Source organism: Streptomyces sp. NPDC000878 (assembly GCF_053599695.1).
In genome coordinates, this window is record NZ_JBSFMT010000008.1 from 114,456 (window position 1) to 170,224 (window position 55,769).

Consider the following 55,769-nt stretch of genomic DNA (forward strand, 5'->3'; position numbering starts at 1 on the left):
TTCGCGCGTGGTCAGCGTGGGCTGGTCGGTGAGCGAGGCGAGGTACTTGTCGGCGGTGTCGACCTCGGGTCCGGTGACCGTGGAGTCGTAGCTGCCGACGGCGGTCTCGGGAGCCGTCTCGCGGAAGTCGAGGATCGCCGCGTCCGAGCGCAGGCGGGCCTGCTGGGCGGCGGCGGTCAGCTCGTTCCGGGTCTTCGTGGCGGCCGGCGAGGAGACGGTCCGCTCGGAGTTCAGCCCGGTGATCGGGTCGTACACGGTCTCGGTGGAGGTCGGCACGCTGAGCGCGGCGAGGAGGAGACCCCGGGCCGCGGCGGTCTGCTGGACGGCGGAGTCGAGTTCGGCGAGGGCGTACGCGCCGGCGCCCGCGCGGGGCGGCTGTTTCTCGGCGAGCTGCTCGGCGAGGCGGTGCAGCCCGGCGATGGCGGCGGAGTACGTCTCATGGGCCTGGAGGGCGGTGCTCTTGCCGGTGAGCGCCTCCCGGCGCAGCGTCGCGATCTCGTCCAGGTCCTCGCGCAGCGCGGCCGGGGTGTCGGGGTTCGCGCGCAGATCGCCGACCTGGCGGTCGACGCGGGCGCCGCGCTGCTCGGAGGGCGCCTTCGCCTTGGCGCGGCCGGCGGCGATGTAGACGGTGACCTCGTCGCGTTCGTCGGCGAGCGAGTGGGCGAGGGTCAGGGCGTCCTGGGTCTGGGTCGCGAGGGTCACCAGATCCTGGGAGTCGTGGAGTTGGGAGGAGGCGGCGACGAGGGTCGGGGCGCCTGCCCCGGCGATCGCGGCGGCCACGACGGCGACGGCCACGATGAGCCGGTTGCGTACGTGGGCGGGGCGTCCCCGGCCCGCGGGATCGGTCGGGGCGTCACCGGTAGCGCCCCCTGCGGGAGCTGTCTGCCTGCCTGTGCGCCGAGGCCGCGTCTTCTGCACCGTCGCTCGCATTCCTGACTCGTGTGCCCATGGGCCCGGGTGACGATGCGTCCGGACCCGAATGACGATCCGTCAACTGGATGGCCGCCCGGATGGTTCTGGCCTGCCGCTCACCCGGTACGGTTCCGGTTCTCCGGCACGGTCCGGCTCCCGACCCTCCCATGCCGGTGGGCAGGGAGCGCGCGTCACCTGACCCGCCACTCAAAGGAGTGAACATCAAGGAGTCAACATCGGCGGGGAGTTGGCGGCAAGTTCCTCTGGCCTGTGCTCCCACTGTGCCCGGCGGGCCGGTTGGACGTGGGCGGCGGGCTTTGACATTATCCGCCACTACGTCTTCACGGAGTAGATCATTCCCGCCCAAAACAGGCGTCTGACCAGCGGCTACCCGCTGTTTCGGCAACAGTTGCCAGCCTTTTGAGAACGTTGTGAAGGCCTCGTGCAGACTGGCTGGATGCGTACTGAACTCGCCACGGAGCCCGGCGATCCGGCCCGCCCCAATGAGGACTTCGCAGCGATCGGACTTCCCGCCTCCGGGCAGGGCGGTTCGCTCGTGCTCCTGGACGGGGTGACTCCCCCCAGGGCCGGCACGGGCTGTCTGCATTCCGTCCCCTGGTACACGGCCCGGCTCGGCGGCGCGCTGACCGAACTGTCGGTTTCGCAGCGGGATATGCCCCTCCAGGACGTACTGGCGGCGGCCATCTCTCGTACCGCCGAGGTTCACGCGCAAACCTGTGACCTTTCTCACCCCCGGACACCCCAGGCAACCGTGGTCCTCGCCCGCTGGTCCCCTGCCACGGTGGAGCATCTGGTGCTGTCCGACTCGGCCCTGCTGACCGAGTCCCCGGACGGCACGGTCACCGCCCACCTGGACGACCGGCTGTCCCGCGTCCCCCGCGCGTCCCTGGCCACGGACGCGATCGCCGACGCGACGGTACGCAACAAGGAGGGCGGCTTCTTCACGGCGGCGGCCGATCCGTCGGTGGCGTCCCGCGCGGTGACGGGTACCCTCCCGCGCGCCGAGGTCCGCGCCCTGGCGGCCCTGACGGACGGCGCGACCCGCTGGGTGGAGAAGTTCACCGAGGGCGACTGGACGGCCTGCTTCACCGCCGTACGCAAGGAGGGCCCGCAGGCGCTGCTGAACCGCGTACGGGAACTGGAGCGGGCGGACGCGGACGCGGGCCGGCCACGCCTGCGCCGCAGCAAGACGCACGACGACGCGACGGTGGTGTACGTGGAGCTGTGACGCCGTAGACGGGCTGACGGCCGGGGCCTACTTCTCCATGCCGAGGTTCAGCTGATGCAGCAGCCGGGCCAGTTCGGCCACCTCGGTGCGGTCCCAGGCGGCCATCTCCCGTACGTACCGCGCGCGTCGCGCCTCCCGTACGGTGCGGAAGCGGACGCTGCCCTCGTCGGTGAGGTGGACCAGCCAGGCGCGGCCGTCGGCGGGGTCCGGTTCGCGAGCGATGAGGCCCAGCTCCTCCATGGCGCGCAGCTGGCGGGACATGGTGGCCTTGCCGACGCCGATGTAGGCGGCGAGTTCGGTGGCCCGCTGGCGCCCGCACTCGTCCAGCCGCACCAGCAGCCCGTACGCCGACGGCTCCAGGTCGGGATGGACCTCGCGGGCCATCTCCCCGGAGTTGGCGCGGGCGCGCCGCAGGAAGACGGTCAACTCGCGCTCCAGGGCGAGGAATTCCCGCTCGACCCCGGGTCCGGGCGTCGTGGACTCGACTCGCTCTCCGCCGAGGTTCCCCTCGCCGTTCACGTCCTCGTGCACGTCAGCACTCCCGATCCGGTGTCGCCGCTCTGAAGGTTTCCAAGGTTCCGTCGAACGCGGCCATTGCCGCAGCTCGGACAGTATGCGGGCAGTATTTCGCAGGCAGGGGCCGAGGGCGTCATCCAGGCCCCTGTCCGGCGTACGGGAAGGCCCGGGCCCCCTTCCGGGACCCGGGCCCTCGCCGACCGGCAGCGTCCGTCACGCCGCTGCCGGAACCCTCACCTCCGCCGGGTTCTGAGCCGGGGTGAGCGCCAGTTCGAGGACCTGGCGGACGTCCGTGACGGCGTGGACGTCGAGCTTCTCCAGGACCTCGGCCGGGACGTCGTCCAGGTCGGCCTCGTTGCGCTTCGGGATGATCACGGTGGTGACGCCCGCCCGGTGCGCGGCGAGCAGCTTCTGCTTCACCCCGCCGATGGGCAGCACCCGCCCGGTGAGCGAGACCTCGCCGGTCATGGCGACGTCCGTCCGGACCAGCCGTCCGCTGAGCAGCGAGGCGAGGGCGGTCGTCATGGTGACGCCCGCGCTCGGACCGTCCTTGGGCACGGCACCCGCCGGGAAGTGGATGTGCACGCCCCGGTCCTTCAGGTCGCCGACGGGCAGCTCCAGTTCGGCGCCGTGCGAGCGCAGGAAGGAGAGCGCGATCTGCGCCGACTCCTTCATCACGTCACCCAGCTGCCCGGTGAGCGTGAGTCCCGCCGCCCCGGTCTCCGGATCGGCGAGCGAGGCCTCGACGTAGAGGACGTCGCCCCCGGCCCCGGTGACCGCGAGCCCGGTGGCCACACCGGGTACGGCCGTACGCCGCTCGGCCGGGTCCTGCGCGGACTCGGGCACGTGATGGGGACGCCCGATGAGCGACCGCAGATCGCCTTCGGTGACGGTGAACGGCAGCTTCCGCTCGCCGAGTTCGTGCTGTGCGGCGACCTTGCGCAGCAGCCGCGCGATGGACCGCTCCAGGTTCCGGACCCCGGCCTCCCGGGTGTACTCGCCGGCCAGCTTGCGCAACGCGCCCTCGTCGAGGGCGACTTCGGTGCCCTCAAGGCCGGCCCGCTCCAACTGCCGGGGCAGCAGGTGGCCCCGCGCGATGACGACCTTCTCGTCCTCGGTGTACCCGTCGAGCCGGACGAGTTCCATCCGGTCGAGCAGAGCCTCAGGAATGGCCTCAAGAACATTCGCAGTGGCGAGGAAGACAACATCACTGAGGTCGAGTTCGACTTCGAGGTAGTGGTCGCGGAAGGTGTGGTTCTGCGCCGGGTCGAGGACTTCGAGCAGCGCGGCGGCGGGGTCGCCCCGGAAGTCGGAGCCGACCTTGTCGATCTCGTCGAGGAGAACGACGGGGTTCATGGACCCGGCCTCCTTGATGGCCCGCACGATCCGCCCGGGCAACGCGCCGACGTACGTACGCCGGTGCCCACGGATCTCGGCCTCGTCCCTGACCCCGCCGAGCGCGACCCGGACGAACTTCCGCCCCATGGCGTGCGCGACGGACTCACCGAGGCTGGTCTTGCCGACACCGGGCGGCCCGACGAGCGCCAGCACGGCGCCGCCACGACGCCCGCCGACCACCCCGAGCCCGCGCTGGGCCCGCCGCTTGCGCACGGCGAGGTACTCGGTGATGCGCTCCTTCACATCCTCGAGACCGGCGTGCTCGGCGTCGAGCACGCCCTGAGCACCCTGGATGTCGTAGGAGTCCTCGGTCCGCTCGTTCCACGGCAGTTCGAGAACGGTGTCCAGCCAGGTCCGGATCCAGCCGCCCTCGGGCGACTGCTCGGAGGACCGCTCCAGCTTGTCGACCTCCTTGAGCGCGGCCTCGCGCACGTTCTCCGGCAGATCGGCGGCCTCGACGCGGGCCCGGTAGTCGTCGGACTCCTCGCCGTCCTGCTCGCCCTTGATCTCGCGCAGTTCCTTGCGTACGGCTTCCAGTTGCTTCCGCAGCAGGAACTCCCGCTGCTGCTTGTCGACGCCCTCCTGGACGTCCTTCGCGATGGTCTCGGCGACGTCCTGCTCGGCGAGGTGGTCGCGCAGCTGCTGGGTGGCGAGCTTCAGCCGGGCCACCGGGTCGGCGGTCTCCAGGAGTTCGATCTTCTGGTCGGTGCTGAGGAAGGGCGAGTAACCGGAATTGTCGGCAAGGGCGGAGACGTCGTCGATGGCCTGCACCCGGTCGACGACCTGCCAGGCGGCGCGCTTGCGCAGCCAGGCGGTGGCAAGTGCCTTGTATTCCTTGACAAGTTCGGTGACATGACCGGGCAACGGGTCGGGAACGGTCTCGTCGACCCGGGTCCCCTCGACCCACAGCGCGGCCCCCGGCCCGGTGGTCCCGGCGCCGATCCGCACCCGCCCCCGGGCCCGGATGAGGGCGCCCGGATCCCCGTCGGCCAGCCGGCCGACCTGCTCCACGGTGCCGACGACACCGGTACTCGGGTACGACCCGTCGACACGCGGCACCAGCAGCACCCTGGGCTTGCCGGGCTCGGTGCGCGCGGCGGCCTGCGCGGCCTCCACGGCGGCCCGCACATCCGCGTCGTTCAGATCCAGCGGCACCACCATCCCGGGCAGCACGACCTCGTCGTCGAGCGGCAGCACAGGCAGAGTGAGCGGTGTGGACGTCGAAGCCATGATCTCCCCTTAGGCAGTCAAGTTGAGCTATGACGACTCAATGCTTGGGAGCGGTCGATTGTTCCCCGGGGCGTGTTCGCCTTGAGCGATCACCTCTGCCGTGACGGCCGACCCCTCGCATACAGTCAGCCAAGTAATACTCACCACTGCACATTAACCATTACAAAGGGAGTCGAACGTGGACGGCACCGTGCGGGCCTGGGTCGACGGCTGGGTCGTCTCACGCGGGGCGTCGCCGCCGCTGGTCGAGCCCTGGGGCTACACGATCGACGTGGGCACGGCCGAGCACGTCACCCGGCACGTCCTCGACGCGGTGAACGACGCCGTCGAGGAACGGACCGTCCGCAAGGTGGCCGACGCGGTGACCGGGACGGGCGTGACGCTCAAGGTCTTCGCCGACCCGGCGACGGTCGTCGGCCGGCTCGGCGAGGGCTGGCGGACCGACCCCGAGCCGGGCTTCCTGATGTCGGTCCCGCTGACGCCCGCGGAGGCGCCCGCCGCCCCCGACGGCTACCGCGTACGCGTCTGGACGCGCGCCGGCGTCACCCGCGTGATGCTCGCGGCACCCGACGGTTCCTGGGCGGCCCGCGGCCAGATCGCCCCGACGGGCAGAACGGCGGTCGTCGACCAGGTGGAGACCTCCCCCGCACACCGCCGCCGGGGCCTCGGCTCCTTCGTCATGCGGACGCTCGCGCGGGAGGCCGTCGCCCAGGGCGCGGAGCAGGGCGTACTGGCCGGAACACCGGACGGACGGGCGCTGTACGAGGCGTTGGGCTGGCGGGTGGACGCGCTGCTGACGAACGCGAAGTTCAGGGCGCCGGGCGCGGACAGACCCTAGGTCGGCCTCCGCCACCGCCGCACCCACGGCCAGGTGGCGACCCCGACGGCCAGGGCCATCACATGTCCCCAGTTGGTCATCGGATCGGTGTACGCGACGAGGTCCTGCACCAGCGTCCCGCCGAACACCACCAGCACCGGCCACCCCAGCCAGGGCCGCAGCAGCCCCGCCAGCGCGCCCACGCTCGCCGCGACCCCGAAACTGATCCCGTAGTCGAGCCGGTGCAGCGAACTCTCCGGCAGCCACCCCACCAGCACCGCGAGCCCCACCGGGACCTCGGTCGCGAGGGTGGCCAGCACATGCCCGAGGGCGAACACCCCGGCGGTACGCGGCCCGCCGATCCGCCGCTCCAGCGCGGTGAGAACGAGCAGGAACACGATGGCGTACGGCGAGGTCATACCGCCCACGACCCACAGCGCACTGGTGACCAGCACGAACACGGGCGTCCGTACGAGGTGGGCGACATCCGTGCTGGAGCCCTGGTGGAAGGCGTGCACGAGGGCGGGGTCGGCGTGCTCGGCGACGAACGCCGTGACGAGGAGGACGGCGGCGAACGTGAAGGTGAACGGGGTCCCGGTGGGAGTGGGGAGAAGGCGCCAAGGCCGGAGAACCCGCCTGCCCGGAGCAGCCACGGGCCGCGCGGACACGGTCTCCACCGGTCCCCGCTGCCTCGGCATGCCGTCCAGCAGCCGTACGCCCTCCGCGACGGGCGCGTCCGAGGGCGCCGGCGAATCCGGCGTCATGTCACCCTTCGTATCGGCCCGTTCCACGGTGAGGCGCTCCTTCCGTTTCGCCCCAGCTTTCGCCCCGACACCTGCCGCTGTCTGTGACCCGCGCCACGCGCCGGTCGATTCACAGCAAGCCGATAAGCGCCTCAAAGACTCCTACGCGTGCGGCAGCGGCGGCGTGGCCGGCTGTGTTCCGTGCCCGGCGAGGTAGAGCTTCATGGCGCACTGGTCCTCCGCCTCGACGAACACCTGTTGCCCCCAGTGAGCGCTGAGGCGGTGCGCGACGTCGACCAGGCGACGGCGTTCCTCCGGCGAGTACGCGGGGAACCGGACCCAGCCCCGGTCGGCGATCCGGTTGCCCAGCTCGCTGAACAGCACCGCCCGCGCGCGCTGTTCCTCCTCGTCGGTCAGCGGCGTGGAACCGCCTTCCACGGGCTGCAACCGGACGTTGTACAGGTCTCGGACCACTGGTCGCTCGCAGGTCGCTCGGGGCTGTTCCGGAGAGACTACCGACACGCCTCGCACATCCCGTCGGCGCCGCAAATCACCTGGAGTTCACTCCACCGCCCCTGCCAAGATGCCCACATGACCCGTTCGACCACCTCCTGCACCGCCCCCGAAGTCCTGGACCGCCGCGACGGCCCGTACGGCGAAGTGGTGCTGCGGCGGCATGGGGAGTTACTGCAGATCATCGCCAACGGGTGCTTCCTGATGGACACTTCCGACGGCCGGTCCGAGCGTCTCCTCATGGACGCGGCCCTCGGCGCCCTCACCCCCGGGACGGCCGCTCCCCACGTCCTCATCGGCGGCCTGGGCGTCGGCTTCTCCCTCGCGCACGCCGCCGACGACGCCCGCTGGGGCCGTATCACCGTCGTCGAACGGGAAGCCGCGATCGTCGAATGGCACCGGAGCGGGCCGCTGGCGGACATCTCGGCCCGCGCCCTCTCCGACCCGCGCACCGAGATCGTCGCAGCCGATCTCGTGAAGTACGTCAATGAGACCTCTGCCACATTTGACGCACTGTGTCTCGACATCGACAACGGGCCTGGCTGGACGGTCACGGAGGACAACCGGAGCCTGTACTCGCAGGCCGGACTGGCAAGCTGCGCAAGGGTGTTGAGGCCGGGCGGGGTACTCGCGGTGTGGTCCGCGCAGCCCTCTCCGGAATTCGAGGGAACTCTACGGAATGCCGGATTCCAGGGGGTGCGTACCGAAGAGATCCCCGTTGCCCGGGGAGTTCCCGACGTCGTACACCTCGCCGTCAGGCCTGGATAGCCCTCACGCGGTGACTGCCCGTACTCTGCTTCCCTGACGCCGATCACTCATCCGATCAGTCGTGCGTCAATCGCAGTCATGCGCGAACAAGCGCAGCCAAGGAATCACCCCACTGGTTCCGGAAAGCACACTTCAGGGGCGGGCGATGGAGCAGACACACACCTCCCAGAACGGCGCGACGGCGACTCCCGGCGCCCAGCGCCGGGTTCTCGTGGTCGAGGACGATCCGACGATCGTCGACGCCATCGCGGCCCGTCTGCGCGCAGAGGGATTTCTCGTGCAGACCGCGGGCGACGGGCCGGCCGCCGTCGACACCGCCGAGGCCTGGCAGCCCGATCTGCTGATCCTCGACATCATGCTGCCCGGGTTCGACGGGCTGGAAGTTTGCAGGCGGGTACAGGCCCAGCGGGCCGTGCCCGTCCTGATGCTCACCGCGCGCGACGACGAGACCGACATGCTGGTCGGGCTCGGGGTCGGCGCCGACGACTACATGACGAAGCCCTTCTCCATGCGAGAGCTGGCCGCACGCGTGCATGTGCTGCTGCGCCGGGTCGAGCGGGCCGCCATCGCCGCGTCGACGCCGCGCTCCGGCATCCTGCGGCTCGGCGAGCTGGAGATCGACCACGCGCAGCGACGCGTGCGGGTGCGGTCCGAGGACGTGCACCTCACTCCCACGGAGTTCGATCTGCTCGTCTGCCTGGCGAACACCCCGCGTGCCGTGCTCTCGCGCGAGCAGCTGCTCGCCGAGGTGTGGGACTGGGCGGACGCCTCCGGCACCCGGACCGTCGACAGCCACATCAAGGCGCTGCGCCGGAAGATCGGCGCCGAGCGGATCCGTACGGTGCACGGGGTCGGCTACGCACTGGAGACGCCGACGCCATGAACCGGGGGCGGCCGGCCGCACGGAGGAGCCCCGGGGAGCCCTGGGGCGGCGCACGTCCGTTCTCGATCAAGACCAAGCTGGGTGCTCTGGTCGTCGTCTCGGTGCTGATCACCACCGGTCTGTCCATGATCGCGGTGCAGACCAAGACGGAGATCCGCTTCATCACGGTCTTCTCGATGATCGCCACACTGTTGATTACGCAGTTCGTGGCCCATTCGCTCACCGCGCCGCTGGACGACATGAACGCGGTGGCCCGCTCCATCTCGCACGGTGACTACACGCGCCGGGTGCGCGAGAACCGCTGGGACGAGCTGGGCGACCTGGCCCAGACGATCAACGTCATGGCCGACGAGCTGGAGGCCCAGGACCGCCAGCGCAAGGAGCTGGTGGCGAACGTCTCGCACGAGCTGCGCACCCCCATCGCGGGGCTGCGCGCGGTGCTGGAGAACGTCGTGGACGGCGTCTCGGCCGCCGACCCCGAGACCATGCGTACGGCGCTCAAGCAGACCGAGCGGCTCGGGCGGCTGGTGGAGACCCTGATGGACCTCTCCCGGCTCGACAACGGCGTCGTACCGCTGCGCACACGCCGCTTCGAGGTCTGGCCGTATCTCTCGGGCGTGCTCAAGGAGGCCAACATGGTCGCCTCCACGCGCGCGGGCATCGCGTCGGGCTCCGGCGGTCACACCCGTACGGACGTCCATCTGCACCTCGACGTCAACCCGCCCGAGCTGGTCGCGCACGCCGACCCGGAGCGGCTCCACCAGGTCGTCGCCAACCTGATCGACAACGCGGTCAAGCACAGCCCCGCGCACGGCCGGGTCACGGTGAAGGCGCGGCGCGGGGAGCAGGCCGAGTCACTGGAGCTGGAGATCCTGGACGAGGGTCCGGGCATCCCGCGCTCGGAGTGGCACCGGGTCTTCGAGCGGTTCAACCGCGGCGGCGTCAGCTCGCCGCACGGCCCGGGCAGCGACGGCGGTACGGGACTGGGGCTGGCGATCGCCCGCTGGGCGGTCGATCTGCACGGCGGCCGGATCGGAGTGGCCGAATCCGAGCGAGGATGCCGGATTTTGGTCACCCTTCCGGGAGACTCATCCGTCCCAAGTTGACGTAAAGTTCGAAGCGGAGCCACAAGATCCACCTGATGTCCGCGCTGACGGACGCGCGTGGACACGTGTGATTGGTCACAGGCCCGCGCATTTGGTGCGCCCGGCCGACAATCTGGGCATCCCCCACGTGTCCCTTTCGGACCGGAACCCCGCTTGTTTCCCGCCATTTCACCCCCCGAAACCCGTTTCTCGATGTGACTTACACGACGATGAACGGGCCCGGACTGACCTTTCGGCCACGGGGGCGTAGCCTTAATTCCCGCTGTCCATCACCTTGTGAAGCCACCATGTGAAGCGGAAGAGGGCGGTTGCCGCCGTGTCGCCACAGTCCCCCAGTAACTCATCGAGCATCTCGACCGACGAAGGAGCAGGTAACCCTGCGGCTGCGTTCGGACCCAACGAGTGGCTCGTCGACGAGATCTATCAGCAGTACCTCCAGGATCCGAATTCCGTAGACCGAGCCTGGTGGGACTTCTTCGCCGACTACAAGCCCGGAGCGGCTGCCGCCCCGACGGCTACGGCGGGTGCTGCGGCCGCGGGGGCCGCAGGTACCACCACGACCCCCACAACTGCCACAGCGGCTCCCGCCGCCCCCGTGGCTCCCGTGACCCCGGCCGTCCCGGCGCCGGCCCCGGCAGCCGCTCCCAAGCCCGCCGCTGCCGCACCGGCGGCTCCGGCCGCCCCTGCCGCGAAGCCCGTGGCAGCCGCTCCCGCCGCCAAGCCGAAGGCAGCTCCCGCGACCGAGGTGGCCGACGGCCCCGAGTTCGTGACGCTGCGCGGCCCCTCCGCCGCTGTGGCGAAGAACATGAACGCCTCGATCGAGGTGCCCACGGCCACGTCCGTGCGCGCGGTCCCGGTGAAGCTGCTCTTCGACAACCGCATCGTCATCAACAACCACCTGAAGCGCGCCCGGGGCGGGAAGATCTCCTTCACCCACCTCATCGGGTACGCGATGGTGCAGGCCATCAAGGCCATGCCGTCGATGAACTACTCCTTCACGGAGAAGGACGGCAAGCCGACCCTGGTGAAGCCGGCGCACATCAACTTCGGCCTGGCCATCGACCTGGTGAAGCCCAACGGCGACCGCCAGCTCGTCGTGGCCGGCATCAAGAAGGCCGAGACGCTGAACTTCTTCGAGTTCTGGCAGGCCTACGAGGACATCGTCCGCCGCGCCCGCGACGGCAAGCTGACGATGGACGACTTCACCGGCGTCACGGTCTCCCTGACCAACCCCGGCGGCCTCGGCACCGTCCACTCCGTGCCGCGTCTGATGCCCGGTCAGTCGGTCATCATGGGCGTCGGCTCCATGGACTACCCGGCGGAGTTCCAGGGCACCAGCCAGGACACCCTCAACAAGCTCGGCATCTCGAAGGTCATGACGCTCACGTCGACCTACGACCACCGGGTCATCCAGGGCGCCGCCTCCGGCGAGTTCCTGCGCGTCGTCGCCAACTACCTCCTCGGTGAGAACGGCTTCTACGACGACATCTTCGAGGCCCTGCGCATCCCCTACGAGCCGGTCCGCTGGCTCAAGGACATCGACGCCTCGCACGACGACGACGTCACGAAGGCCGCCCGCGTCTTCGAGCTGATCCACTCCTACCGGGTCCGCGGCCACGTCATGGCCGACACCGACCCGCTGGAGTACCACCAGCGCAAGCACCCCGACCTGGACATCACCGAGCACGGCCTCACCCTGTGGGACCTGGAGCGCGAGTTCGCGGTCGGCGGTTTCGCGGGCAAGTCCCTGATGAAGCTGCGCGACATCCTCGGCGTGCTGCGCGACTCGTACTGCCGCACCACCGGCGTCGAGTTCATGCACATCCAGGACCCGAAGCAGCGCAAGTGGATCCAGGACCGCATCGAGCGCGCGCACTCCAAGCCGGAGCGCGAGGAGCAGCTGCGCATCCTGCGCCGGCTGAACGCGGCGGAGGCCTTCGAGACCTTCCTGCAGACGAAGTACGTCGGCCAGAAGCGCTTCTCCCTGGAGGGCGGCGAGTCCGTCATCCCGCTCCTGGACGCGGTCATCGACAGCGCTGCCGAGTCCCGCCTGGACGAGGTCGTCATCGGCATGGCCCACCGCGGCCGGCTGAACGTTCTCGCCAACATCGTCGGCAAGTCGTACGCCCAGATCTTCCGGGAGTTCGAGGGCAACCTCGACCCGAAGTCGATGCACGGCTCCGGCGACGTCAAGTACCACCTGGGCGCCCAGGGCGTGTTCACGGGCCTGGACGGCGAGCAGATCAACGTCTCGCTGGCCGCCAACCCGTCCCACCTGGAGACGGTCGACCCGATCATCGAGGGAATCTCCCGCGCCAAGCAGGACATCATCAACAAGGGCGGCACGGACTTCACCGTCCTGCCCGTCGCCCTGCACGGTGACGCGGCCTTCGCGGGCCAGGGCGTGGTGGCCGAGACGCTCAACATGTCGCAGCTGCGCGGCTACCGCACCGGCGGCACGGTCCACATCGTCATCAACAACCAGGTCGGCTTCACCGCCGCCCCGGAGTCGTCGCGTTCCTCGATGTACGCCACCGACGTGGCCCGCATGATCGAGGCGCCGATCTTCCATGTGAACGGCGACGACCCCGAGGCCGTCGTCCGCGTCGCACGCCTGGCCTTCGAGTTCCGCCAGGCGTTCAACAAGGACGTCGTGATCGACCTCATCTGCTACCGCCGCCGCGGTCACAACGAGTCCGACAACCCGGCGTTCACGCAGCCCCTGATGTACGACCTGATCGACAAGAAGCGCTCGGTGCGCAAGCTCTACACCGAGTCTCTGATCGGCCGGGGCGACATCACCCTGGAAGAGGCCGAGCAGGCGCTCCAGGACTTCCAGGGCCAGCTGGAGAAGGTCTTCACCGAGGTCCGCGAGGCCATCTCCGCCCCGGCCGAGGCACTCGTCGGCGACCCCCGGGCCGAGTTCCCGGTGGCCGTGCAGACCGCGGTCTCCCAGGAGGTCGTCAAGCGCATCGCCGAGTCCCAGGTCAACATCCCCGACCACGTCACCGTCCACCCGCGGCTGCTCCCGCAGCTGCAGCGCCGGGCGTCGATGATCGAGGACGACACGATCGACTGGGGCATGGGCGAGACGCTCGCGATCGGCTCCCTGCTCCTGGAGGGCACCCCGGTGCGCCTCTCGGGCCAGGACTCCCGACGCGGCACCTTCGGCCAGCGCCACGCGGTCCTCATCGACCGGGTCACCGGCGAGGACTTCACCCCGCTCCAGTACCTGTCCGACGAACAGGCCCGCCTGAACGTCTACGACTCGCTGCTCTCCGAGTACGCGGTCATGGGCTTCGAGTACGGCTACTCGCTGGCCCGCCCCGACGCGCTCGTCATGTGGGAGGCGCAGTTCGGCGACTTCGTCAACGGCGCGCAGACGGTCATCGACGAGTACATCTCGGCCGCGGAGCAGAAGTGGGGCCAGACGTCCGGCGTCACCCTGCTCCTCCCCCACGGCTACGAGGGCCAGGGCCCGGACCACTCGTCCGCGCGCATCGAGCGGTTCCTCCAGCTGTGCGCCCAGAACAACATGACGGTCGCTCAGCCGACGCTCCCGTCGAACTACTTCCACCTGCTGCGGTGGCAGGTGCACAACCCGCACCACAAGCCGCTGGTGGTCTTCACCCCGAAGTCGATGCTGCGCCTCAAGGCGGCGGCCTCGAAGACGGAGGAGTTCACGACGGGCGCCTTCCGCCCGGTCATCGGCGACGAGTCCGCGAATCCGGCCGACGTCCGCAGGGTCGTCTTCTGCGCCGGCAAGCTGTACTACGACCTTGAGGCCGAGCGGAAGAAGCGCGGCATCACGGACACGGCGATCATCCGCATCGAGCGCCTGTACCCGCTCCCGGGTGCGGAACTCCAGGCGGAGATCGCCAAGTACCCCAACGCCGAGAAGTACCTGTGGGCGCAGGAGGAGCCGGCGAACCAGGGCGCGTGGCCCTTCATCGCCCTCAACCTGATCGACCACCTGGACCTCGCGGTCGGCGCGGACATCCCGCACGGCGAACGCCTGCGGCGCATCTCGCGCCCGGCGGGCTCGTCCCCGGCGGTGGGTTCGGCCAAGCGTCACCAGGCGGAGCAGGAGCAGCTGGTGCGTGAGGTGTTCGAGGCGTGAGCCTCTGACCCTGCCTGACGGCACAGGGCCCGGTACCGGAATTCGGTGCCGGGCCCTTCGTCATGGGTTCATGAGTTCATGAGCGTTCGGGAGGGTCGTAGTACACGCCCAGCTGCCTGACCCAGTCGGTGTTCTTCTCCCGCATCTCGTTGCGGACCCACAACCCCCGTACCCGGGTGAGGAGTTCCCGCACACTGCCCGACCTGCGCAGCAACTCCCGCTCCACACGGTTGTAGAACTCGGCGCAGTTCCTGTGGTCGGCCTCGCGGCTCCAGAGGATCAGGGGGTAGCCGAGGGAGCGGGCCGCGTCGAGTACGGCGGTGCCGGGGTCGTCCTCGGTGGCATGCCGGCAGGAGAGGGGTACGGCGTTGGCGGGGGCGTCGCGCAGATGGCGCCGCACTCCCTCCGGCGAGAGGTCGCCGGGTGGCCGCAGGCCGAGCAACGGGCCTCGGGACACGGCGTCCCAGCGGTCAGCCCGCTGCTGTTCGGTGGCATACGGAGACGGGCGCCCGGTCCCTCGGACGAACACGTTGCACTCCGTACGCAGAGCCGCGCCCGGCGCCCAGTTCATCACGTCGAGTTCCCACAGCAGGGCGTCCGGCAGCTCGTACTCGACCGTGGCCCTGATCTTTCTGGTGTCGGCCCACTCCAGCGCGGCTTTCAGCTGATCGCGCAGTTGGGGCACCGGTTCGCCCGGTCCGAAGGGTGCCTTGGGCGGCGCGGCTTGGCGGACCCGGTCGGTCTGTGTGGCCCGCACACTCCAGGTGTGGAGATCGTTCTGGCCGATTCGAGTGGGCCAGATCGTGACGGTGATCCGGCATCCGTCGCTGTCGGCGGACTGTGGGGCCGCTGGTGCGAGTGCCTGGCGGACCGCCCTCGACTGGCCGTCGGTCAGCCCGTTCTCGGCCTCCCTCTTGACCCAGGAGAGCAGTCCCTCGACGCCTCGGGTCCGGCCCTGTTCCGCACGTCGGGCGAGGATCCGTGCCACGTAGACGACGACGGATCCGGCGGCGCCGACCGCGTACAGGTGTCCGGCGCCGTCGCGCCAGCTGCGGGGGGTGTGGTCCGGTGTCGGCACCTCGGCGGTCATGAGCAGGTCCAGTACCGTCTCCGGCCTCTCCGGCGGCTCCAACTCGGCGAGCAGACCGTAGAGTTCCGGCTTCCCTGACCCCTGTCGGGCGTGCTGCCGGTCATGTGCGCGGACGATGCGATGCCACAGGTCGGCGCCCTTCTCCGGCCCCTTCTCGCACAGGTCCCGCAGCGCCTCGATGCGTACGGCCCGGCCCGGCCCGGTGTCCTCCGGCAGGGTGGCCAGGGCGACGCCGACGACCGAGCCGTCCCGTCGGCTCCGTACCGGAGCGCCTGCTCTCAGCTCCGAGAAGGGGGCGCCGACCAGGGTCATCGTGCGCTGCCCCGGCTGGCCTTCGGCGCGCGCGGAGCAGGACCGGACGACCGTGCCGAACGTGGCCCGTGTGGCGTCGAGCAGGGTCACGCCGTCGGGCCGTACGTCCGGTGTGTCCGTGAGCCACAGACAGCCGTAGCGGTCGGCGCCGTCCCGCAGTTCCAGGAGGGCCAACTCGCCTGTCGTGCGCACCGGCCAGGCCCGGTGGCCCAGTCCGTCCGTCGTGTGGACGGTGATCCGGGTCCGGTCGCCCTGCGGCACCCGCTCCACCACGCTCGCGCAGGTGACGAGGAAGCCCGGCGCGACGAAGAAGCCTGTGCCGACCGTGTCGCCGCCGACCCGGACGGCGGCCACGGCACGGCTGACGCTCTCGGACTCCCGGCGCTGCCCCGGCTCCAGCCGCACCGTGTCCACCCCGCGCGGCCACTTCTCGTCCCGGGAGGTGACCAGCACATGCCCACCGACCGGGAAGGGGAACGGCTCCCCCGAGCCCCCCGAACTCCCCGGGTCCTCCGACTCCTCCCAGCCGTCCAGGACGATCAGCCAGTCGAGGGCCGTGCCCGCCAGCACCCGGTACAGCTCCCTGAGGCGGGCGCCGATCTCCCCGCCCGCAGGCAGCCCGAACTCGACGCCCAGCCGGGCCAGCCGTTCCTTGCGTTCCTCGGCGTTGTCCCCCCCGACCCACCAGACGATGTCGTACGTGGCCCCGTAGTGCTGTGCGAACAGGGCGGCGAGGTCGGTCTTGCCGGACGACCGCGGCCCCACGAGGACGCACCTCGCGGAGTGACGCCCCTGCGACAGATTCCTCCGCACCCGCGCCAGCACGCCCTGCGGCGCCACGAATCCGGTGCTCGTACGGGGCACCCCGCTCCGCAGCCGCAACGTGGGCCCCGGGAAACGCGGGCCCCGGCCGCCGTCCGGGGAAGTCTCGGAGTCGAGGCCGAGGCCGGTGAGCAGCCGTTCCGTGGCCACCGTCCCGGTGGTGTCCCACACGCCCGTGCAGGCACCCACCTCCCGTTGCCAGGAGAAGCCCTCCCTGCGGGTCACGGTGACGGCGACGAGCCGGTCGTCCCTCAGCCCGGCGATCGCCCGGAGCGGGGTGCCGAGGCGGAAGGCGGAGTACCAGCTGCCGACGATGAGGACGACGCGTCCGCCATGGCGGCGGTGCGCCGACAGCCGCTCCCCTACCAGCCGCGCCAGCTCCGGCGGGTCCACCCGCATCGGCCGCTTCACCACGAACTGCCCGCGCGACGTCAGCAGATGGGCCACCCAGGTCGCCCATGCCTCGTCCTCCTCGACGTACATGACGTCGAAGACCTCCCCCTGTCCGCGCGGCGCCCCTCCCCCGGCGAACCGTCCCGCGACCAGCGCCGAGACCTCGGCGAACGCCCCCGGCACGCCGTCCGTGTCGTCCACCTCCGGCACGGCGGCCGGTCCCCCGCTCAGCTCGGCCAGCGCGAGCGCGGGGAAGTTGCGCGCCCGGCGCCCGAAGTGCCGGTCGACGTACTCGCCGCAGTGCTTGAGCACGAGCATGGCGTCCCCGCGCGGCAGCGACCGCAGGAGCACCTGCCGCACTCCCGGCCGGAACTCGTACCAGCCGTCCTCAGTGCCCCGCTCCAGCAGCCCGCTGAGCAGGACTTCGGCCAGTACGGTCGGGCCGGACCGGGGCTGCATGGCCCGCTGGACGAGCTGCATCACCGGCAGGGTGAGCGGTACCGCCGAGACGGACACGGCCAGCCCCACGGCCTGCCGTGACGCCGTCCGCCGAAAGGTCCGCACGATCGACTCCGCGTCCGCGACCGGCCGTTCGGGGCGGGGCGGGGACGGCGGATGGTCGCCCCGGACCCAGGCGGCCGGCGCGGGCACCGCCAGTCCGGTGCTGCCGGACAGCAGCCGCGCCCACGTCCCCAGCGCCGTACGGGTCAGCGACAGGACCGGCACCGGCAGCGCCCCGGGCGGTGGTACGTCGCCGTCCGCCGGGGTGAACTCCAGGCGCGCGCCCAGCCCTTCGCGCCGCCGGAGCGTACCGGGGAGCGCGGGCAGGTGCGTGCGCTGCCACATGCGCTGCGGCAACGGCTGGACGACCGCCACGGGCGCCGCCCGCGCCCAGTCGTGCAGCAGCCGCTGCATCGCCCCCGAGCGCCACGACGGGCCCGCGCAGTCGCTCAGTACGAGGGTCAGCTGGCGGCCGGTCGGATCGCGCAGCTGCTCGGCGGCGCGCAGGGCCCGGTCGGTGTCCCGGCCGGTCGCGACCACGAGGTGTCCGTCCTCGCCCGCGCGGACGTAGTACGCCGCCACCTCGCGGAAGGCGCCGAGTCCCGCGCACAGCTGCCGCAGTTCCTCGAACGCCGTGTCCCACACACCTGTTGATGTCGACACATCCATCAGGAGACAGAGGCGGGCCTCGCGGCGGGTGGTGGCACGCAGGACGGGGAGCAGGAGCCGGGTCTCCGCCGCCTGTTCCGCCGTGGCCTGTTCGTCCAGGTCGAGGGCGGGCAGCCGGACGGGCGGACGGTAGTGCTGGAGCGGACGCAGGCTGCGCTGGAGCGCGAGGGGGTGCGGCAGCGCGGTCGCGGCGGGGACCCTGACCCGGACGAAGTCGGCGCCCGTGCCGCCCGATCCGGGTTCCGCCCCGGCGGGCTGCGGCCGGTCGGCGTGGAGGCGCGTGCGGAGGGCGGCCGGCTCGGCGTGCTCCCCCGTGCCGCTCACCGGGGCGTCGGCGCGGGTCGGCGCGGGTGAGCCGCGTCTCCTCGCGAGGTCCGCCGCGGATGCCGCCGCCTCCGGCTCCCGCGAACCCAGCTCCGCCCGCGCCACGAACCGCGCCAGCCACAGAGCCTCCGCCAGCTCGCGCGCGGACGGCTCGACACCGCCGAGGCCGCGCAGCCGTTCGGCGAGTTCGGCCAACTGCCCGTCGGGTGAGGTCATCCGCGCGGTCCGCCGCTCCCGTACTCCCCCTGGTCGAGGGGCCGCATCAGCAGATCGGCCAGCCGCTGCCGGTCCGCCCGGTCCCGTACGGCCTCCTGGGTGAGGTAGATCGCGTTGAGGAGCTGATCGGCGGCGCGCAGGGAGCCCGGCGCCGAGTCGAGGAAGGAGCGGATGAGGTCGCCGCTCGCGTCCGGCCTCTCACCGTCCCCGCCGTCCCCGCCGCCGTCGTCTGTCTCGGCGCCCTCCGTGCCGAAGTGGGCGCCGACCATGGCTTCGAGGCGGGCCCGGCCCCAGGCGTCGTTGCGCGGCGAGGGCAGGTCGAGGTGGAGACAGCGGCGCAGCAGCGGGGCCGGGAAGTCGCGTTCTCCGTTGCTGGTCATCACGACGACCGGGAAGGCCTGGCAGCGGACCCGGCCGCCCCTCACCACCGCCCGCTCGTCGTCGTCCGTGAGGACCTCGACGTCCGTCTGCCGCCCCGCGACGCGCTGCAGCTCCGCGATGCGGAACTCCCCCTCCTCCAGGGCGTTCAGCAGGTCGTTCGGCAGGTCGATGTCGCTCTTGTCCAGCTCGTCGACCAGGAGGACGCGCGGCCGGTCGTACGGTAAGAGCGCGGTGCCGAGCGGGCCGAGCCGCAGATACTCGCCGATGTCCTCGGTGGGCCCACGGGTGCTGTCACCGGAGGGCGCCCCACGGTGTGCCTGGCCCCGCACCTTCGCCATCTGGCTGTCCTGGAGACGGGCGATCGCGTCATACGTGTACAGGCCGTCGCGCAGGCTCGTGCGGCTCACGATGGGCCACTGCAGGACCCGGCCCAGGCCCAGTTCGTGCGCGAGGGAATGGGCGAGCGTGGACTTGCCTGAGCCGGGGTCCCCGGTGACCAGCAGCGGGCGGCGCAGATACAACGCCGCGTTGATCAGCTCCAGTTCCTCCGGCCGCCAGGCGATGCCCCGGTCGCCGCGCGTCCCGAGGCGTCTGGTCGACTCCGTGCCGAGCGGCGGTACGACGGTGCCGGCGGGCTCGCCGTCGAAGTCGCGCCAGGGCGGCGGGGCGGGCAGTCGGCCGATGCCGTCGTGCGGCCGGTCGACGCCCCGGTAGATGAGCCAGTCCGGCAGGGGGGTGTCGGTCGTCAAGGGGACTCCAGCAGGTCGTCGCAGAGCGGGATCGGGCGCCCCGGGTCGTCGTAGAGCAGGGCGAGGTGTTCGGCCCAGTCGGCGTCGGGGACTTCCTGGCTGACGCGCTCACGCAGGGTGCGCAGGCGTTCGGGCAGGGCGGTCGCACGGCCGACGGAGTTGAGCAGTTCGGCGGCGCGGTCCTGCAGTTCGTCGCAGTCGGCGCCGCAGCCGTGCGGGTGTTCGGCCTTGAGGTTCCAGAGGACGACGCCGTATCCGGCCGCGACCGCCCGGGACAGCGGTGCGGTGCTCTCGGCCGGCGGCCGGCAGAGCACGGGGACCGCGCCGGGCGGCGCGTGGTCCAGGGTCTGCCGGGCGTAGGCCTCCGACGGCACGGGCAGCGCCTTCGGCGCGCCCTCGGCGACTCCGCGCCAGCGGTCGCGCCATACGGACGTGGGCTCTCCCCGCCGCTTCAGACAGCGCAGGACGACCTGCCGATGGACTCCGAAGGGCCGCTCGGCGGGGTGCGGGCGGAGGCTGCGGACGGCCGGTCCCGGCAGCCACAGATGGGCGTCCACTCCGAAGTGCTCAACCGGCAGGGCGAGTTCCAGGCGGGCCCGGCGCTCGCCGTCGAGCTGGTCGAAGGTGCGGGTCAGCGGCTCGTTCAGGACCTTCGGCAGTTCGGCGAGGGAGGCTCCTTCGCCGTCGATGCCCTCCTCCACGGCCTGCACGGTCTCGGGGCCGCCGATCCAGGTCCAGATGCGCCAGTGGAAGCGGTCCTTGGGCCGGTAGTAGTCGGGCTCCAGCTCGACGGCGACGACGGGTCCTTCACCGTCCTCGGCGCGGTCGCTCTCCTGGGGATCGCCCCGCCGTCCCCCGGCACGGGGGGCGTCGGCCCAGGGCACGGCCTCACCGGCCCCCACGCCCATCACGAGCACCCGCAGATGGTGGGGCAGGTCCTTGGCCCGCTTGTTCGCCCACTTCTCCAGTGCGGCGGCGGGGGCCGGCGCCCGCCGCTCGTACCGGTGCGCCACGACTCGCAGGTAGTGCAGCGACACGACGTCGGCGCCCATCTCATGGTCGTAGAGCCTGCCGTGCCCGTCGCGCCAGTCGCGCGGGGCGACCTCGTCCAGCCAGCCCTGTTCCTTGCCGACGACGTGCTCGATCAGCTTCCGCAGCTCGGCCGGCGACTCCGGCTCGGGCAGCCCGGCGAGCAGCGCGGAGGCCACGGCACTGTCCTGCGGCCCCCACCGGCGCTCGCCGCCCGTATCCATTCCGGCCTGCGCCTCCACCCAGGACTGGATGCCCGTGGCGCTGCGATGCCAGGTGTCATGGGCCCGGATCAGGGCCGCGTAGGGATTGTCCCCGAGTGTGCCCCCTTCCGGCTCGTCGTCCTCCCTGGTCCCCACGGCGACGGCCCGCCGCAACCCGCGCAAGGCGGTGGCCGCGACGGCCAGACCGCCGTCCTTCTGCGCCCGGCGCGCCTTGACGACACCGGCCACGAGCCCGCGCCGACGGTCGAGCAGCGGTCCGCCGGAGGCCCCGTGCGGGATCTCCACCATGGGCGCGAGGCTCAGGCCGTGCGCGCCGTCCTTGCCGTTGCACTCGGTCTGCCCGCTCCAGCGCTGGGGCGCGCCGCCCTTCGGGGTGCGCCAGCCGTACGCGGCGACCGTGTCCGGCGCGTCGTAGCGGTCGGTGAGCCGCACGCACGGGTGCGCCACGTTCTCCGTCAACCGGATGAGGACCAGGTCCTGCTCGGGGTCCGTGCCGCCACCGAGCCAGTAGGCCGGCCGCGCCCGCACATCGAGCCCGCCGTCCCCCTGGACCCTCACCCTCAAGGAGCCGACCCCCTCCGGCCCGTCCCCCAGAGGCAGGATGTGGGCGCAGCTCAGGACCCATCCCGGCGCGACGAAGAAGCCGCTGCCCCACAAGGTGTCCGGTTCGCTCTCCGGCCCGATGCGTACGGTGGCCCGGACGACCAGCGTTTCGAGCCCCTCCGCCGTCATACCGTCCCGGTGCTCTGGTCGTCGGGAACGGGGACGGGGACCGGAGCGGGGGCAGGGCCAGGAATCAGACTGGCGGCGGAGGCTGTGCCGTCGGCGCGGTCGCGATCCTCCTCCGGCCGCCAGGTGAGGGTGATGGACAGGGCCGCCTTGGCCTCACCGTCGGCGAGCAGGGCGATGGCCTTGCCCGGTTTGACGGCCAGTTCGACCCCGAAGGTGGCGCTGACCTCGTCCGGCCGGACGGCACGCGCCGCGTCGAGCACGGCCGAACCGACGCCCCGGACCAGCTCGTTCAGCTGGTCGATCCGCGCCGCCATGTGGTCGAGCGCCCCGACGTCGTCGTACGAGAACTCGTCCGCGCCACCCGGTACTTCGCCCGGGTCGAGCACACTGACCCGCGCGAGGACGGTGTCGCCCCCGGGCAGTCGGATCTCCTGAATCATGCGTTGTTCCACAGCGCCCCCCGAGCATGGTGACTAACAGTGAGGCCATTGTGCCCCTGCGAACACATGCGTGTGGGGAACTGTGGACAACCTCCCGTTCCGGCAACGGACGGCCGCCGACTGAGGTAGGCGAGGCCCTCCGCATAATCTGGAGACGTACGGCCAGCGGCCCGGCAGTCACCAGGAGAACGAGCGTGTATTTCACCGACCGAGGTATCGAAGAGCTGGAGAAGCGGCGCGGGGAGGAGGAGGTCACCTTCGAGTGGCTCGCCGAGCAGCTGCGGACCTTCGTCGACCTCAATCCCGACTTCGAGGTGCCGGTGGAGCGCCTGGCGACCTGGCTGGCACGGCTGGACGACGAGGACGACGAGTAGACCTGTGTCTTGACTTTCCGTGACCGCGATATATCGTGAATAGCAGAAGACGCGATATGGCGCGTCGTGCTGTGTCCAGGGGGTCCGCACCATGTCCACGACGTCCGAGTGGTCCGTCAAAGAGCCCGGCAAACTCACCTTCGACGAGCCCGTCACGGGCCTGCACGTACGCATCGTCAACGGCACGGTGAACGTGGTGGGTACGGACGAGGGTCCCGCCCGCCTGGAGGTCTCCGAGATCCAGGGCCCACCCCTGGTGGTGACCCAGGAGGACGGCGTCCTGACGGTGGCGTACGAGGACCTGCCCTGGAAGGGCTTCCTCAAGTGGCTGGACCGCAAGGGCTGGCAGCGCAACGCGGTGGTGTCCCTGGCCGTCCCGGCCGGCACCCGCGTGGAGGTGGGCGTGGTCGGCGCGGGCGCCGTCGTCTCGGGGGTCGACGGGCCGACGGTGGTGAAGGGTGTCACGGGCGACACGACACTCGTCGGCCTCTCCGGCCCGGTCCGCGCCGACACGGTCTCGGGCAGCCTGGAGGCCCAGGCGGTCACCGGCGACCTGCGCTTCAACTCCGTCTCCGGCGACCTCACCGTCGTCGAGGGCTCCGGGCCCTCCGTGCGCGCCGACTCGGTGAGCGGCTCCATGATCGTCGACCTGGACCCGGAGGGTCCGACGGACGTGCGGCTGACGAACGTCTCGGGCGAGATCGCCATCCGGCTCCCGCATCCGGCGGACGCCGAGGTCGAGGCGAACACGGCGAGCGGCACGATCTCGAACGCCTTCGACGGCCTCCGCGTCCACGGCCAGTGGGGCGCCCACCGCGTCACGGGCCGCCTGGGCGCGGGCACGGGCAAGCTGCGCGCGACGACGGTCTCCGGCTCGATCGCCCTGCTCCGCCGCCCCCAGCGGGAGGACGAATCGACCGACCGGACCGCCCCGGGGGAGAATTCCGGCCCGACAAACAAGAAGGTGCTCTGACATGTCCCCCGTCTTCGCCCACGGCCGTCTGCGTCTCTACCTGCTCAAGCTGCTGGACGAGGCCCCGCGCCACGGCTACGAGGTGATCCGCCTCCTGGAGGAGCGCTTCCAGGGGCTGTACGCGCCGTCGGCGGGCACCGTGTACCCCCGCCTGGCCAAGCTGGAAGCCGAGGGCCTGGTCACGCACACCACCGAGGGCGGCCGGAAGGTGTACGCCATCACGGACGCGGGCCGCGCCGAACTGGCCGACCGCAGCGGCGAACTGGCCGATCTGGAACTGGAGATCCGCGAGTCCGTCGCCGAACTCGCCGCCGAGATCCGGGCCGACGTCCGGGGCGCGGCGGGCGATCTGCGCAGGGAGGTGCGCGCGGCGGCGAGCGAGGCGCGCAGGGACTCCGGCGCGGAGGAGATGCGGCGCATCAGGCAGGAGTGGAAGGAGCAGGCCCGGCGCGCGAAGGACGAGAGCCGCCGGGCCCGTGAGGAGGCCCAGCGGGCCAGGCGCCAGGCCAAGGAGGCCCAGGAACACGCCCGCGCCCAGGCCCAGGAAGAGGTGCAGCGCATCGCGAAGCGCGTTCAGGAACAGGTCCAGGACCACTTCACGCGGGGCGACTGGCCGACAGGGGTCCGGGAGGGCCTGACCGAACTGGCCAAGGAGTTCGGCGAGTTCGGCAAGGGCTTCGGCTTCCCCCGCCCCAGCGGCACCACACCCCCCACGGCACCGGAACCGCAACCGGAGTACGAACCGACGTACACGGACACTCCCCCGGACTTCCCGGCCGGCTACGAACCGTCCTGGGCCCACGAGGAGTCCACCGGCAACCCGGCCCGCGACCTCGACCGCCTCCTCGACCGCTTCCGCGACGACATCCGCGACACGGCCCGCGACCACGGCGTCACGGACCCCCAACTCCAGGACATCCGCCGCCACTTGTCGGCAGCGGCGGCACATGTGGGGGCGGCACTGCGGACACCGAAGGTGTGAGCAGGGAGGGCGTGAGCAGGGAGGGACGAGCGAACCGGGGAGTCGGAGCCGAGGGCTGGGGGCGGGGCCAGGGATCTAGGGCTGGGGGGCCGGGGCCAAGGGGCGAGGGCTGGGGGGCCGGGACTGGAGGGCCGAAGCTGTGGAGGCGCCTGACGCGCGGCGCAGCGCAGGGCACCCGCCCGACGGGCCTCAGCCCGAACCCGTCAGCCCAAGCCCGCCAGCCCGAGCCCTCAGCCGGCGGCCTTCGCCTCACCCCCGCCGCCGTACAGCACACGGCTCAGGGCCTCGTACGTGACTCCCTGGTCGGCGAGGACCTCCGACGGTACGCCGGGGCGGGCCGTGAGGGCGAGGAGGATGTGCTCGTCGCCGATCCGGCGGTCCCGGTGGGCCACCGCGATGCGCAGGCACCTCTCCAGCACCTCCTTGGCGTCCCGGCTGAAGGTGGTGCGGCCGGACCACCACCCCCTGTCCTTGCGGTCGCCCGACATCGCGCCGACGCCGTGCACCTCCTCGACCCGGGAGACGAGGTCGGACACATCGATACCGAGCCCGGCGAGGGCGTCGGCCTCGGCCTGGGACAGCCCGGCACGGCGCCTGGCGTCGGCGAGGGCGGACCTCACCGGCTCCTTGCGGTCGGCGAGCCCGAGCGAGGCCAGCGCGAAGGAGGCCCGGCTCGCCTCGCGGTCGAGCAGCGCGAGCAGCAGGTGCTCGGCGTCGACGGACCGGCTGCCCGCGCGCTCGGAGTGCTCGACGGCACCCCGCACCACAGCACGCGCATCGTTCGTGAACCGTTCGAACATCACTGCCTCCCGTACTTCTTGTGCACGGCCTGCCTGCTGACACCGAGTTCCGCGGCGATCTCCTGCCACGACCAGCCCTGATTGCGCGCACCGCGCACCTGCACGGCCTCCAACTGCTCGACCAGCTTCCGCAGCGCGGAGACGGCCCGCAGTCCGACCCGCGGGTCGCGGTCGCCCGCGCGCTCGGCGAGATCTGTTGCTTCGGTCATGATGTCAACGTAGGTTGACACGCATGCCACTGTCAACCCATGTTGACGCAAACGAAGAGTGGAGGCGCACCACGCAGTGGCCGACGATCAGGACGTGGTCAGGAGGTACTGAGAACGATCTTGCCGAAGAGATCGCCGGATTCAAGGCGTTCGAAGCCCTCGCGGGCCCGGTCCAGCGGGAGCACCTCGTCGATGACGGGGCGTACGCCGGTGGCGGCGCAGAACGACAGGAGGTCCTCCAGCTCGTCCTTGGTGCCCATGGTCGAGCCGACGACCTTGAGTTCGAGGAAGAAGATGCGGGTGAGTTCGGCGTGCGAGGGGCGGTCGCCACTGGTGGCGCCCGAGATGACGAGCGTGCCGCCGGGCCGCAGCGACTTGACCGAGTGCGACCAGGTGGCCGCGCCCACGGTCTCGATCACGGCGTCGACGCGCTGCGGCAGCCGCGCCCCGGACTCAACTGCCTCGACGGCGCCCAGTTCCACCGCCCGCTTCCGCTTGGCCTCGTCCCTGCTGGTGGCGAAGACACGCAGCCCCGCCGCCTTACCGAGGATGATCGCGGCGGTAGCGACGCCACCGCCGGCGCCCTGTACGAGCACCGAGTCGCCGGGGCGTACGCCCGCGTTGGTGAAGAGCATGCGGTACGCGGTCAGCCAGGCGGTGGGCAGACAGGCGGCCTCGGCGAAGGACAGCTCCTTGGGCTTGGGCAGGATGTTCCACGCGGGTACGGCGACCTGCTCGGCGAAGGTGCCCTGATAACGCTCGGTGAGAATGGACCGGGGCTCTTTGGGTCCGACACCGTGCCCCGTCTGTCCGATGACGGAGTGCAGGACGACCTCGTTGCCGTCCGCGTCGACGCCGGCGGCGTCGCAGCCGAGGATCATCGGGAGCCGGTCCTCGGGGAGGCCGACTCCGCGCAGGGACCACAGGTCGTGGTGGTTGAGCGAGGCGGCCCTGACGTCGACGGTCGCCCAGCCGGGGCGCGCCTCCGGGGCTGGGCGGTCGCCCAACTCCAGCCCGTTGAGCGGGTGGTCGGGGTCGATACGGGCGGCGTAGGCAGCGAACATGACGTCGACGATAGGGGCCCGGCGAGGCCGGGGGGAACGGCACGACGCTGTGACACACACCCTGTTGATTTCGCCCCCGCCGCCCCTACCCGTCCCATCCTTCTGGGGGCTGCCGCCCCCAGACCCCCGCCACGGCCCTGAACGGGCCTCGTCCTCAAACGCCGGACGGGCTAAAAGATCAAACCCCGGCCGGCATTCGAGGACAACCACGCTTGACCCGCCCCTTTTCCCCGCCCGCCCACCTCCACCGCACTTCAGCACGGGCCTGGGCATTCCAGCCCGTCCGGCGCTTGAGGACGAGGCCGTCCAGGCCGAAGCGGGGGTCTGGGGGCGGCAGCCCCCAGGGATGGGACGGGTAGGGGCGGCGGGGGCGAAAGAAAAATGGCCCCGCCACAGCCGAAGCCGGACGGGACCACCCCTCAAACCAAAGTCGCTCGCGCTCAGCGTCGAGCGACCCCCTCCGCCCGAGCCGCCGCGGCAACCGCCGCGGTGACCGCCGGAGCGACCCGCTCGTCGAACGGCGACGGAATCACGTAGTCGGCGGCGAGATCCTCACCCACGACCGCAGCCAACGCATCCGCCGCCGCGATCTTCATCCCCTCCGTGATCCGAGACGCCCGCACCTGCAGCGCCCCCGCGAAGATCCCCGGAAACGCCAGCACGTTGTTGATCTGGTTCGGGAAGTCCGAGCGCCCGGTAGCGACGACCGCCGCGTACTTGTGCGCCACATCCGGGTGCACCTCGGGGTCCGGGTTGGCCATCGCGAACACGAACGCGCCGTCCGCCATCGAAGCCACCGCCGCCTCCGGGACCGTACCGCCGGAGACCCCGATGAAGACGTCGGCGCCGGCGAGCGCGGACTCGAGCGACCCGCTCAGCCCCGCCCGGTTCGTCAGCTCGGCCAGCTCGCGCTTGACCGGCGTGAGGTCGTCCCGGTCCGCCGAGACGATGCCCTTGCGGTCTGCGACGGCCACGTCCCCGAGGCCCGCCTCCAGCAGGAACTTCGCGATGGCGACTCCCGCCGCACCCGCGCCCGAGATCACCCCCCGCAGCTCGCCCAGCTCCCGCCCGGTGAGCCGCGCAGCGTTGCGCAGGGCCGCCAGCGTCACGACCGCCGTGCCGTGCTGGTCGTCGTGGAAGACCGGGATGTCCAGCCGCTCCTGGAGCTGCCGCTCGATCTCGAAGCACCGCGGTGCCGAGATGTCCTCCAGGTTGACCCCGCCGAAGGACGGCGCCAGCCGGACCACGGTCTCGACGATCTCGTCCACGTCCGTGCAGGCCAGCGCGATCGGGACCGCGTCCACGCCGCCGAACTGCTTGAACAGGATCGCCTTGCCCTCCATCACCGGAAGGGAGGCCTCGGGACCGATGTCCCCGAGTCCGAGCACCGCCGTACCGTCCGTCACGACCGCGACGACGGACGACTTCCAGGTGTAGTCGTTGACGAGGTCGGGCTGCTCGGCGATGGCGGTGCACACCCGGGCCACACCGGGTGTGTACGCGAGGGACAGGTCGTCCTTGTCACGGATCGGCACGGTGGCCTGCACGGCCATCTTGCCGCCCCGGTGCAGAGCGAACGCCGGGTCGAACTCACCGGCATCGCCGCCGGTGCCGATGTTGATGTCGCTGCGAGGATTGACGATCTCCGCTGCCACTTTTTGTACCCCTTAAGTCTTCAAGGTTTGAGGGTGACCACTCCTGGTGAGGGGTGGGCGGGCACCGCGCGAGGCCCCGGTGAGTGATGCGCACGGGCACAAGCGCGACGGACGCGCCGCACACGCGCCCTGAGCCCCGGATGAGGGGTGTAAAGAACCTTCTTACCGGACGGAGGACACCGACGACGACCCCTATAAGTCGAAGGTCACACGTGGGTGACATGACACATCACCACACACGGCCGCATACCCGGACATGATCGATCAAATCGAGAAGCGAGTCGGGCCGGGAGATGGGCCGGACGGAGTCCTCGCGCGGCCGTCCATACGGAGGTACGTGCGGATGGCAACAGCCGCTCACCTGGCGAGATACACCGAAGATCTTCCGGCCGGAACGAATGATTCCCGTAGAAGGTCCGGGAAGGTCCGGCTCTGATGCACCGACCTGACGCTCAACGGGGGTCACCCGTTATCCGATTTTGACATAGCCGGTCGTCTGAATGCCTCCGTCCGAATGGCAAGATGCCGTAATCACACAAGGTCGCGACACTCAAAGATGCGTGCACAAGTCGACCCGCCGGTTCCGCCCGCTCCAATCGGGCGGGCGGCGGCCCCAATGGCACACCATCCATCCGCCGGAGGAACCCACCATGACCGCAAGCTCCACCCTTCGTACGACCGCCGCGCAGAACCGGCTAGCCGCGGTCGGTGCGATCGCGGTCGCGGGCGCCCTGCTGCTCACCGGGTGCGGTGACCAGACCAAGGACAAGGGCAGTGGCTCGGAGAGCGCCTCGACGAGTTCGGCCCCGCTCGCTGACAAGCTCCCCCAGGCGATCCGGGACAAGGGCGTCATCACCGTCGGCTCGGACATCGCGTACGCGCCGGTCGAGTTCAAGGACGACTCCGGCAAGACGGTCGGTATCGACCCGGACCTCGCGGACGCCATGGGCAAGCAGCTCGGTGTGAAGTTCGAGTTCCAGAACGGCACCTTCGACACCCTGATCACGGGTCTGCGCTCCAAGCGGTACGACATCGCCATGTCCGCGATGACCGACACCAAGGACCGCCAGGAGGGCACCGAGAACGGCAAGAAGGTCGGCGAGGGCGTCGACTTCGTCGACTACTTCACCGCCGGTGTCTCGATCTACACCAAGAAGGGCGACGACCAGGGCATCAAGACCTGGTCCGACCTGTGCGGCAAGAAGATCGCGGTGCAGCGCGGCACGGTCTCCGAGGACCTCGCCAAGGCCGAGACGGCGAAGTGTACGGGCGGCAAGAAGATCGCCATCGAGTCGTACGACAACGACCAGCAGGCCCAGACCCGGGTGCGCGCGGGCGGCGCGGACGCCGGCTCCTCCGACTTCCCGGTCACGGCGTACGCGGTGAAGACCTCGGGCGGCGGCAACGACTTCCAGGTCGTCGGTGAGCAGGTCGAGGCGGCGCCGTACGGCATCGCGGTCGCCAAGACGAGCACGGAGCTGCGGGACGCCCTGAAGGCCGCGCTGGACGCGATCATCAAGAACGGCGAGTACGCCAAGATCGTCGCCAAGTGGGGCGTCGAGGACGGCGCCGTGACGACGGCCACCGTCAACGGCGGCAAGTGAACCGGGCTCACGGAAGCTACGGGCACTGAAAGGCAACACCCGTGACTGTTGACACCGACAAGACGACAGGACCGGCGGACACTCCCCCGGCCGGACCGGAGGCCATCAAGGCCGTCCCGGTCCGGCACTACGGGCGGTACGTCTCGGCCCTGATCGCGATCGCGCTCTTCGTCGCGATCATCTCCGCGTTCGCCCAGGGCAACATCAACTGGGGCGCCGTACCGGACTACTTCTTCGACGACCGCATCATCACCGGCGTCTGGAAGACCCTCCTGCTGACGGTCCTCTCGATGCTGATCGGCATCGTCGGCGGCATCCTGCTCGCCGTCATGCGGCTGTCGAAGAACCCGGTGACCTCGACCATCGCCTGGTTCTACATCTGGTTCTTCCGCGGCACCCCGGTCCTGGTCCAGCTGGTCGTCTGGTTCAACCTGGGCCTGGTCTTCACGTACATCAACCTCGGTCCGATCTACAAGGACTACTGGTCCAGCTTCATGACGCCGCTGCTGACGGCGCTCCTGGGCCTGGGCCTGAACGAGGCCGCCTACATGGCGGAGATCTGCCGCGCCGGCCTCCTGTCGGTCGACGAGGGCCAGACCGAGGCCTCGCACGCCCTGGGCATGAGCCACGCCAAGACCCTGCGCCGGATCGTGATCCCGCAGGCGATGCGCGTGATCGTGCCGCCCACGGGCAACGAGGTCATCAACATGCTGAAGACGACCTCGCTGGTGTCGGTGGTGCAGTTCGCCGAACTGTTCCGCTACGCCCAGGACATCGGACAGACGTCCGGTGCCCCGGTGGAGATGTACTTCCTCGCCGCGGCCTGGTACCTGATCCTCACCTCGGTCCTCAGCGTCGGCCAGTACTACATCGAGCGGTACTACGCGCGCGGTTCCAGCCGTTCGCTTCCGGCCACGCCGTTGCAGAAGATCAAGGCGAACATGCTGTCCCTCGGAAGCTGGAGGCGCTGACCATGAGCACGGAAAAGGTCGCAGAGCAGCCTTCCGGGTCCGAAGCCGTCGCGATGGTCAAGTCGGAGGGCGTCCACAAGTCCTTCGGCCCCGTCGAGGTCCTCAAGGGCATCGATCTGGAGGTCAAGTCGGGCGAGGTTTTCTGCCTCATCGGCCCCTCCGGCTCGGGCAAGTCGACGTTCCTCCGGTGCATCAACCACCTGGAGAAGGTCAACGCGGGGCGCCTGTACGTCGACGGGGAGCTGGTCGGCTACCGCCAGAAGGGCGACAAGCTGTACGAGCTGAAGGACAGCGAGGTCGCGCTGAAGCGCCGGGACATCGGCATGGTCTTCCAGCGCTTCAACCTGTTCCCGCACATGACGGCGCTGGAGAACGTCATGGAGGCCCCGGTCCAGGTCAAGGGCACGAGCAAGGCGCAGGCCCGTGAGCGCGCGGGCCAGCTCCTGGAGCGCGTGGGCCTGGCCGACAAGGCCGGAAACTACCCCACGCAGCTCTCCGGCGGCCAGCAGCAGCGCGTCGCCATCGCCCGGGCCCTGGCGATGGACCCGAAGCTGATGCTGTTCGACGAGCCGACCTCGGCCCTGGACCCGGAGCTGGTCGGCGACGTCCTCGACGTCATGCGCGACCTGGCCGAGTCCGGGATGACGATGATCGTCGTCACCCACGAGATGGGCTTCGCCCGTGAGGTGGGCGACAGCCTGGTCTTCATGGACGGCGGCGTGGTCGTCGAGTCCGGCAACCCGCGCGACGTCCTGACGAACCCGCAGCACGAGCGGACCCAGTCGTTCCTGTCCAAGGTCCTCTGACGACGCCCGACACACCGGAAGGGGCGGTACGGGATCCCCGTACCGCCCCTTCCGCGTCGCCCCAGCCCTAGCCCTGCCTCGACCCCAGCACCTCCGGGACGAGAGCCAGTTCGCGCAGCTGACCCTTCGTCAACGGGAGGGTCTTGAGCAGCGGTCCCAGCGAGGTCGGACCGGTGAAGCCGGTGCTGTCCTGCACCTCGACCACGTCACCGTTCCTCCGGTACAGCCTCACGGTGAGGTACTCGCCCCAGGTACGGCGTTCGTCCATCGCGAGCGAGCTGAGGTCGTCCATCCCGGTCTGGTATTCGAGGACGTCCCCGTTAGGCAGCCTCTCGAAGGTGCACCCCTCCTGGGGCTCGTTGCCCGGAATCGAACAGGGATTCTTCCACCGCACGCCCTCCGTCGAGCCGTATCCGTTGATGACCCTGATGAACCCGACACCGCCGTCCCTGCTGACCGTGAAGCTGCCGAAGTACGGGTACTGCTTGTACGTCGTGCGGACTCCGCCGGACGTGGACTTCGGCCAGAGGACGGCGTCCATGTTCACTTCACGGATCTCGCCCACGCCCGCCGGCAACAGCTTCGCGAGCCTGGCCGCCTTGGCGGTCGCCTCGCCGGGAGGCTTGGGCGTCGTCGTGTCCGCGACACGGCCACCGCCCCTGTCGTACGTCAGCCACCCGGGCCCGACAACCACCCCCACCGCGACCCCGGCCGCCGCGACGACCGTCACCGCGCCCCACCGTCGCCGCCGCACCCGCGCCGCACGCGCGAACACCGCCTCCGTGCTGCCCCCCGAGGGCACTGGGACCCCGCCCACGGCCCGCCCGAGCAGCTCCCGCCCCTCCAGCCACGTCTCGACCTCGTCGATGTCGGTGCTCATACGTGCTCCTCCTGCACCGCGGCCCGCATCGCCGCGATTCCCCTGGCCGTGTGGCTCTTCACCGTGCTCACCCGCATGCCGAGCAGGTCCGCGGTGTCGTTGACGCTGAGGTCCTCCCAGTAGCGCAGCACCAGCACCGCCCGCTGTTTGGGCGCGAGCTTCGCCAGCGCCGCGCGCACCATCAGCCCCGTGTCGTTGTCCGCCGGCTCGGCGGGCGTCTCCGGCAGTTCGCCGTACGCGTGTTCGCGCCGCCAGAAGCGCCGGCGCCCCGCGATGAACGTGTTGACCAGCGTCTGGCGCGCATAGGCCTCGAGGTTGTCCAGCCGCCCGTATCTGCGCGCTCCGAGGACGACCTTCACCAGCGTCGTCTGGACGAGATCCTCGGCCTCGTCACGGTTGCCGCAGAGCAGATAGGCGCTCCGGAACAGCGCCGTGCGTCTGCCCTCCACGAAGGCGTGCAGAGTCGCGTCCGAGCCCCGCATCATCCTTCCCCCCTTCCCGGCCCCCTGGTCGAGGACCGTCTCACCCCTTCCAGTGCGGTGGGGACCCGCCCAGGACGCGGCGCGCACGGAAAAGGCGGTACGGATTCTCCGTACCGCCTCCACCGCACTCTCCGCCGGGGCTACTTGAGGGCGAGCAGCAGGGTGTCCGAGGGCGAGCACCACACGGGACGCACCTCCGCGAACCCCTTCTCGCGCAGCACGCGCGCGTGCCACTCGGCGGAGGGTGTGTCACCTTCCGCGTGTTCGCCGTAGATCTCGAAGCGGCGGGCGGTCGGCCCGGCGAGGACGGGGTCCTGGGCGGCGAGCTGCCACCATTGCGCCCAGTCGACGACACCGTCGTGTTTGGCCTGATCCATACGTGCGTGGCGCAGTGCGCGCTCCGCCGCGTTGATCCGGGGCGTGCTGTCGTCGATCATGTGGTCCGCGTTCATGAACAGACCGCCGCCGCGGACGACCTCCGCGATCCGGCCGTAGACGTCCGCGAGGGGTTCGCTGTGCAGCCAGTGCAGGGCGGTGGCGGTCAGGACGGCGTCGTACGAGTCGTACGGCAGCCCGCTCGTCCACCGCGGGTCCTTGAGGTCGGCCGTGACGAAGGTGACGCGGTCGTCGCCCGCGAAGGTGCCCTCGGCGATGGCGAGGAGCGCGGGGTCGAGGTCGACGCCGGTGCTGGTGGCCTCGGGGAACCGATCGAGCAGCCGGGCCGTGATACTTCCCGTGCCACAGGCGAGGTCGAGCACGCGCGGGGCGGGGCCGGCGAGGGCCTCGACCATGTCGAGCATGACCCGGAACCGTTCCTCGCGGTCCGGCAGGTACCACTCCTGCTGCCGGTCCCAGCTCTCCTGCCAGGCATTCCAGTCCGTTTTGGCGTTTGTACCGGTAGTGGTGGTCATCGAAAGCCCCTCCCGTCAGCTGCTCGGCAGCCGCTCACTCGCCCGCTTCGAACACATGCGTAATACCCTGGAAGCAATGTCAGCCGTTACTTCCACACACCGACGACCATAGAACGCCCTCGTAAGGACTACAAGTGGAACTGGCCTATTACTCGGACTACGCCGTGCGTCTCGTCAACACCGAGGAACCGGCGCGCGGAAAGGACGCGTTGACCTCGACCGACGCGGTGCGCGACCTCTTCGGCGCCAACCAGCAGGCCGCCCGCCGCGCCACCGACGCCGACGTGACCCGGTTCCGCTCCGTACGGGCCCGGCTGCGCGCGGTCTTCGAGGCGGCGGACACCGGCGACGAGACGCTCTCGGTGGACCTGCTGAACTCACTCCTGCTGGAGTTCCCGGTCAGCCCGCAGATCTCCGGGCACGACTTCCGGGACGACGGCGGGCGCCCCCTGTGGCACATGCACCTCGCCGACCACCCGTCGAACGCGACCGCGGGCTACGCGGCCATCGCCGCGATGGGCCTGGCCTTCCACCTCACCGAGTACGGCGTGGACCGCCTGGGCCTGTGCGAGGCGCCGCCCTGCCGCAACGCCTACCTCGACACCTCGACGAACCGCTCCCGGCGCTACTGCTCCGACCGCTGCGCGACCCGGGCCAACGTGGCCGCCTACCGCGCCCGCAAACGCCTGGAGGCGGACCGGTCCGAGAAGACGGGCCTGGCGGCCGACAGCGCCCAGCGCAGCAGCGCCAGCGGCGAGCGCCGGCCGGGCTTGAGCGGCCGGTAGCGGAACCGGACCCGGCCCAGGATCAGATCGTGCGGCACAGTCCCGTAGTCGGTGCTGTCGCCGCCGGCGAAGGAGTTGTCCCCGAGCACCCACCAACCGCCCTCACGGCGCTCCACGGCCCGTTTGACGACCAGCAGGTCCTGCTGGAACGGATGGCGCAGGACGACGATCTCCCCGGCCCTGACCCGGCCCCCGTACCGCACCACGAGAAAGTCGCCGTGATACAGCGTGGGCACCATCGACGGCCCGGTCACTTCGACCCATCCGAAGAGCTTCGCGGCCCCTCCGTGCTCACTCCCGCGCTCACTCCCGTGTGCGCTCTCCTGCGACAGCTCCGGCATCCCGGCACCTCCCCGGTTCCTCCACCAGTCCCAGTCTGACCGTTCCTAGAGACTGAGCGGAAGTGAGTCCTGTTGCCAGAACCCATGCTCAGCCGAACGCCCCGGACGGTGTTGGGCGTTCTGGTTGCCCGCGTTCACTCCGCACCCGGCGCCTACGGATCGTATCCGTGGTCCGGAAATGCGGGGGCGGGGTCCCTCACGCCCAGGAACACGCCGACCGGCCTGGACGGTCCGATGCCCCTGCTCATCACTCCGGTGAGCAGGGGGCGGTGCCGTCCGTCGCCGGATCGGATGTCCCTGGGCGCGCCTTCCGATCGCCACGGCGGCTGCGTCGTGGCGGGTGGTCCTGAGGGTTGTGGTGGTGAGGGGCTTCTGCCAGTGCTGGGCGCCCCACTTCGAGGTGTAGGCCGGATCGACGGCGATGACCGCGATACCCGTCTGGTCCGCCATCGACACGAGCCGGGCACGGAGCTTGGCGGTGGGCATGCCGGAGATCAACTGCCGGAAGCGTTTGCCGCGTCCGTGTTTCTCGCGGGTCTTCTCGGCGGCGAAGTCCAGGTCCTCCACCGCGATCGCCTTCACACCGCAGGTGCGGGCCCAGTGCAGGAGGCGGGTGAGGGCGTGGCGGACCTGGGCGTCCCGGTGCTGGGCAGCCAGGACGCGGTCAGACACCAGCGGTCCCGGCCGGTATCGAGGTGGATGCGGTAGGCCACGGCCCGGTTGGCTGCGACGCGGTCGGCCCACTCGGTGCCCCGGTGCGCAAACGTGATCCGGGAGGCAAGGACGTAGCGGCCGTGCGGGGCGTTCGCCAGATGCGCGAGTGGCGCGGGCAGCTTGATACTCACCTCACCGTCCGGGCTGATACGGATGGTCTCGTTGCCGTAGCGCTTGCCGGACTCCCCGTCCGCCTGGCAGAACCATCGTTCGGCCTCCCAACGCCTGCGCCACGCGGACTCGGTCAGCCCAGCCGAGTCCAGGTGATGCCAGGTGCGGGCCAGTTGCTTACCGCCCCGCACGACGTGCACGATGCCCGCCTCACGGTCCGCCCGCACGGCGGCCAGCCGGTCCTGAAGTACCCGCAGCCGCCTCGACTTCGAATGCCGTTCCCGCCGGGACCGGTAGCCCCCGGGCGCCCTCTTCGTCCCCTTCTGGCCGACCGGCAGCGACAGCCGGTGCTCGATGGCGCGGATGCCGGCTTCCAGGTTCTGGATGTGTGTGAGCCGGCAGCGGGGGGCCAGTGCCCACTGATCGTGCGTGGCTTTGGTGATACTGCCCGCCCACCGCGACGACGACAGGGCCGTCAGTCCCCGCTTACGCACCGCCCATGTGTCACAGGAGTGCACAAAGCCGTCCTGGCAGCGGGCCTTGAGGTCCTGCGAGGCCAGCGACCCCAGATTTCGGCCGACCATGCGCAGCACCTTCTCATCGTCCGGCGTCAGCTGCTTGAGGCGGGTCCGAGCATCCTCCATGAAAGTCACACATTCGATGAAAGAACGTCAGTTCCCATCGAGAACCCGCCCAACGGTCGAGGTGCGCGACACGACGCAGGCCAGCAGCAGTCGCTCCCGCTCACCAAAACGTTCTTGAACGCACTCCAGCGGCAACCGCTCCAGAGCTCCTACTTTTGTCCTAAGCCCATGGGGGCACTCGCGAAAACCCCTCTCTCAGGGAGTAATGTCCAACCTGAGAAGACGATCACGAGGAAGGAACGCTCCATGCTTTCCCGCCTGTTTGCCCCCAAGGTCAAGGTCAGCGCCCACTGCGACCTGCCCTGCGGTGTGTACGACCCCGCCCAGGCCCGCATCGAGGCGGAGTCGGTGAAGGCCGTGCAGGACAAGATTGCCGCCAACGACGACCCGCACTTCCAGGCGCGTGCCACCGTCATCAAGGAGCAGCGCGCAGAGCTCGCCAAGCACCACGTGTCGGTCCTGTGGAGCGACTACTTCAAGCCGCCGCACTTCGAGAAGTACCCGGAGCTGCACCAGCTGGTCAACGACACCCTGAAGGCCCTCTCGGCCGCCAAGGCGTCCACCGACCCGGCGACGGGCCAGAAGGCCCTGGACTACATCGCCCAGATCGACAAGATCTTCTGGGAGACCAAGAAGGCCTGATGCGGACCTTCGTCGAAAAGGGCCGGTCGACACAGACCGGCCCTTTTCGCTGCCCTCCGACCGCGTGAGCCCGCTCAGCGCCGGCACACGAGGATCCCCGCCCGGCAGCCGATCTCGAACATCCCCTGCCGGGCGATCCGTTCGGTGACGATGGTGCGGGCCCGCTCGACGGTCGCGCCGAAGGGCACGTCGTACTGGTCCGCCCAGGCCCGGTAGGACGCCAGGTAGGCGACGACCGGCTCGGGGTCGTGGACGGTGACGGTGCTGGGCAGTTCGAGCGTCTCCACCTGCCCGAACTCCGCCCCGAGGTAGTCCGGGGCGTTCTCCAGGGAGAAGCGGGCGCCGATCGAGAACCGGACGGGCTCCTGCCCGGTGCCGAGCACATCGCTCGCGGCCCGCTGCCACAGGTCGTCGAGTTCGGCCTTGTCCCGGGCGCCGTTGGTGGAGGCGATCACCAGCCCGTCACGGGCGACGACCCGGGCCAACTCCCGTACCGCCTGAGGGATGTCGGGCACATGGTACAGCATGTGCATCGCCAGGGCCGCGCCGACGCTCCCCGTGGCCAACGGCAGCCGTGTGACATCCGCCACGGCGACCGGGCCGGGGACGCCGGTGAGGATGCCGGGCGCGATGTCCAGGCCCAGCACGGCCGGCCCGGGCCGGTCCTCGCGCAGCCGCCGGACGAACCTGCCGTTGCCGCAGCCGACGTCGACCACGCGTCCGCGTACGTCACTCAGCTGCCCGGCGACGATGCCGGGCAGGTCGTGACGGGGTGTCTGCCACTGGTAGATCGACTGGCGGGCAGCCAGGTCCCGGTCGCTGCTGTAGGCGCTTTCGGCGAGGCGGGTCCGGTCGGTGGCTGCGGCTGCGGAGGGTTCGGTCACGGCAGAGGCATCCCCGCCGTGGGCGGTTCACATGCCGTCGTCGTCCTCGCCCGCCTCCAGCAGGTTCACCGCCGCACCCACGATGCTCGGGTCCGGGCTGCCGACGACCTCCTCGTCCTTGCCCGTGTAGTCGAAGCGGGCCAGCACACTGCGCATCGCCTCCACCCTCGCCCGCTTCTTGTCGTTGCTCTTCACCACCGTCCAGGGCGCCTGTTCGGTGTCCGTCTCACGGAACATGGCGACCTTGGCCGCCGTGTAGTCGTCCCAGCGGTCCAGGGAGGCGAGGTCCATCGGGCTCAGCTTCCACTGCCGTACGGGGTCGACCTGACGGATCGTGAAACGGGTGCGCTGTTCGCTCTGGGAGACCGAGAACCAGAACTTGATCAGGTCGACGCCGTCGTCGACGAGCATGCGCTCGAACAGCGGGGCCTGCCTGGTGAAGCGCCGGTACTCGTCGTCCGTGCAGAAGCCCATGACCCGCTCCACACCGGCCCGGTTGTACCAGGAGCGGTCGAACAGGACGATCTCACCGGCGGTCGGGAGGTGTTCGACGTACCGCTGGAAGTACCACTGCCCGCGCTCGCGTTCGGTGGGCTTCTCCAGGGCGACCACGCGGGCGCCGCGCGGGTTGAGATGCTCCGTGAACCGCTTGATCGTGCCGCCTTTTCCGGCCGCGTCCCGGCCCTCGAAGACGACGACCAGCCGACGGCCGGTCTGCTTGATCCAGCTCTGCAGCTTCAGCAGTTCGATCTGCTGGAGCCTCTTGTGCCACTCGTACTCCTTGCGCTCCATGCGCTCGGGGTAGGGGTAGTTCTCCCGCCAGGTCTCGACCGGAGAACCGTCCGGCCGGATGAGGACGGGTTCGTCGTGGTCGCTGTAGTCGACCTTCAGTCCGGACATCAGTGGTGTCATACCGTCGGCCTCCCGTGCATCGACATCAGCGGTCAGTGGAACTGCGGCACGATCAGATAGATGCCGTACGCGACCACGGCAGCGCACGCCACAAAGCACAGCCCGGCCTGGGCGAGCCCGAGCGCGTGCGTACCACCGTCATTCTCACGCGCGCCCTCGACCCGGGCGAGTCCGAGGACGCCGACGGCGAAGACGACGACCATGGCGACGGTGACCCCGAGGCTCACCGCGGCGACCTGGCCCAGTGCGCTCCAGTCCAGCTTCATTCCGGTTCTCCCTCGCTCACGCGGCCGTACCGACGCGCGTCGGCTCCGTCGCCTTGATGCTGACCTCGTGGGTCTCGTTGACGTTGTTCGCGTGCACCGGGTTGCGGCGCGCGGCCAGCACGATGCCCGCCGCGACCGCGACGGCGACCAGCGCGACGACCACGGTGCCGAAGGTGCCGCCGTACCTGACCGCGCCCGCGGAGACCCCGCCGACCAGCGCGGCGGCGGGCAGGGTGATCAGCCACGCCATGACCATGCGGCCCGCGACACCCCAGCGCACCTCCGCCAGCCGCCGGCCCAGGCCCGCGCCCAGGATGCTGCCCGAGGCGACCTGGGTGGTGGACAGGGCGAAACCGAGGTGGGCGGAGGTGAGGATGACGGCCGTGGACGCCGTCTCGGCGGCGAAGCCCTGCGGCGACTGGATCTCGGTCAGCCCCTTGCCCATGGTCCGGATGATCCGCCAGCCGCCCAGATAGGTGCCGAGGCCGATGGCGAGCCCCGCCGACGCGATCACCCACACCGGCGGACCGGCGTCGTGGCCGAGCGCGCCCGCGGAGATCAGGGTCAGCGTGATGATGCCCATGGTCTTCTGCGCGTCGTTCGTGCCGTGCGCGAGGGAGACGAGGGAGGCGGAGGCGATCTGACCGGCCCGGAACCCCTTGGTCACCGTGTCCTTGCGGGCGCGGGCCGTGAGCCTGTAGGCGAAGTACGTGGCGATCAGAGCCGCGATTCCGGCCACCAGCGGCGAGGCCAGCGCCGGGATCAGCACCTTCTCGACGACCTTGGTGAAGTGCACACCGTCGGCGCCAGCGCCCACCCACACCGCGCCGATCAGCCCGCCGAACAGGGCGTGCGAGGAACTCGACGGCAGCCCCACCAGCCAGGTCAGCAGGTTCCACAGGATCGCTCCGACCAGCCCGGCGAAGATCATCCCGGGGCTGACGAGCGTGTCGTCGACGATGCCTCCGGAGATCGTCTTGGCGACCTCCGTGGACAGGAACGCGCCCACGATATTGAGGACTCCGGCGATCAGGACCGCTGTCTTCGGTTTCAGGGCGCCGGTGGCGATGGACGTGGCCATCGCGTTCGCCGTGTCGTGGAATCCGTTGGTGAAGTCGAAGGCCAGGGCCGTCACGATGACGACCGCCACCAGGAACGTGATGTGGTCCATGCGTTCGATGGAAGCAAGCGCAGGCGTATTCGCAACGAACTGCGGGCAAAGGCTATTCCTGGAAAAAACGCAGGTGACGTGGACGACCGTCACCTTACGATCACCCCATGAGCACTGGTATGGGCATGCGTACGGGGCTGGATACGGGCATCCGCTGGACCTACGCCTTCATCGACCGGCCCGCCGCACTCCTCGGCCCCGCCCAGGCCTTCTGGACCGCCGTCACGGACACCCGGCTCTCCGCGTCCCGGGGCACCGAGGACGAGTTCACGACCCTGCTGCCGGGCGCGGGCGACGCCTGCGTCAAGGTCCAGGGGGTGGACTCCGGGGACGGCGGCGCCCATCTCGACTTCGCCGTCGAGGACGTCGACGCCTTCGTCGGATCGGCGTCGGCGCTCGGGGCGACGGTCGTCAGCGCGTACACCGGCTGGGCCGTGCTGCGGTCGCCCGCCGGTCAGCTGTTCTGCGCGGTGCCCTGGCACGGGGAGTCGGTACGGCCCGCCGTGGTGGACGGCAGCCGCCTCGACCAGGTGTGCGTCGACGTCCCGCCGGCCGCGTACGACACGGAGGTCGCCTTCTGGGAGCGCTTCACCGCCTGGGATTCCCTCACCGGCTCACTCCCGGAGTTCCACGTCCTCAGGCCCCCGGCCGGCCTTCCGGTCCGCGTCCTCCTCCAGCGCCTCGACACCGACCGGGCCGGCGCCTCCGCCCACCTGGACCTGGCCTGCGCCGACATCGCGGCGACCCGCGCCCGCCACGAGGAACTGGGGGCCACGGTCATCGCCCCCTTCTCCCACTGGACGGTCATGCGCGACCCGGCGGGCGGCACGTACTGCCTGACCGGCCGCGACCCCGAAACGGGCGGCCTGCCGAAGGCGACGCCGGCAGCCGACCTCGCCTAACGGGGAAGCTAGCGGGGAACCTCGTACGCCTCGACGTCCACCACGGCCGCCACCGGGATCGGCCCGTACACGTGCGGAAACTCCTCGCCGCCCGGCTTCGGGGCCTCGTACCTCAGGGGTGCGTCGAGCCGCGCGGGGTCCACGACCAGCACCACCAGGTCGTCGGGGCCGTCGTAGGAGCCGTACAGGAAGGCGGCCACGGCCGGGAACTGGGCGCGTGTCGACAAATGGATGAAGCCCTCCTCCTGGAGGGTGCGGCCACGCGTCGACATCTCGTACGTGCCCCGCGCGCGGGCCGCCTCCCAGAGGGCGCGTTCGGTGATGTGGACTATGCACGGCGGTTCTGACATGAACCCAACCTACGGGCCCCTGCCCCGGCCGCGATACGGGCCCTCACTGGTCCCGGGGATCGTCCAGGACGGGCCGGATCTCCACGGGGTGCTCCGGTACGCCGTCCGGGACCGGGCAGCGGGTGACGCGGGCGGCGATCTCGGTGACCCGGTCCAGGCTCGCGCACTCCAGGAGCCAGTAGCCGGCCATCAGCTCCTCGCTCTCGCCGTACGGACCGTCGGTGATCACCGCGCCGCCGTCCTTGCCGGCGGTGACCTGCCGGATCCGCGCGGGTTCGGCCAGGCCGTTCCCGTCGAGGAACTCGCCTGTCCTGGCGAGGTCGGCGTTGATCGCGCCCATGTACGCGTACATGACCTGGATGTCGTCCTCGGTCCAGACCGGGCCGTCCTCGGCCGCCTTGCCGTTCTGGGCGTCGTAGTCGGCCTGCGTCCCGCGCACCGTCACCAGATACTTCATGACCGCTCCTTCGGCTCGGACCGCCCCGACCGGGCCGCCCGCACCGGGCCGACCCCGGCCTCGGCCGCCGGATCGGCGTACGCCTCGCACTCGGGATTCCGGCACGGCCCGGCGACCCACTTCGGTACCCATGCGCCCAGGGTCTTGTGCCGCCGTATCACCGTGGTCACATGCTGTCCGCAGACGGGACAGTCGTACTCTTCGCTGCCCATACCCCCAGGGTATTGCGGGAGCCGCCGGGGCGCTCCCCGCCGGTTCGCCGCTTTCTGCGGGTTAGGCCTTTACCGCCGGTTCAGGTCTTTCTGCTGTACGTCCGGACCAGCACGCCGTTCTTGAACGGGCGCAGCTCGTCGAGCACGAACTCCGACACGTCGAAGCCGGAGCCGAACATCGGCATCCCGGTGCCGAGGACGATCGGGTACGTCTTGACGACCAGCTCGTCGATCTCGTCGCGCAGCTCACCCGCGAGCCGCGAGCCGCCGCACAGGTAGATGCCCCGCTCGCCGTTCTCCGCCTTGAGTTCCCGGACCCTGGCGATCAGATCGGCGGCGATGATCTCGACGTGCGGGTCCGGCGACTCCTCCAGGGTGCGCGAGGCGACGTACTCGCGCAGGTGTGCGTACGGGCTGGTGATGCCCTCCTTCAGGGCCACCTCGTAGCTGCCCCGTCCCTGGACGACCGTGTCGAAGCGGCGGTTGGGCAGGTCGTCGAGGCCGAGGGCGCGGCGGCCCCCGGTGGAGATGGTCTCGGGGTACTCGGTCTTCAGGAACTCCAGGAACTGCTCGTCGACGAACGGGTACATGAAGGAGGCGTCGCCGCTCTCGTCCCCGATGAAGCCGTCGATCGAGCAGGCGACGAAGTAGGTGAGCTTGCGCAAGCTGTTCTCTTTCGGTCAGGCCTGGGGCTTGCGCCACATGGGCCACATGCGGGGGCCGTCCGGGAGGTCGAGGGGGCGGTCGAGGTGGTCGAAGCCGAGCCGTTCGTACAGCTTGCTGCTGCGGGCGCTGCTCGCCTCCAGGTAGGCGGCCACTCCCTCGCGGTCGCAGCGGTCGAGGGCGTGCCGGAGGAGGGCCGCCCCCAGGCCGCGGCCCTGGCTGTCCTGTGCGACGGCGATCATCCACAGGTACGCGTGGGCCTGCCCGGCGGGATGGATCTCCGCCGTCAGCCGCGCGATCAGTTCGACGCGCTCGTTGTCGGGATCGACGGCCTCGCGCAACTGGACGGCGTCGTCCCCCTCATCTCCTTGTACGTCCTCTTCGTGGCCCTCCGGGTGGGCGTCGGCGGGGACGGACAGCCACAGGGCGCACGCCGAACCGTCCTCGGCGAGGTCGACGCGGCCCTCGGCGAGCACGATGTCGAGGAAGGCGGCCATCAGTCTGGGATGCGTCGCGCGGCGGTGCGCCGGGTCCGGGAAGACCCAGCCGCTCACCGGGTCGTCCTGGAACGCCCCGTCCAGCAGCCGGACGACCAGCTCCCGGTCTCTCTCGTCCGCCGTCCGTATCGCCACGCCCATGCCCCGCCCCTTTGTCCCAACCGCCGTTGATTGTATGGCGGTTGAGCCTAATGGGTGAGGGAGTTATGACGGGGCCCGCACACCGTGGGGATGTGCGGGACCCGCCGGCCGGAGCACCGGTGCGAGGCGTACGGAGTCAGGGCCGTACGCCCCGCCTCGGATGGCCCCGGGGCCTGAGGTGGTGCGGTGCGCGTCTCAGGTGGTGCGGCGGGTGACGAACTCGGCCAGGGAGAGCAGGCCGCCCGCCGCCTCCGGGTCGGGGACCGCGCGGGACAGTTCGTGTATCGCGCGGGCCATCCGGTCGGCCGCCTGGAGCTGCGCCCAGTCCCGGCCGCCCGCCCGCTCGACGGCGAGCACCGTCCGCTCCAGCGCCCCTTCCTGGCGTTCGTCGTACGGAACCCCGTACAACTGGGCCAGTTCGATGGCCGCCGGTGTGCCGGAGGCCAGTGCGGCGACCACGGGCAGGGACTTCTTGCGGGCGACCAGATCCGCCCCGGCCGGCTTGCCGGTGCGGCTCGGGTCCCCCCATATCCCGATCACGTCGTCGATGAGCTGAAAGGCGAGCCCGGCCTCCCGGCCGAACGCGTCCATCGCCTCGACGTCCGCGGCCGACCCGCCCGCGTACAGCGCCCCCAAGGCGCAGGCGCAGCCGAGCAGCGCGCCCGTCTTGGCCTCGGCCATGGCGAGGCACTCGTCGAGGGTGACCTCGTCGGGGCCCTGTTTCTCCATGGCCGTGTCCGCGTGCTGCCCCTCGCACAGCTCGACGACGCAGTTCGCGAGCCGGGCGGCGGCGGTGGCGGACGCCGGGTGCGGGTCCTCGGCGAGCAGCCGCAGTGCCAGGGCCTGCAAGGCGTCCCCGGCGAGGATCGCGTCGGCGTCGCCGAACACGGTCCACGCGGTGGGCCGGTGTCTGCGGGTGGTGTCCCGGTCCATGACGTCGTCGTGCAGCAGGGTGAAGTTGTGGACCAGCTCCACCGCCGCTGCGGCCCGTACGGCTGCCTCCCGCCGTCCGCCGAGTGCCGCGGCGGCGGTCAGCACGAGCGCGGGGCGGATCGCCTTGCCCGCGTTGCCCGCCGCCGGGGTGCCGTCCGCGTGCTCCCACCCGAAGTGGTAGAGCGCGACCCGGCGCATGGACCCGGGCAGCGACTCGACCGCTCCGCGCAGCACGGGATCGACCACGGCCCGCGCCTGCTCCAGGATGAGGGCGGCGTCCTGCCCGTCCGCCCCACCGGACACTCCCCGCTCCTCCCCCGTCCCCCGTAGGGGTACGGGGGACTCCGCCCGCCTCGGCGGCCCTGGCCGCCTCGCGCCCACGGCCGGCCGCTCCCCTGCCCCGGACTCCGGTGAATTCTCCGAAGGCCTCTCCGCCGGACCGCCGATGGGGTTCCGCCTCTCCGGATCCAGGGTCTCGATGGTCTCGGCCGGGCCGTGGGACCTGGTCATCGCCAGCGGCCGATCTCGACGTTCTCCAGCACGCCGAGGGCGTCCGGGACCAGGACGGCCGCCGAGTAGTAGGCCGTCACCAGGTAGTTGATGACCGCCTGTTCGTTGATGCCCATGAACCGCACGGACAGACTGGGCTCGATCTCGTCCGGGATACCGGCCTGCTGGAGCCCGATGACACCCTGCTCGGCCTCGCCGGTACGCATGGCGATGATCGAGGTCGTACGGGCCTCGGTGACCGGGATCTTGTTGCACGGGTAGATCGGCACCCCGCGCCAGGTGGGGATGCGGTTGCCGCTGATGTCGATCGTCTCGGGGACGAGTCCGCGCTTGTTCAGCTCACGGCCGATCGCGGAGATCGCGCGCGGGTGGGCGAGCAGGAACTTGGTCCCGCGCCGCCTGCTGAGCAGTTCGTCCAGGTCGTCGGGGCTGGGTACGCCGTCGTGCGGCTGGATCCGCTGGTCGTACTCGCAGTTGCTGAGCAGTCCGAACTCCCGGTTGTTGACGAGTTCGTGCTCCTGGCGCTCCTTCAGGGCCTCGACCGTGAGACGGAGCTGCTGTTCCGTCTGGTTCATCGGCTGGTTGTAGAGGTCGGCCACGCGGGAGTGGATGCGCAGCACTGTCTGGGCGATGCTCAGTTCGTACTCACGGGGCCTGGCCTCGTAGTCGACGAACGTGCGCGGGATGTCCGGCTCGCCGCTGTGACCGGCCGCCAGGTCGATCTCCTTCTCGCCGTACCTGTTGGCGTGCTGCTCGGGGATCGCGCTCAGTGCCTGGAGGTGGTCGCGCAGGGAGTCGGCGCGCTCGGCGACCTGCTCGAAGTGCTGCCGGGAGAGTGTCAGCACGGTGCACGCGGTGACCGCGCGGGCCGTGTACTCCCACAGGGCGTCGGGGTCGAGCAGTGCCTGGTCCCCGAAATACGCGCCGTCGGCCAGCATGCCGAGTTCGGCGTCGTCCCCGTAGGGGCCCGTGCCGATCTTCTCGACCTTGCCGTGGGCCAGCAGGAACACCTCGTCGTTGGAACTGCCGAAGGAGGCGATCTCCGAGCCGGCGGTGAACTCCCGCTGCTGGCAGCGGCGGGCGAGTTCGGCGAACACCTCCTCGTCCTCGTAGGACCGCAGGGCCGGCAACTCGGACAGTTCAGCGGGGACCACTTCCACGCGGTCACCGGTCTTCACGAACGTCAGACGGCCGTCTCCCACGGAGTAGGTGAGCCGCCGGTTCACGCGGTATGTACCACCCTGCACATTCACCCAGGGGAGCATCCGCAGCAGCCAGCGCGAGCTGATCTCCTGCATCTGGGGAACGGACTTGGTGGTGGTGGCCAGATTCCGCGCGGCCGATGTGCCGAGACTCTGCTGCGGCTTGTCCTGCTCCGTGCGGATCTCTTCGCCTACCGACATAAGGAACTGCCCTCCCGGTCAACTCTTAAATGCGCCGATGCCGTGATCCCTGCCGGGTTCGCTCGACATCGGACGCCTGCGCGCACCAGCCTTCCCGACCGAACGCGCCAGTGCTATTACACGAATGAGCGGGAATGGATCATCTCCGGAGTGGGCACAAAGAGGTTCTTCGCCAACTCGTTCGACCGGACGAACGGAAAATGCCTCTTCTGCCGTCCCCTTTCTCTCCGTATCGGGAACTTCAAGATCGGGCCGGCCGTTTGAGCCATTGACGGACAACGAACAAGGAGACACCGATGGCAGGCTTCCTGGACCGCGCCAAGGAACAGGCACAGCGCGGCCTGACGCAGGGCAAGCAGAAGCTCGACGAGGTGCAGACCCAGCGGGCCGGCAGCGACCTGCTCAAGAAACTGGGCGCGGCGTACTACGCGGAGCGGCGCGGCAGCGGTTCCCCCGACGCGACCCAGCGGGCTCTGCAGGCCCTGGAGAGTCACATCGCGGTGAACGGGGACGCGTTCCTGCGCCAGCAGTGACGGCGAGTGACGCCCGTCGGCGCCCCTGACCGGATCGGCTCGCACGCCGTGCGAACAATTCGCCCCTGACCGTTGGATTCCGGTACAAGCTGCGGTACTAGGCGGTCACGACCGGTGGCCGTCGCGCAGCGCGTAAGGAGACGGTCATGGCCCCACCCATGTCCGCGGGCAGCTTCCTGGACCGGCTCAGGGAGGAAGGCGTCTCCGTCGTCGAGGTCGGCGACTGGACCCATCACAACCGCAACCACAAGGGTCCCTGGGGCCCGGTCCACGGCGTGATGATCCATCACACGGTGACCAAGGGCAGCGCGCACACGGTGGAACTCTGCCGCGAGGGCTATGCCGAGCTGCCCGGCCCCCTGTGCCACGGCGTCATCACCAAGGACGGCTGCGTCCACCTCGTCGGCTACGGCAGGGCCAACCACGCGGGGCTGGGTGACGACGACGTCCTGCGCGCGGTGATCGCGGAGAAGGCGCTCCCGCTGGACAACGAGGCGAACACAGACGGCAATCGACACTTCTACGGCTTCGAGTGCGAGAACCTCGGGGACGGCGAGGATCCCTGGCCGCCGGCCCAGCTCGACGCCATCGAGAAGGTCGCCGCGGCCCTGTGCCGCCACCACGGCTGGACGGAACGATCGGTCATCGGCCACCTCGAATGGCAACCGGGCAAGATCGACCCACGGGGCTTCAGCATGCAATGGCTGAGGGAACGGGTACGGGACCGCTTGAAGTAGGGGTTTGTTTCGCCCCGGCCGCCCCTACCCATTCCCATCCCCTGGGGGCTGCGCCCCCAGACCCCCGCTCCGGCCCTGAACGGGCCTTGTCCTCAATCGCAGGACGGGCTGGAAATGCGGGCCGGCGCTGAAAGACCAAGCCCCGGCCGGCACCTTCCAGCCCGTCCGGCGTTTGAGGACGAGGCCGTTCAGGCCGAAAGGGGGGTCTGGGGGCGCAGCCCCCAGGGATGGGACGGGTAGGGGCGGCCGGGGCGAAAATGGTGGCGTGCCCCTCCCCACCCCCCTCCAAGAACTCACAGACCCCCGCTTCACCCGCCACCACCTCCGCCTGCTCCTCAAACGCGACGACCTCATCCACCCGGACCTCATCGGCAACAAGTGGCGCAAGCTGGTCCCCAACCTGGATGCCGCCGCCGGACGCCCGATCCTCACCTTCGGCGGCGCCTACTCCAACCACCTGCGCGCCACAGCCACCGCCGGCCGCCTCCTAGGCATGCCCACCATCGGCATCGTCCGGGGCCAGGAACTCGCCGACCGCCCCCTCAACCCCTCCCTCGCCCACTGCACGGCGAACGGCATGCGCCTGCACTTCGTCGACAGATCGATGTACCGGCACAAAACCGAGCCCGACACCGTCGCCGCCGTCCTCCGGGAGGCCGACGTCGAGGACGCGTACGTCGTACCGGAAGGCGGCAGCAACGCCCTCGCCGTACACGGCTGCCGCGCCCTCGGCGAGGAGCTGCGCGGCCACGCCGACGTCGTCGCGGTCGCCTGCGGCACCGGCGGCACCCTCGCCGGCCTGGCCGCGGGCCTCGCCCCCGACCAGCGCGCCCTCGGCATCCCGGTCCTCAAGGGCGGCTTCCTGGACGCGGAGATACGGGCCCTCCAGGACCTCACCTTCGGCGGGCCCCGCGGCTCCTGGACCCTCGACCACCGTTTCCACTTCGACGGCTACGCCCGTACGACCCCCGAACTGCACGCCTTCGCCGACGACTTCGAGGCCCGTCACGACGTACCCGTGGAACGTCTCTATGTCGCCAAGATGCTGTACGGACTTGTCGCCCTCGCCGAAGAGGGCGCGTTCGCGCGCGGGACCGTCGTCGCGGCGGTGATCACGGGCCGCCCGTTCCCCTAGGGCCTGTCCGGCGGATGATGTCGTGGACGCGGGGTCTGGCACGCCCATCTGCGATGATGCGGCGCCGTTGCTTTCCCGCGACCTGATCCGCCGGACAGGCCCTGGACGACAACGCGAGAAGGCGATGCCCCCTCACTCCGCCTCCCGGAACGCCGCCGCCTCCTCCAGGTCCAGCCGGCGCAGCAGCGTCCGCAGCATCTCGTCGTCGATGTAGCGCCCGTCCCGCAGCCGCACGAACATCTCCCGTTCCGCGCTGATCATCTCCCGGGACAGCCGCCGGTACGTGTCGTCCACCGTCTCGCCGGTCACGGGGTTGACCGAGCCCAGCCGTTCCCAGACGGCGTTCTGGCGGCGTTCCAGGACCATCCGGAGCCGGTCGGCCAGTGGGGGCGGCAGGGCGTTGCGCTCGTCCTCCAGCAGGCCCTCCAGGCGCTGCTGCGCCACCCTGGACGCCTGCGCCTGGGCGTTCGCCTCCGCGAGCGTCTCGGCCTGCACGTCCCGCCCGGGCAGTTTCAGCAGGCGGATCAGCGGGGGCAGCGTCAGCCCCTGGACGACCAGCGTGCCGATGACCGTCGTGAAGGTCAGGAAGAGCACCAGGTTCCGCTCCGGGAACTCCTCGCCGCCCTCCATCGTGAGCGGGATCGAGAAGGCGATGGCCAGGGACACGACTCCCCGCATCCCGGCCCAGGAGATGACGAACGCGCCCTTCCAGGTCGGGTTCGGTTCACGGTCCCGGATCCGCGCCGACAGCAGCCGGGGCACGAACGTCCCGGGGTAGACCCAGGCGAACCGGGTGACGACGACCACGAGGAAGACGGCGATCGCGTACCAGGCGGCGTCGACACCCTCGTACGCCCCAAGTCCCTCCAGGACGACCGGCAGTTGCAGGCCGATCAGGGCGAAGACGGCCGATTCGAGAACGAAGGCAACCATTTTCCAGACCGCTTCCTCCTGGAGGCGGGTCGCGAAATCGACCTCCCACGCGCGATGTCCCAGATAAAGCGCCACGACCACCACCGCGAGGACCCCGGAGGCGTGCACCTCCTCGGCGACCGCGTACGCCGCGAACGGGATCAGCAGGGAGAGGGTGTTCTGGAGCAGCGCCTCCTTCAGGTGCGTGCGCAGCCAATGGATCGGCATCATCAGGATGAGCCCGATCCCGATGCCGCCGACCGCCGCGAGCAGGAACTCGCCGATCCCGCCCGCCCAGGTCGCGCCCTCTCCGATGGCCGCCGCGAGGGCGACGCGGTACGCGGTGATCGCGGTGGCGTCGTTCACCAGGGACTCGCCCTGGAGGATGGTGGTGACCCGCGACGGCAGCCCGACCCGGCGTGCGATCGCCGTCGCGGCGACGGCGTCCGGCGGTGCCACGACCGCGCCGAGCACCAGCGCGGCCGTCAGCGGCAGCCCGGGCACGATCTGATAGGCGGCCCAGCCGACGACGAGCGTCGCGAAGAGCACGTACCCCACCGACAGCAGTGCCACGGGCCGCAGTTGCGCGCGCAGATCGAGGTACGAACTGTCGACGGCCGCCGTGTACAGCAGCGGGGGCAGCATCAGCGGCAGGACGACATGCGGGTCGAGGGCGTAGTCGGGCACCCCTGGGACGTACGCGAACACCAGGCCGGCCGCGACCAGCAGCAGCGGGGGCGGGACAGGGGTGCGGCGGGCCGCGGCGGCGATGGCGGCGCTGCCCGCGACCAGCAGGAGCAGTGGCATCACATGCATCGGTCTCGGCCCGCTCTCGTTTCCCGCCCCATCCGGCACCCCATCTGGATTCCGCGCGGCTTTCCGCGCACCCGTCGTAACCTGGCAATCATGAAACAGTGCACGCATGCCGACGCGCTGCCGCTCCCGGAACCCGAGCCCAAGAGCGAGACCTGTCCGGAGTGCCTGGCGGCCGGGACCCATCCGGTGCAGCTGCGCCTGTGCCTGGACTGCGGCCACGTCGGCTGCTGCGACTCCTCGCCGATGCGCCACGCGACAGGACACCACAAGGAGACCGGGCATCCGGTGATGCGCACCTTCGAACCCGGCGAGAGCTGGCGCTGGTGCTTCGTCGACCATGTCCTCGTATGACCGCGCGGAAGCCGCGTATCGTCGTGCGCCCGACCTCACACCCGTGTGAGCAGGGGCATTGGTGACCGGAGGCGTACTCGTGTGACCCTGGATCCGGACGGTTCGACCGTCTGACGTCTGGGTACGTCAACCCGGCGCACGCTGTTCCCAATTGGGCCCGCAGAACCCCTAGCCACTGTGCGTATCCGTATGTTTACTATGAGTGACAGCAAGGGGCTGGGGTCCCGGGGACAGGAAAGTCGAGAGCGCGGTAGCGTCACCGCTGAACCACGTATCGCGTTACCCCGGGGGGCGACCCTCGGCCCCCGAAAGAGCTTGTACCACCTTGGAGGTGAGGGTGTCCCAGTTCACAGGCGAGCCCGCGACCCAGGACTTCGTGGAAGTCCGGCTGCCGGCCGCGGGTGCCTACCTGTCGGTGCTGCGTACGGCCACGGCCGGTCTCGCGGCCCGTTTGGACTTCACCCTCGACGAGATCGAGGACCTGCGCATCGCAGTGGACGAGGCCTGCGCGATCCTGCTTCAGCAGGCCGTGCCCGGCTCCGTACTCAGCTGTGTGTTCCGGCTGATCGACGACTCCCTTGAGGTCACGGTCTCGGCACCGACCACCGACGGTCACGCGCCCGCGCGCGACACCTTCGCCTGGACCGTCCTGTCGGCCCTCGCGGGCCAGGTCGACTCGACCGTCGCCGAGGACAAGACCGTGTCGATCAGTCTCTACAAGAAGCGCGGCGCGGGACCCGGGCCGGCGTGAGGAACGGGGACGGGCCGGTGCGGGACGAAGAGCGCGGCACACGGGAGCTGCCCGCGGCGGGCAGCGACGGCCCCGACGGGCCGCGGGACACGGCGGACGCCATTTCCGGCATCGCCGGTATCTCCGGCATCCCCGAGCAGGCCCGGCCGCACCCGGAGGACGACCCCTCGGAGGCCGGCTTCATGGACGACGGGCAGCTGGATCGGGAAGGTGCCGTGCAGAGTGCGCCCCTGGAAGGGCCAAGCGAGATCTCCCCTGTTCGAGCTGATGTGCGAATTCGGGGAAGGTCGACGGGCGGGACGATGAGCGAGCACGAACGAGACGACGCGCAGGGCGCACAACAGACGGCGCAGGCCACACAGCACTCCCCGACGGACCGCAGCGGAGCGCGCGCCCTGTTCATCGAGCTGCGTGAGCTGGAGGACGGCAGTGCCGCGTACGCGGAGCTGCGCAACCGGCTGGTCCGTATGCACCTCCCGCTCGTCGAGCACCTCGCGCGCCGCTTCCGCAACCGCGGTGAGCCGTTGGACGACCTGACCCAGGTCGCGACCATCGGCCTGATCAAGTCGGTCGACCGTTTCGACCCGGACCGCGGTGTCGAGTTCTCGACGTACGCGACCCCGACGGTCGTCGGCGAGATCAAGCGGCACTTCCGGGACAAGGGCTGGGCGGTCCGCGTCCCGCGCAGGCTCCAGGAACTGCGCCTCTCGCTCACCACAGCGACGGCGGAGCTGTCACAGCGGCACGGCCGCTCCCCGACGGTCCACGAGCTGGCCGAGAAGCTGGGCATCTCCGAGGAGGAGGTCCTGGAGGGCCTGGAGTCGGCCAACGCCTACTCCACGCTGTCCCTGGACGTCCCCGACACGGACGACGAGTCCCCGGCGGTCGCGGACACCCTGGGCTCGTACGACGAGGCCCTGGAGGGCGTCGAGTACCGCGAGTCCCTCAAGCCGCTGCTTGAGGATCTCCCGCCCCGGGAGAAGCGGATCCTGCTGCTGCGGTTCTTCGGCAACATGACGCAGTCGCAGATCGCGCAGGAGGTCGGCATCTCCCAGATGCACGTCTCCCGACTGCTGGCCCGGACCCTGGCCCAACTGCGAGAGAAGCTGCTTGTCGAGGAGTAGGTCCCCTAGGGAATCCCTCGGGAACCCCTTGGGCTACTCCGACGCGCGGCCGGGCCCCCGGATCCCGAGGGCCCGGGTCGTCTCCTGGTTCACCAGCAGCACCAGCGCGGCGACCGCCACGACACCCAGCACGATCCCGCCCGGAATCGCCATGCTGTCGGACTGGAGCAGGTTGTAGGCCACCGGCAGCGCCATGATCTGCGTGATGACGGCGGGCCCCCGACTCCAGCTCCGCTGCCCGAGCAGCCCGCGCGCGGCGAGCAACGGCAGCAACGCGAGCACGATCAGCGTGACGCCACCGGTGACGGCCTGCTGCCGGTCGTCCGCGTCGCCTGTGATCCCCAGTACGAGGATGAAGGCTCCGCCGACGACCAGGGCGAGCCCCTCCAGCCCGGCGAGCACGGCGGCGGCGGTCAGCCGCAGAGGCCTGGGCTCTTCGGCGGTTTCGGGGATGGGGGTCTGCTCAGCACTCACCCCAGAAGGGTAGCCCTGGACAACGACGGCGCTCAGCCCGCGCCCCATAGGGGCGCGGGGAACGGCGCGACCAGCCACAACGCACCCGCAGTTTCATACGGCGCTTCCCGCGGAGCGCCCCGCTCACGCCCCCTACTTCTTACTGATCCCTAACCTGCCCTGGGCCGAGTACCACCGGGTAGGTACCCTGCTTCGCATGCGTGCACTTCTCGTGGTCAATCCGGCGGCTACCACCACAAGCGCACGTACGCGCGATGTGCTGACCCATGCTCTCGCGAGCGAGATGAAACTCGAGGCGGTCACCACCGAGTACCGGGGCCACGCGCGTGACCTCGGCCGGCAGGCGGCGGAGAGCAAGGACATCGACATGGTCGTCGCCCTCGGCGGCGACGGAACGGTCAACGAGGTCGTGAACGGGCTCCTCCACAACGGCCCCGACCTGGACCGGCTGCCCGGCCTCGCCGTGGTCCCCGGCGGCTCCACGAACGTCTTCGCCCGCGCCCTCGGCCTGCCCAACGACGCCGTGGAGGCCACCGGCGTCCTGCTGGACGCCCTGCGCGAGGAGCGGGAGCGCACGGTGGGCCTCGGGGTGGCGAAAGGGACGCCGGGTACCGAGGACGAGTCCGTGCCGGAGCGCTGGTTCACCTTCTGCGCCGGCCTGGGATTCGACGCCGGTGTGATCGGGCGGGTGGAACAGCAGCGCGAGCGCGGCCGGAAATCCACACACTCCCTTTACCTGCGGCAGGTCGTGCGCCAATTCCTGGGTGAGGCCAATCGCCGGCACGGCACGATCACGCTGGAACAACCGGGCGAGGACCCCGTTACCGATCTTGTGCTGTCCATAGTCTGCAACACGTCCCCTTGGACGTTTCTGGGCAATCGCCCGGTGTACGCGTCACCTAAGGCGTCGTTCGATACCGGGCTCGACGTACTCGGTCTCAGCCGTATGTCGACGGCCGCGGTTGCCCGGTATGGCATGCAGTTGCTCACTTCGTCCCCCGAACGGGGACCCCATGGCAGGCATGCCACGTCCCTCCATGACCTGACTGACTTCACCTTGCATTCGAAGGCACCTCTGCCCCTCCAGATGGACGGCGACCACCTTGGACTGCGAACGAGCGTGACGTTCACAGGCGTACGCCGTGCACTGCGTGTGATTGTGTGAGCGGAACGGGCTAAAGTCCTTCCACTCGAACGTTTAGGCCAGGGTCCACCCCATGGAAGTACGGCTGTGACCGAGCCGACACCGAGGAATCAAAAAAAACTTTCCGGTAGGGGTTGTATCCGCCGCTGAGGTTTGCGAGTCTCTACGTGGCGCTCGGGACGGCCCGCAACACCGGCCACCACAGAGAGCCAGAACCCCTCCTCACTTCAAAGGACCACATCAGTCCGTCTGATGATCGGCCCTTCACTTGTTGAGGGATTCGTGAAAGCGTTCACATTCACAAGCAACGTGCATGTAATACCAAGGAGAGGTAGCAGCCATGGACTGGCGTCACAACGCCGTTTGCCGCGAGGAAGACCCCGAGCTCTTCTTCCCCATCGGCAACACCGGTCCTGCGCTGCTGCAGATCGAGGAAGCCAAGGCCGTCTGCCGCCGCTGCCCCGTCATGGAGCAGTGCCTGCAGTGGGCGCTTGAGTCCGGCCAGGACTCCGGCGTCTGGGGTGGTCTCAGCGAGGACGAGCGCCGCGCCATGAAGCGCCGCGCCGCCCGCAACCGGGCCCGCCAGGCAACCGCCTGACAACCCACCCCGTAACAGCCTGAGCTTGGCGGCGCGTACAGCGAGTACGCATCTCCCGCCCCCGAGCCGCAGCGCGCAGTGCCCCCGATGCGCATAGCAACGAGCATCTGAGCCCCGGACCATCCCATGGTCCGGGGCTCATTGCTGTGCCTTGCTGTGAATCGCCGTCCATGTTCCGGCTGTTGTACAGGACTGCTGTACGGCTTGCTTGTCGGCGACGCCTTACTTGTTGGCGCGCACCGGGACGTCGAGGATCACCTGCGTGCCCCGCTCGGGCGCCGGCACCATGTCGAACGTGCCGCCCAACTCCCCCTCCACCAGCGTCCGTACGATCTGGAGGCCGAGGTTGCCCGAGCGGTGCGGGTCGAAGCCCTCGGGGAGGCCGACGCCGTCGTCCTGGACGGTGACGAGGAGGCGGGCCTCCTTGCTCGTGCCGCCGCGGACCGCCGAGACCTCGACCGTGCCGGTTTCGCCGGGCCCGAAGCCGTGTTCCAGGGCGTTCTGCAGGATCTCGGTCAGCACCATGGAGAGCGGGGTGGCGACCTCCGCGTCCAGGATGCCGAAGCGTCCGCTGCGCCGGGCGGTGACCGTGCCCGGTGAGATCTCGGCGACCATCGCGAGTACGCGGTCGGCGATCTCGTCGAACTCCACGCGTTCGTCCAGGTTCTGGGAGAGCGTCTCGTGCACGATCGCGATGGACCCGACCCGCCGTACGGCCTCCTCCAGGGCCTCGCGCCCGCGCTCCGATTCGATGCGCCGGGCCTGGAGGCGCAACAGGGCAGCCACGGTCTGGAGGTTGTTCTTGACC

The 55,769-nt window shown here is 70.3% G+C and carries 54 protein-coding genes and 1 pseudogene (2 of these 55 cut by a window edge); 23 read left to right on the plus strand and 32 right to left on the minus strand.

Features of this window, described 5'->3' with window-relative positions; genetic code table 11:
* Positions 1–930 carry the start of a nitrate- and nitrite sensing domain-containing protein gene (locus ACWDR4_RS10315; RefSeq protein WP_450406430.1) on the minus strand. It extends 2,103 nt beyond the left edge of the window, so 930 of the gene's 3,033 nt are visible here — the first part of the coding sequence; its start codon is at positions 928–930; its stop codon lies off the left edge, out of view.
* Positions 931–1,369: 439 nt separating this feature from the next.
* Here ACWDR4_RS10315 and ACWDR4_RS10320 point away from each other — a divergent pair, with 439 nt between their 5' ends.
* A complete protein-coding gene (locus tag ACWDR4_RS10320; protein ID WP_450406433.1) occupies positions 1,370–2,161 on the plus strand; it encodes a hypothetical protein in 792 nt (263 codons plus the stop codon).
* Between the two features lie 27 nt (positions 2,162–2,188).
* Here the strand turns inward: ACWDR4_RS10320 and ACWDR4_RS10325 are convergent, their stop codons facing one another.
* Together ACWDR4_RS10325 and lon are read right to left on the minus strand one after the other, a co-directional pair.
* Positions 2,189–2,692, minus strand: coding sequence for a MarR family winged helix-turn-helix transcriptional regulator (locus ACWDR4_RS10325; RefSeq protein WP_450406435.1), 504 nt, complete (start codon positions 2,690–2,692; stop codon positions 2,189–2,191).
* Positions 2,693–2,890: 198 nt separating this feature from the next.
* Positions 2,891–5,305, minus strand: a complete 2,415-nt coding sequence (gene lon / locus ACWDR4_RS10330; protein ID WP_450406438.1) for an endopeptidase La — start codon at positions 5,303–5,305, stop codon at positions 2,891–2,893.
* A 178-nt stretch (positions 5,306–5,483) separates the two neighbouring features.
* On the opposite strand from lon, the gene ACWDR4_RS10335 reads away from it, so the two are divergent.
* Complete coding sequence (locus ACWDR4_RS10335) at positions 5,484–6,143, plus strand: GNAT family N-acetyltransferase (protein ID WP_450406441.1); 660 nt, start codon at positions 5,484–5,486, stop codon at positions 6,141–6,143.
* Here the strand turns inward: ACWDR4_RS10335 and ACWDR4_RS10340 are convergent.
* Entirely contained in the window at positions 6,140–6,886 is a 747-nt protein-coding gene (locus tag ACWDR4_RS10340; protein WP_450406444.1) for a rhomboid-like protein, read from the minus strand. The genes ACWDR4_RS10335 and ACWDR4_RS10340 overlap by 4 nt on opposite strands.
* A 141-nt stretch (positions 6,887–7,027) precedes the next feature.
* Positions 7,028–7,303, minus strand: a complete 276-nt coding sequence (locus ACWDR4_RS10345) for a hypothetical protein (protein ID WP_450406648.1) — start codon at positions 7,301–7,303, stop codon at positions 7,028–7,030.
* A 153-nt stretch (positions 7,304–7,456) separates the two neighbouring features.
* Here ACWDR4_RS10345 and ACWDR4_RS10350 point away from each other — a divergent pair, with 153 nt between their 5' ends.
* The 4 genes from ACWDR4_RS10350 to ACWDR4_RS10365 all read left to right on the plus strand — a co-directional run bounded on the left by ACWDR4_RS10350 (position 7,457) and on the right by ACWDR4_RS10365 (position 14,255).
* A complete protein-coding gene (locus ACWDR4_RS10350) occupies positions 7,457–8,146 on the plus strand; it encodes a spermine/spermidine synthase domain-containing protein (RefSeq protein ID WP_450406447.1) in 690 nt (229 codons plus the stop codon).
* A 145-nt stretch (positions 8,147–8,291) separates the two neighbouring features.
* Positions 8,292–9,029, plus strand: a complete 738-nt coding sequence (locus ACWDR4_RS10355; RefSeq protein ID WP_006383578.1) for a response regulator transcription factor — start codon at positions 8,292–8,294, stop codon at positions 9,027–9,029.
* Positions 9,026–10,135: an ATP-binding protein gene (locus tag ACWDR4_RS10360; protein WP_450406451.1), complete on the plus strand. Its 1,110-nt coding sequence runs from the start codon at positions 9,026–9,028 to the stop codon at positions 10,133–10,135. Before ACWDR4_RS10355 ends, ACWDR4_RS10360 begins: the two co-directional genes overlap by 4 nt.
* Before the next feature lie 316 nt (positions 10,136–10,451).
* Positions 10,452–14,255: a multifunctional oxoglutarate decarboxylase/oxoglutarate dehydrogenase thiamine pyrophosphate-binding subunit/dihydrolipoyllysine-residue succinyltransferase subunit gene (locus ACWDR4_RS10365; protein WP_450406454.1), complete on the plus strand. Its 3,804-nt coding sequence runs from the start codon at positions 10,452–10,454 to the stop codon at positions 14,253–14,255.
* Positions 14,256–14,331: 76 nt separating this feature from the next.
* Here the strand turns inward: ACWDR4_RS10365 and ACWDR4_RS10370 are convergent, their stop codons facing one another.
* Genes ACWDR4_RS10370 through ACWDR4_RS10385 form a run of 4 tightly spaced genes read right to left on the minus strand, consistent with a single transcriptional unit; the run spans position 14,332 to position 22,137 of the window.
* Entirely contained in the window at positions 14,332–18,582 is a 4,251-nt protein-coding gene (locus tag ACWDR4_RS10370; protein ID WP_450406456.1) for an SAV_2336 N-terminal domain-related protein, read from the minus strand.
* The gene (locus tag ACWDR4_RS10375; RefSeq protein ID WP_450406651.1) at positions 18,579–19,694 is read right to left on the minus strand and encodes an AAA family ATPase; all 1,116 of its coding nucleotides are present in this window, start codon (positions 19,692–19,694) and stop codon (positions 18,579–18,581) included. The genes ACWDR4_RS10370 and ACWDR4_RS10375 overlap by 4 nt, the downstream gene beginning before the upstream one ends.
* Before the next feature lie 14 nt (positions 19,695–19,708).
* A complete protein-coding gene (locus ACWDR4_RS10380) occupies positions 19,709–21,697 on the minus strand; it encodes a VMAP-C domain-containing protein (protein WP_450406459.1) in 1,989 nt (662 codons plus the stop codon).
* A complete protein-coding gene (locus tag ACWDR4_RS10385) occupies positions 21,694–22,137 on the minus strand; it encodes a CU044_2847 family protein (RefSeq protein ID WP_450406461.1) in 444 nt (147 codons plus the stop codon). Before ACWDR4_RS10385 ends, ACWDR4_RS10380 begins: the two co-directional genes overlap by 4 nt.
* A 194-nt stretch (positions 22,138–22,331) precedes the next feature.
* Here ACWDR4_RS10385 and ACWDR4_RS10390 point away from each other — a divergent pair, with 194 nt between their 5' ends.
* From ACWDR4_RS10390 to ACWDR4_RS10400, 3 genes are all read left to right on the plus strand, one after another.
* Positions 22,332–22,511: a DUF6104 family protein gene (locus ACWDR4_RS10390; RefSeq protein ID WP_003992906.1), complete on the plus strand. Its 180-nt coding sequence runs from the start codon at positions 22,332–22,334 to the stop codon at positions 22,509–22,511.
* 91 nt (positions 22,512–22,602) lie between these two features.
* Entirely contained in the window at positions 22,603–23,484 is an 882-nt protein-coding gene (locus ACWDR4_RS10395) for a DUF4097 family beta strand repeat-containing protein (RefSeq protein WP_450406464.1), read from the plus strand.
* A 1-nt stretch (position 23,485) separates the two neighbouring features.
* On the plus strand, positions 23,486–24,466 hold the full coding sequence (locus tag ACWDR4_RS10400; RefSeq protein ID WP_450406466.1) for a helix-turn-helix transcriptional regulator: 981 nt from the start codon (positions 23,486–23,488) through the stop codon (positions 24,464–24,466).
* Positions 24,467–24,696: 230 nt separating this feature from the next.
* Here ACWDR4_RS10400 and ACWDR4_RS10405 read toward each other — a convergent pair whose 3' ends face one another.
* The 4 genes from ACWDR4_RS10405 to ACWDR4_RS10420 all read right to left on the minus strand — a co-directional run bounded on the left by ACWDR4_RS10405 (position 24,697) and on the right by ACWDR4_RS10420 (position 28,194).
* Positions 24,697–25,266, minus strand: coding sequence for a Clp protease N-terminal domain-containing protein (locus ACWDR4_RS10405; protein ID WP_450406469.1), 570 nt, complete (start codon positions 25,264–25,266; stop codon positions 24,697–24,699).
* A complete protein-coding gene (locus tag ACWDR4_RS10410) occupies positions 25,266–25,475 on the minus strand; it encodes a helix-turn-helix domain-containing protein (protein ID WP_105975866.1) in 210 nt (69 codons plus the stop codon). The genes ACWDR4_RS10405 and ACWDR4_RS10410 overlap by 1 nt, the downstream gene beginning before the upstream one ends.
* Positions 25,476–25,573: 98 nt before the next feature.
* A complete protein-coding gene (locus tag ACWDR4_RS10415; RefSeq protein WP_450406472.1) occupies positions 25,574–26,539 on the minus strand; it encodes a zinc-binding dehydrogenase in 966 nt (321 codons plus the stop codon).
* Between the two features lie 440 nt (positions 26,540–26,979).
* The gene (locus ACWDR4_RS10420; protein WP_450406475.1) at positions 26,980–28,194 is read right to left on the minus strand and encodes an NAD(P)-dependent malic enzyme; all 1,215 of its coding nucleotides are present in this window, start codon (positions 28,192–28,194) and stop codon (positions 26,980–26,982) included.
* Between the two features lie 650 nt (positions 28,195–28,844).
* Here ACWDR4_RS10420 and ACWDR4_RS10425 point away from each other — a divergent pair.
* From ACWDR4_RS10425 to ACWDR4_RS10435, 3 genes are read left to right on the plus strand one after another with little or no spacing between them, the layout of a single operon-like run.
* Complete coding sequence (locus tag ACWDR4_RS10425) at positions 28,845–29,798, plus strand: ABC transporter substrate-binding protein (protein ID WP_450406478.1); 954 nt, start codon at positions 28,845–28,847, stop codon at positions 29,796–29,798.
* 41 nt (positions 29,799–29,839) lie between these two features.
* Positions 29,840–30,769 carry an amino acid ABC transporter permease gene (locus ACWDR4_RS10430; RefSeq protein WP_450406480.1) on the plus strand — a complete coding sequence of 310 codons (930 nt, stop codon included), beginning with the start codon at positions 29,840–29,842 and terminating at the stop codon, positions 30,767–30,769.
* A 2-nt stretch (positions 30,770–30,771) separates the two neighbouring features.
* Positions 30,772–31,575, plus strand: a complete 804-nt coding sequence (locus ACWDR4_RS10435; RefSeq protein ID WP_450406482.1) for an amino acid ABC transporter ATP-binding protein — start codon at positions 30,772–30,774, stop codon at positions 31,573–31,575.
* A 67-nt stretch (positions 31,576–31,642) separates the two neighbouring features.
* Here ACWDR4_RS10435 and ACWDR4_RS10440 read toward each other — a convergent pair whose 3' ends face one another.
* The 3 genes from ACWDR4_RS10440 to ACWDR4_RS10450 all read right to left on the minus strand — a co-directional run bounded on the left by ACWDR4_RS10440 (position 31,643) and on the right by ACWDR4_RS10450 (position 33,848).
* Positions 31,643–32,455 carry a hypothetical protein gene (locus ACWDR4_RS10440; protein WP_450406485.1) on the minus strand — a complete coding sequence of 271 codons (813 nt, stop codon included), beginning with the start codon at positions 32,453–32,455 and terminating at the stop codon, positions 31,643–31,645.
* Positions 32,452–32,940 carry a SigE family RNA polymerase sigma factor gene (locus tag ACWDR4_RS10445; RefSeq protein ID WP_450406487.1) on the minus strand — a complete coding sequence of 163 codons (489 nt, stop codon included), beginning with the start codon at positions 32,938–32,940 and terminating at the stop codon, positions 32,452–32,454. The genes ACWDR4_RS10440 and ACWDR4_RS10445 overlap by 4 nt, the downstream gene beginning before the upstream one ends.
* Before the next feature lie 137 nt (positions 32,941–33,077).
* The gene (locus ACWDR4_RS10450) at positions 33,078–33,848 is read right to left on the minus strand and encodes a class I SAM-dependent methyltransferase (protein WP_450406489.1); all 771 of its coding nucleotides are present in this window, start codon (positions 33,846–33,848) and stop codon (positions 33,078–33,080) included.
* 134 nt (positions 33,849–33,982) lie between these two features.
* Between ACWDR4_RS10450 and ACWDR4_RS10455 the strand changes: the two genes are divergently transcribed.
* Positions 33,983–34,633 carry a CGNR zinc finger domain-containing protein gene (locus ACWDR4_RS10455; protein WP_450406491.1) on the plus strand — a complete coding sequence of 217 codons (651 nt, stop codon included), beginning with the start codon at positions 33,983–33,985 and terminating at the stop codon, positions 34,631–34,633.
* On the opposite strand, the gene sodX is transcribed toward ACWDR4_RS10455, so the two are convergent.
* Positions 34,516–34,974, minus strand: coding sequence for a nickel-type superoxide dismutase maturation protease (sodX, locus tag ACWDR4_RS10460; protein ID WP_450406493.1), 459 nt, complete (start codon positions 34,972–34,974; stop codon positions 34,516–34,518). The genes ACWDR4_RS10455 and sodX overlap by 118 nt on opposite strands.
* A gap of 45 nt (positions 34,975–35,019) precedes the next feature.
* A pseudogene (locus ACWDR4_RS10465) lies at positions 35,020–36,443 on the minus strand (IS200/IS605 family accessory protein TnpB-related protein).
* 246 nt (positions 36,444–36,689) lie between these two features.
* Here ACWDR4_RS10465 and sodN point away from each other — a divergent pair.
* Entirely contained in the window at positions 36,690–37,085 is a 396-nt protein-coding gene (gene sodN, locus ACWDR4_RS10470) for a superoxide dismutase, Ni (RefSeq protein ID WP_164409275.1), read from the plus strand.
* Positions 37,086–37,159: 74 nt separating this feature from the next.
* Here the strand turns inward: sodN and ACWDR4_RS10475 are convergent, their stop codons facing one another.
* The 4 genes from ACWDR4_RS10475 to ACWDR4_RS10490 are packed head-to-tail and all read right to left on the minus strand — an operon-like array spanning position 37,160 to position 40,318.
* Positions 37,160–37,969, minus strand: a complete 810-nt coding sequence (locus tag ACWDR4_RS10475) for a class I SAM-dependent methyltransferase (RefSeq protein ID WP_450406495.1) — start codon at positions 37,967–37,969, stop codon at positions 37,160–37,162.
* A gap of 27 nt (positions 37,970–37,996) precedes the next feature.
* Complete coding sequence (gene ppk2 / locus ACWDR4_RS10480; protein WP_450406496.1) at positions 37,997–38,881, minus strand: polyphosphate kinase 2; 885 nt, start codon at positions 38,879–38,881, stop codon at positions 37,997–37,999.
* A 32-nt stretch (positions 38,882–38,913) separates the two neighbouring features.
* Entirely contained in the window at positions 38,914–39,147 is a 234-nt protein-coding gene (locus ACWDR4_RS10485; protein ID WP_450406497.1) for a hypothetical protein, read from the minus strand.
* 16 nt (positions 39,148–39,163) lie between these two features.
* The gene (locus ACWDR4_RS10490) at positions 39,164–40,318 is read right to left on the minus strand and encodes an anion permease (RefSeq protein ID WP_450406498.1); all 1,155 of its coding nucleotides are present in this window, start codon (positions 40,316–40,318) and stop codon (positions 39,164–39,166) included.
* Positions 40,319–40,425: 107 nt separating this feature from the next.
* Between ACWDR4_RS10490 and ACWDR4_RS10495 the strand changes: the two genes are divergently transcribed.
* Positions 40,426–41,220: a VOC family protein gene (locus ACWDR4_RS10495; protein ID WP_450406499.1), complete on the plus strand. Its 795-nt coding sequence runs from the start codon at positions 40,426–40,428 to the stop codon at positions 41,218–41,220.
* An 8-nt stretch (positions 41,221–41,228) separates the two neighbouring features.
* Here the strand turns inward: ACWDR4_RS10495 and ACWDR4_RS10500 are convergent, their stop codons facing one another.
* The 7 genes from ACWDR4_RS10500 to ACWDR4_RS10530 all read right to left on the minus strand — a co-directional run bounded on the left by ACWDR4_RS10500 (position 41,229) and on the right by ACWDR4_RS10530 (position 46,386).
* A complete protein-coding gene (locus tag ACWDR4_RS10500; protein ID WP_450406501.1) occupies positions 41,229–41,570 on the minus strand; it encodes a DUF952 domain-containing protein in 342 nt (113 codons plus the stop codon).
* A 43-nt stretch (positions 41,571–41,613) separates the two neighbouring features.
* Complete coding sequence (locus ACWDR4_RS10505) at positions 41,614–42,027, minus strand: YciI family protein (RefSeq protein WP_450406503.1); 414 nt, start codon at positions 42,025–42,027, stop codon at positions 41,614–41,616.
* Positions 42,024–42,239 carry a hypothetical protein gene (locus ACWDR4_RS10510; RefSeq protein WP_450406505.1) on the minus strand — a complete coding sequence of 72 codons (216 nt, stop codon included), beginning with the start codon at positions 42,237–42,239 and terminating at the stop codon, positions 42,024–42,026. Before ACWDR4_RS10510 ends, ACWDR4_RS10505 begins: the two co-directional genes overlap by 4 nt.
* A gap of 80 nt (positions 42,240–42,319) precedes the next feature.
* Positions 42,320–42,904 carry a dihydrofolate reductase family protein gene (locus ACWDR4_RS10515; protein WP_450406506.1) on the minus strand — a complete coding sequence of 195 codons (585 nt, stop codon included), beginning with the start codon at positions 42,902–42,904 and terminating at the stop codon, positions 42,320–42,322.
* A 15-nt stretch (positions 42,905–42,919) separates the two neighbouring features.
* A complete protein-coding gene (locus ACWDR4_RS10520) occupies positions 42,920–43,540 on the minus strand; it encodes a GNAT family N-acetyltransferase (RefSeq protein ID WP_450406508.1) in 621 nt (206 codons plus the stop codon).
* A gap of 195 nt (positions 43,541–43,735) precedes the next feature.
* Positions 43,736–44,776, minus strand: coding sequence for a family 2 encapsulin nanocompartment cargo protein polyprenyl transferase (locus tag ACWDR4_RS10525; RefSeq protein ID WP_450406509.1), 1,041 nt, complete (start codon positions 44,774–44,776; stop codon positions 43,736–43,738).
* 203 nt (positions 44,777–44,979) lie between these two features.
* Positions 44,980–46,386 carry a family 2B encapsulin nanocompartment shell protein gene (locus ACWDR4_RS10530; RefSeq protein WP_450406510.1) on the minus strand — a complete coding sequence of 469 codons (1,407 nt, stop codon included), beginning with the start codon at positions 46,384–46,386 and terminating at the stop codon, positions 44,980–44,982.
* 296 nt (positions 46,387–46,682) lie between these two features.
* Between ACWDR4_RS10530 and ACWDR4_RS10535 the strand changes: the two genes are divergently transcribed.
* From ACWDR4_RS10535 to ACWDR4_RS10545, 3 genes are all read left to right on the plus strand, one after another.
* Positions 46,683–46,919, plus strand: coding sequence for a hypothetical protein (locus tag ACWDR4_RS10535; protein WP_450406512.1), 237 nt, complete (start codon positions 46,683–46,685; stop codon positions 46,917–46,919).
* A gap of 146 nt (positions 46,920–47,065) precedes the next feature.
* Positions 47,066–47,656, plus strand: a complete 591-nt coding sequence (locus ACWDR4_RS10540) for an N-acetylmuramoyl-L-alanine amidase (protein ID WP_450406514.1) — start codon at positions 47,066–47,068, stop codon at positions 47,654–47,656.
* Positions 47,657–47,921: 265 nt separating this feature from the next.
* A complete protein-coding gene (locus ACWDR4_RS10545; protein ID WP_450406515.1) occupies positions 47,922–48,791 on the plus strand; it encodes a 1-aminocyclopropane-1-carboxylate deaminase/D-cysteine desulfhydrase in 870 nt (289 codons plus the stop codon).
* Between the two features lie 132 nt (positions 48,792–48,923).
* Here the strand turns inward: ACWDR4_RS10545 and ACWDR4_RS10550 are convergent, their stop codons facing one another.
* Positions 48,924–50,519, minus strand: coding sequence for a Na+/H+ antiporter (locus tag ACWDR4_RS10550; protein ID WP_450406517.1), 1,596 nt, complete (start codon positions 50,517–50,519; stop codon positions 48,924–48,926).
* A gap of 90 nt (positions 50,520–50,609) precedes the next feature.
* Here ACWDR4_RS10550 and ACWDR4_RS10555 point away from each other — a divergent pair, with 90 nt between their 5' ends.
* The 3 genes from ACWDR4_RS10555 to ACWDR4_RS10565 all read left to right on the plus strand — a co-directional run bounded on the left by ACWDR4_RS10555 (position 50,610) and on the right by ACWDR4_RS10565 (position 52,745).
* Positions 50,610–50,870, plus strand: coding sequence for a UBP-type zinc finger domain-containing protein (locus ACWDR4_RS10555; RefSeq protein WP_450406519.1), 261 nt, complete (start codon positions 50,610–50,612; stop codon positions 50,868–50,870).
* A 337-nt stretch (positions 50,871–51,207) separates the two neighbouring features.
* On the plus strand, positions 51,208–51,621 hold the full coding sequence (locus ACWDR4_RS10560) for an ATP-binding protein (protein ID WP_105975417.1): 414 nt from the start codon (positions 51,208–51,210) through the stop codon (positions 51,619–51,621).
* A 17-nt stretch (positions 51,622–51,638) separates the two neighbouring features.
* A complete protein-coding gene (locus ACWDR4_RS10565) occupies positions 51,639–52,745 on the plus strand; it encodes an RNA polymerase sigma factor SigF (protein WP_450406522.1) in 1,107 nt (368 codons plus the stop codon).
* A 33-nt stretch (positions 52,746–52,778) separates the two neighbouring features.
* Here the strand turns inward: ACWDR4_RS10565 and ACWDR4_RS10570 are convergent, their stop codons facing one another.
* Positions 52,779–53,219, minus strand: a complete 441-nt coding sequence (locus tag ACWDR4_RS10570) for a hypothetical protein (RefSeq protein WP_450406524.1) — start codon at positions 53,217–53,219, stop codon at positions 52,779–52,781.
* Positions 53,220–53,415: 196 nt separating this feature from the next.
* On the opposite strand from ACWDR4_RS10570, the gene ACWDR4_RS10575 reads away from it, so the two are divergent.
* Complete coding sequence (locus ACWDR4_RS10575) at positions 53,416–54,384, plus strand: diacylglycerol/lipid kinase family protein (protein ID WP_450406526.1); 969 nt, start codon at positions 53,416–53,418, stop codon at positions 54,382–54,384.
* A 319-nt stretch (positions 54,385–54,703) separates the two neighbouring features.
* Positions 54,704–54,961: a WhiB family transcriptional regulator gene (locus ACWDR4_RS10580; RefSeq protein WP_006380970.1), complete on the plus strand. Its 258-nt coding sequence runs from the start codon at positions 54,704–54,706 to the stop codon at positions 54,959–54,961.
* 222 nt (positions 54,962–55,183) lie between these two features.
* On the opposite strand, the gene ACWDR4_RS10585 is transcribed toward ACWDR4_RS10580, so the two are convergent.
* A protein-coding gene (locus ACWDR4_RS10585; RefSeq protein ID WP_450406527.1) for a sensor histidine kinase crosses the window boundary here: on the minus strand, positions 55,184–55,769 show its 3' end. The gene runs 890 nt beyond the window's last position; the window shows 586 of its 1,476 coding nt (coding positions 891–1,476); the start codon falls outside the window, past its right edge — the gene reads right to left on this strand; the stop codon is at positions 55,184–55,186.

Excerpts from the sequence above, each read along its gene's own strand:
- ACWDR4_RS10320 (WP_450406433.1), top strand. The coding sequence starts at position 1,370 with ATGCGTACTGAACTCGCCACGGAGCCCGGCGATCCGGCCCGCCCCAAT.
- lon (WP_450406438.1), bottom strand. The coding sequence starts at position 5,305 with ATGGCTTCGACGTCCACACCGCTCACTCTGCCTGTGCTGCCGCTCGAC.
- ACWDR4_RS10340 (WP_450406444.1), bottom strand. The coding sequence starts at position 6,886 with ATGACGCCGGATTCGCCGGCGCCCTCGGACGCGCCCGTCGCGGAGGGC.
- ACWDR4_RS10350 (WP_450406447.1), top strand. The coding sequence starts at position 7,457 with ATGACCCGTTCGACCACCTCCTGCACCGCCCCCGAAGTCCTGGACCGC.
- ACWDR4_RS10355 (WP_006383578.1), top strand. The coding sequence starts at position 8,292 with ATGGAGCAGACACACACCTCCCAGAACGGCGCGACGGCGACTCCCGGC.
- ACWDR4_RS10360 (WP_450406451.1), top strand. The coding sequence starts at position 9,026 with ATGAACCGGGGGCGGCCGGCCGCACGGAGGAGCCCCGGGGAGCCCTGG.
- ACWDR4_RS10370 (WP_450406456.1), bottom strand. The coding sequence starts at position 18,582 with ATGACCTCACCCGACGGGCAGTTGGCCGAACTCGCCGAACGGCTGCGC.
- ACWDR4_RS10380 (WP_450406459.1), bottom strand. The coding sequence starts at position 21,697 with ATGACGGCGGAGGGGCTCGAAACGCTGGTCGTCCGGGCCACCGTACGC.
- ACWDR4_RS10385 (WP_450406461.1), bottom strand. The coding sequence starts at position 22,137 with ATGATTCAGGAGATCCGACTGCCCGGGGGCGACACCGTCCTCGCGCGG.
- ACWDR4_RS10395 (WP_450406464.1), top strand. The coding sequence starts at position 22,603 with ATGTCCACGACGTCCGAGTGGTCCGTCAAAGAGCCCGGCAAACTCACC.
- ACWDR4_RS10400 (WP_450406466.1), top strand. The coding sequence starts at position 23,486 with ATGTCCCCCGTCTTCGCCCACGGCCGTCTGCGTCTCTACCTGCTCAAG.
- ACWDR4_RS10405 (WP_450406469.1), bottom strand. The coding sequence starts at position 25,266 with ATGTTCGAACGGTTCACGAACGATGCGCGTGCTGTGGTGCGGGGTGCC.
- ACWDR4_RS10410 (WP_105975866.1), bottom strand. The coding sequence starts at position 25,475 with ATGACCGAAGCAACAGATCTCGCCGAGCGCGCGGGCGACCGCGACCCG.
- ACWDR4_RS10415 (WP_450406472.1), bottom strand. The coding sequence starts at position 26,539 with ATGTTCGCTGCCTACGCCGCCCGTATCGACCCCGACCACCCGCTCAAC.
- ACWDR4_RS10425 (WP_450406478.1), top strand. The coding sequence starts at position 28,845 with ATGACCGCAAGCTCCACCCTTCGTACGACCGCCGCGCAGAACCGGCTA.
- ACWDR4_RS10435 (WP_450406482.1), top strand. The coding sequence starts at position 30,772 with ATGAGCACGGAAAAGGTCGCAGAGCAGCCTTCCGGGTCCGAAGCCGTC.
- ACWDR4_RS10440 (WP_450406485.1), bottom strand. The coding sequence starts at position 32,455 with ATGAGCACCGACATCGACGAGGTCGAGACGTGGCTGGAGGGGCGGGAG.
- ACWDR4_RS10445 (WP_450406487.1), bottom strand. The coding sequence starts at position 32,940 with ATGATGCGGGGCTCGGACGCGACTCTGCACGCCTTCGTGGAGGGCAGA.
- ACWDR4_RS10450 (WP_450406489.1), bottom strand. The coding sequence starts at position 33,848 with ATGACCACCACTACCGGTACAAACGCCAAAACGGACTGGAATGCCTGG.
- sodX (WP_450406493.1), bottom strand. The coding sequence starts at position 34,974 with ATGCCGGAGCTGTCGCAGGAGAGCGCACACGGGAGTGAGCGCGGGAGT.
- sodN (WP_164409275.1), top strand. The coding sequence starts at position 36,690 with ATGCTTTCCCGCCTGTTTGCCCCCAAGGTCAAGGTCAGCGCCCACTGC.
- ppk2 (WP_450406496.1), bottom strand. The coding sequence starts at position 38,881 with ATGACACCACTGATGTCCGGACTGAAGGTCGACTACAGCGACCACGAC.
- ACWDR4_RS10485 (WP_450406497.1), bottom strand. The coding sequence starts at position 39,147 with ATGAAGCTGGACTGGAGCGCACTGGGCCAGGTCGCCGCGGTGAGCCTC.
- ACWDR4_RS10490 (WP_450406498.1), bottom strand. The coding sequence starts at position 40,318 with ATGGACCACATCACGTTCCTGGTGGCGGTCGTCATCGTGACGGCCCTG.
- ACWDR4_RS10495 (WP_450406499.1), top strand. The coding sequence starts at position 40,426 with ATGAGCACTGGTATGGGCATGCGTACGGGGCTGGATACGGGCATCCGC.
- ACWDR4_RS10500 (WP_450406501.1), bottom strand. The coding sequence starts at position 41,570 with ATGTCAGAACCGCCGTGCATAGTCCACATCACCGAACGCGCCCTCTGG.
- ACWDR4_RS10505 (WP_450406503.1), bottom strand. The coding sequence starts at position 42,027 with ATGAAGTATCTGGTGACGGTGCGCGGGACGCAGGCCGACTACGACGCC.
- ACWDR4_RS10510 (WP_450406505.1), bottom strand. The coding sequence starts at position 42,239 with ATGGGCAGCGAAGAGTACGACTGTCCCGTCTGCGGACAGCATGTGACC.
- ACWDR4_RS10520 (WP_450406508.1), bottom strand. The coding sequence starts at position 43,540 with ATGGGCGTGGCGATACGGACGGCGGACGAGAGAGACCGGGAGCTGGTC.
- ACWDR4_RS10530 (WP_450406510.1), bottom strand. The coding sequence starts at position 46,386 with ATGTCGGTAGGCGAAGAGATCCGCACGGAGCAGGACAAGCCGCAGCAG.
- ACWDR4_RS10535 (WP_450406512.1), top strand. The coding sequence starts at position 46,683 with ATGGCAGGCTTCCTGGACCGCGCCAAGGAACAGGCACAGCGCGGCCTG.
- ACWDR4_RS10540 (WP_450406514.1), top strand. The coding sequence starts at position 47,066 with ATGGCCCCACCCATGTCCGCGGGCAGCTTCCTGGACCGGCTCAGGGAG.
- ACWDR4_RS10550 (WP_450406517.1), bottom strand. The coding sequence starts at position 50,519 with ATGCATGTGATGCCACTGCTCCTGCTGGTCGCGGGCAGCGCCGCCATC.
- ACWDR4_RS10555 (WP_450406519.1), top strand. The coding sequence starts at position 50,610 with ATGAAACAGTGCACGCATGCCGACGCGCTGCCGCTCCCGGAACCCGAG.
- ACWDR4_RS10575 (WP_450406526.1), top strand. The coding sequence starts at position 53,416 with ATGCGTGCACTTCTCGTGGTCAATCCGGCGGCTACCACCACAAGCGCA.
- ACWDR4_RS10580 (WP_006380970.1), top strand. The coding sequence starts at position 54,704 with ATGGACTGGCGTCACAACGCCGTTTGCCGCGAGGAAGACCCCGAGCTC.